Below are 44,490 nucleotides of genomic sequence, written 5' to 3'. Positions count from 1 at the left end.
ACCAGTGAGGCCGAACGAGAAGCCGCCTACACGCGGTGGCTCCATCACTACAATCACCACAGACCCCACACCGGCATCGGCGGCCAAACACCCTCACAACGCGTTCACAACGTCACGGGGAAGTACAACTAGATCACTCCTCCGTGATCACGACCTCCGCGGCATCACGTCGGCCGTAGGCCCACAGCAGCAGCTCCGAGGGATTCCCGCGCACCAGCTGGACGCGCTTGGTCTTTCCCCGGCCGGCGCTGATCGATCCGTGCCCGGAGGCCACCAGCAGGATCGAGTCCTGCTCGCCGCGCAGCAGCGGCTTGGCCATGAGCTGGAGCGAAGCCCACAGGTCCTTCTCCTCGTCCAGCAGGAGCTGCCTGCGGTGCCAGGTCTCCTGGGCGCGGCGGACGTCCTCGTGGTGCACGAAGAACTCGGCCGTGTTCATGCGCTTGTCCAGCGGCCCGACCCGGGCGGCGGAGAGCAGCGCGGGCTTCTCCAGCCGTGCCACCAGCTCGTTCCACGGAAGGGCGTACAGGGCGTCGTCGCCAGCTTTGGCGCGCTTCCCCAGGACGGGCAGCTTGGGCGCGAACTTGCCGACCAGGATGTCCGGTCGGGAATCACGTTCGACCAGGTGCACGGCAAGGTCGCGGGTCTTCCACCCCTCGCAGTGCGTGGGGGCCTCGGGGCCCACCCGACGCAACAAGGCGGCCAGATGGCGGCGTTCGACGACGGCGAAGTTGGTCACGGTAGCTCCTCTGCCCGGTGCGGGCTGGTGGGGTCAGCCAGGACGTGCCTGGGTGTCGTGCCTGGCTCGTGTCTCCCACGGTAGCCCCATCGGCACGGTGACGGAACTCAGGCCTTGCCTTCCTGGAACTGGCTGCGGTAGAGGTCCCAGTAGGCGCCGCGGGCGGCCAACAGGGAATCGTGGTCACCCTGTTCGACGATGCGGCCCTGGTTCATGACCAGGATCGTGTCCGCGTCCCGGATGGTGGAAAGTCGATGGGCGATCACGAACGACGTCCGCCCCTGACGCAACGCTGCCATGGCCTTCTGCACGGCGACCTCGGTACGGGTGTCCACGGATGAGGTCGCCTCGTCCAAGATCAACAGGGCCGGGGCGGCCAGGAAAGCGCGGGCGATCGTGATCAGCTGGCGTTCACCGGCGGAGATGTTGCCTCCCTCGTCCTCGATCAACGTCTCGTAACCGTCGGGCAGGGACCGGACGAAGCGGTCCACGGACGTGGCGACGGCTGCCGCTTCCACCTCCTCGTCGGTGGCGTCCAGGCGCCCGTACCGAATGTTCTCCCGGATGGTGCCTTCGAAGAGCCAGGCATCTTGAAGGACCATGCCCACGCGGGAGCGCAGCTGCGCCCGGGTCATCGAGGTGATGTCCGTCTCGTCCAGGGTGATGCGTCCGGAGTCCAGTTCGTAGAACCGCATGACCAGATTGACCAGCGTGGTCTTTCCCGCCCCGGTGGGGCCCACGATCGCCACGGTGTGCCCGGGGTGCGCCTCGAAGGAGAGGTCCTCGATGAGCGGCTCGTCAGGCGAGTAGGAGAAGGACACCTGGTCGAACCGGACGCGCCCTTCCGTGCGTTCGGGAAGGTCGATGGCCGGCGGGTCGGGTTCTTGTTCGTCGGCGTCCAGGAGTTCGAAGACCCGCTCCGCAGAGGCCACACCGGACTGCAACTGGGTGGCCATGCCCGCCACCTGGGACAGCGGCTGGGTGAACTCGCGGGAGTACTGGATGAAGGCCGTGGCCGCACCCAGGGTCATCTGACCGGAGATCACGCGAAGCCCACCGACCACCGCGATGCCCACGTAGGACAACCAGCTGATGAACTGCATGATGGGCATGATCGTGCCCGAGGTGAACTGGGCGCTGAAAGCCGCCGAGTACAGCTCGTCGTTGCGCTCGTCGAACTGGTCGGCCATGGCGTTCTCGCGGCCGAAGACCGTGACCAGTCGATGCCCGGAGAAGTCCTCCTCAATCTGACCGTTGAGCGCACCGGTTGCCGCCCACTGCCGCCCGAAGTGCTTCTGCGCGCGGGAGCCGACCACCCCGGCCGCCGCTGCGGACAAGGGCAGGGCCACCAGTGCGACCAGGGCCAGTTGCCAGGACAGGATGAACATCATGATCACGATGCCCAGGACGCGCATCGTGGATTCCAGCAGCGTGGAGAAGGTCTGCTGGAGGGTGGTTTGTACGTTGTCGACGTCGTTGGTGACCCGGGACATGACCTCACCGCGGCGTCGGGTGTCGAAGTAGCTCAGGGGCAGCCGGTGCAGCTTGGACTCCACGCGCTCGCGCAGGTCACGGATGATGATCACGGAGATCTTGTTCAGCACCCACCCCTGCGCCCAGGCCAGGACGGAGGATCCCGCGTACATGGCCAGCACCAGCAGGATCAACACCCCCAGCCGGTGGAAGTCGATGCCGGCACCGGGGACCAGGTCCATGGCCGCGAAGACCTCGGCCAGGGAGTCGTTGCCCTCTGCGCGCAGTCCCGAGACCACCTCGGCCTGCGAGGTCCCCGCGGGTAGGTCGCGCTGCAGCACACCCGCGAAGACGACGTCGGTGGCCTTGCCCAGGTACTGGGGGGCAAGCACCGCCAGCACCACGGACACCGTGATGAAGGCTGTGACCGTTGCCAGGCCCACCCGGTGCCCCGCAAAGAGTCCCGCGATACGGCCGGCCGTGGGCCAGAAGTGTTTGGCCTTCTTCCCCGGGGGAACGCCCTCACCCAGGACCTCTGGGTCCTGGTCGGGGTCTGCGGACGCCGACGGAACCGCCTCTGAGGCCTCCCTGGCGGGTTCCAGGGACTCCGGTGTCTGTTCCTGTCGGCTCATGAGTTGCCTTCCTCGGCTGCGTCCACGGTGACCTCCTGCGGGTTCAACTGGGACTCCACGATCTCCCGATAGGTGGCGGAGGACTCCAGGAGCTGGTCGTGAGTTCCGCGGGCCTGGATCCGTCCGTGTTCCAGCACCAGAATCTGATCCGCGTCGACCACGGTGGACACCCGCTGTGCCACGACGATCACGGTCGCGTCAGCCGTGACCGGTTTGAGGGCTGCCCGCAGCCGCGCATCCGTGGTCACGTCGAGTGCGGAGAAGGAGTCGTCGAACAGGTAAACCAACGGCTGGGCCACGAGAGCCCGGGCGATGCACAACCGCTGCCGTTGGCCACCCGAGACCGATGTTCCTCCCTGGGAGATGGTGCTGTTCAGGCCCTCCGGCATGCGCCGCACGAAGTCCGCCGCCTGCGCGATCTCCAGGGCTCCCCACAGCTCCTCGTCCGTGGCATTGGGGTTTCCGAACCGGAGGTTGGAGGCCACGGTGCCCGCAAACAGGTACGGCTTCTGCGGCACCGCAGCCACTCGGTTCACGATCTCCTCCCGGGGCAACTCCGGCAGGGCCACTCCGTCCAGCAGGACCTCACCACCGGTCGGGTCCACCAGTCGGGGGATGAGGTTCAGCAGGGTGGACTTGCCGGACCCCGTGGAGCCGATGATCGCCGTCGTCGTGCCCGGGGCGCAGCGGAAGGTCAGGTCTTCGAGCACCGGGCGTTCGGCGCCCGGGTAGCAGTAGGCCACCGAGCGGAACTCGACCAACCCGGTACGGGCGGACGGCACGACGGGGGAGGTGGGTTCGTGCAACGTGCTGCGGGCGTCCAGCACCTCGCCGATACGTTCGGCGGAGACCAGCGCGCGCGGCGTCATCATGAGCATGAACACGCCCATCATCACGGCCATGAGGATCTGCAGCAGGTACTGGATGTAGGCGGTCATGCCACCGACCTCGAGCTGACCGTCGTCGATCCGGTGCGCTCCGAACCACACCACGGCCGCGGTGGCCACGTGCAGGACCATCATGATGAGCGGGAACATGAGCACGAACAGTTCGCCGATGCGCATGGAGACCGTGGCCAGCGCGTCGTTGGCGGTGGCGAACCGGTTGCGTTCGTAGTCCTCCCGCACGAAGGCCCGCACCACGCGCAGGCCCACGACCTGTTCGCGCAGGACTCCGTTGATCTCGTCGATCCGGGACTGCATCGAACGGAACATGGGCATCAGCCGCACCACGATCACACCGATGAGCACCGCGAGCAACGGAACCGAGACCCACACGAGCCAGGAGAGCCCGGGGTCCTCGCGGATGGCCATGATGATCCCGCCCGCGGCCATCAACGGTGCGGCGACCATCATGTTGAGTCCCATGAGGACCAACATCTGGACCTGCTGGACGTCGTTGGTTCCGCGGGTGATCAACGACGGCGCACCGAAGGTTTCCACCTCCCGGTCCGAGAACCGGGCCACCGAACGCTGGACCGCTCGGCGGAGGTCCCGCCCGGTCCCCATCGCAGCCTTCGCCCCGCAGTACACGGCGCAAACGGAGGCGATGGCCTGCAGCAGGGTCACACCGAGCATGACCGTGCCCGTGGACGTGATCACGCCGATGTCGCCCTGAGCGATGCCCCGGTCGATGATGCGCGCGTTGAGAGCGGGCAGAACCAGGATCGCCAGGGCGGCGATCAATTGCAGCAACACGACGCCGATGACCCAGGGCAGGTATCGGCCGGTGTACTGGCGGATCAGACGTAACAGCACGGGTACTCCGGAACTAGGGGACGCGGATCAGACTAGGACCTTCAGCGGACAGGACCTGGCCGCAACTGACAGCAAGTGGGTACGGTTGCGTGCTTGCGTCTTGGGATATTGGAAGATGTCTTTCGGGCACGTGAACCCTACCGCCAAGTACCCGGACCCGGTCAGGCCCGATTCTCATGGCGGTCGGTGATACCGCAATCGGTCATCCTGGCTACAGAATTGGCCTATGCAGGACAAGGAATGGAGCTCAATGTTTGCCGAAGAACGCCAGGCGGAAATCGCCCGACTCGTCGGAGACACCCGCCGCGTCAGCGGTGCGGATCTGGCGCGCCGGTTCACCGTGACGATGGAAACCATACGCCGGGATCTCGCAGCGCTCGAGTCCGAAGGTGTGCTGCGACGGGTACACGGCGGCGCCGTCTCCCTGGACCGCACGGACTCCGTGGAACAGTCCCTGGACAGCCGGGCCACGCTGAAGACCCCGGCCAAGCGGCGCATCGCGGCTGCCGCACTGGAACTGCTCGAGTACACCGAGGCGACCAGCGTGGTCCTGGACGCCGGATCCACGGTCGAGACGTTCGCGGACGCGCTCGCGACCCGGCGGACCGGTTCGAGCGACCAGTCGTTGCTGGTCATGACCCATGCCCTCCACGTGGCCGGACGGCTGGCCGACCAGCCGGAGATCGACCTGGAACTCGTGGGGGGACGGGTCCGCACCTTGACCTGGGCGGCCTCCGGGGTCTTCACCGCCGAGCAGTACAACCGGTACCGGGCGGACGTCGCCTTCCTGGGGTGCAACGGCGTGGCCGCGGGTTTCGGCTTCTCCACCCCTGAACTGCCCGAGGCTGCCGTCAAGACGGCGATCGTGAATTCGGCCCGCAAGGTGGTGGTCCTGTGCGATGCAGAAAAGCACAACCACGAGAACCTGGCGCGGTTCGCAACCTTCACCCAGGTGGACGCACTCATCACGGACGCGGCCCCCACGGGTCCCCTGGCCGCGGCCCTGGAGGAGGGCGGCGTCGAGGTGATCGTGGCCTGACACCGCCCACGGACGGTGAGAATCACAGCCGCCGATGCCCCGCCAAGACGGTGAGTCCTGCGGGGAAGCCGGTACGGTAACTGCTGAGCAACCTGTCTGGATCCGCCACCTTGGCGCATCGGCCTCGGGATCCCGACGCCGGGTCTCAGCGCCGGATCGCGGAGCACAGACACTCGGAGCACAGACATCGGAAACGGGAGAGAGCACTTTGCGAGAGTTCACCGCACGCTTTGCGACGCCGCAGGAAGTCGCGGACTGGGACACCCACGTCCAGGCGAATCCCCGCGGCGGTGACATGCTGCAGTCCGCCTCCTACGCGGACGTCAAGAAGCACCACGGCTGGCGGCCCGTTCACCTGGTCCACGAACCCGACGACGGGTCGCAGCCCGTCTACACCTTGGCCCTGGAGAAGTCCGTGCCCGTGGTGGGGCGGGTCTGGTACATCGTGCGTGGCCCCTCCGTGGAGGTCCTCAACGACCTGGTGGGGTTCACCAAGGCCACGGAGGCCTTCATCCGGGAGAGCGCCAAGAACGTCTTCCTGGTCAAGTACGAACCCGTGTTCCTGGCCGGTGAGGAGGCCCAGCAGACTCTCACTGCCGCCGGGCTGACCAAGTCCTTCGACATCCAGCCCAACGACCACACGGCGCTGCTGGACACGGACCGTGAGCCGGACGAGATCATGGCCGGCATGAAGTCCAAGGGCCGCAACATGTTGCGCCGTGCCGAGCGCGAGGGCACTCCCGTTGAACGGGTGGAACTCACCGAGGAGAACATGAAGACCATGTTCGCCCTCATGAACACGGTGGGGCAGGGCGAAGCGAACATCACGCTGCGGCCCTACGAGTACTACCGGAAGTTCTGGACGAACTTCGCCGAAGCGGGCCAGGGCCGGTTGTACTTCGTCCACGAGGACGGCGAGCCGTCGATGGGCGCGTTCGTCGTCAACTACGGGCGGCACGGTACCTACAAGGACGGCGGGTCCAAGCCGCGGCGTAAGCAGCGCGGCGACGGTCACCTGCTGCAGTGGAGGGTCATCAACGACCTCAAGAACGACTACGGCATCATCGACTATGACCTGTGCGGAACGCCGCCGTCGGACGAACTCAAGAACGAGGAGCACCCCCTCTACGGGCTGGGGCTGTTCAAGACCGCCTTCACCAAGGAGGTCATCGACTACGTGGGCGTCTGGGACCAGGAGATCAGCCCCGCCAAGGCGGCGCTCTGGAACAAACTGGCGGAGAAGGTCATGCGTCAGCTGTGGGTCCGTTCCAAGCATGAGCCCTTCTACTGAGTCGACCTACTGAGTCGACCTACTGAGTCGACCTACTGAGTCGGCCGTTTCTGGTCGACCGTCCTCGCCCGGTGCCCGGCACGTCCCGTGCCGGGTTCGGTGATTCTTGGGAGGTGAAGCGATGGGTCCGGCAGTGGGGACACAGCCGGTGGGGGAGACCCCCGCAGGGCTGGTCGCCTTGGCTCATTCCTTGGACGGTTCACGTCACTACCCCGTGTCCGGGTGGGCCGATCCCGAGTCCGAGTGGTCGCAGCCGTTCGGTCCGGACGCGGAGCTCCACCTGGTGGACCGGTCCCCGGGTGGCACCGTCACCCGGACCGTGTCCACGGAGGCCCAGGCCGAACGTGCCCGGGCGCGCGCGGAGGGGGCACGGACCGAGGCGCTGACGGCTGTCCCCAGGCCCATCCCCGTTCTCACGCCGGAGGAGATCGAGCGGGACCGCTTGCGCCGTGAGTCGCCGGCGCAGACTCTTCCGGTCACGACCTCGGGTCGCCGTCGTTCAGCGACGACGACGGCGCAGGTGACGCGCCCTGACACCACCGGCATCGACGTCGCACCGGTCGCAGCCGGTCCGTCCACGACCGTCCTGCCGGCCGCGTACCCGTCCTCGGACTCGACCTCAGCCACCGCCACCCAGCCGCGGTCCAAGCGTGTGCTGCGGTCCCTCATGAAGCGCGACACCGGCATGACGGCGCCCATGGGGCTCGTCGACCGGCTGGCCGCCAGCCCGTTCGCTCACCTGCGTCGGCACGCCGACTCGGGGGAGAAGGAGGCGCGGCGCACCCTGAACTTCGCTCTTCGCCTGGCCGAAACCATGTTCCACTACGGCGCGGACGCGCTGGAGGTGGAGAACGCCATCGTGGCGGTGTGCGCCACGTACGGGGTGGAGAACCTGGAGGTGGACATCACCAACCAGGCCGTCACCATCAACTACGTTCCGGACGTCGGGCACACCGGGACCCGCACGCGCGAGGACGTCTTCAACGACAACAACACGACCAGCCACACGGTCATGCGTGTGGTCCGCTCCTGGACCGACAACTACGCGGCACTGGCCGCGACCCACCAGCTGGTCACGGAAATCATCGAGGGGGAGATGCCCCGCGGTGAGGCCAGTGCCCGGCTGGAGACCATCAACTCGAGCCCCAAGACCTTCCCCAACTGGGTGGTCACCGCGGCGATGATCGCGGCCGCCGCGACCATCACCCTGGGGATCGGTGGTGGGCTCGTCGGCGCCGGGATCTCAGGTGTGTCCGGGCTGATCGTGGCGCGGATCGGGATCTGGATGGGTCGGCGTCGCTACCCGGAGTTCTTCAGCATGATCGCCTCCGGATTCGTGGTGACCGTGCTGGCCATGGCCTTCACCTGGGCGGACGTGGACATCTCCCCGCCACGGGTGATCGCCGCGGGCCTGATCATGCTCATGCCCACCACCAGGTTCATGTCCACGATGCACGACGCGATCAGCGGGTTCCCCGTGACCGCGGCGGGCCGCGTGGTGTCCACCGGTATGGCCTTCGCCGGGATCGTCGCGGGCATCTACGCGGGAATCGTTCTGGCCGGTCTGGGCGGGATCATGGCGGTGGACCCGGCCCAGGGCCAGTTCGAACCGCCCGGGGTGGTCATGAACATCGTGTTCATGGAGCTGGCCGCGGTGTTCATCGCGATCACGCTTCAGGCTTCACCCTGCTTCCTGCTGCCGGTCCTGGTGGCGTCTCTGGGCGGGCTGGTGGCCTACCACGGGGCGGGGTACGTCGGGCTGGACGTGAGGCTGCAGGCGGTCTTCGGCGCGGTCACGGTCGGCTGCATCGCCGCACTAGCCGCGGGAAGGCTGCGGATCCCCTCCCTGGTGATCGCCATCCCCGCCATGACCTTTCTGCTGCCCGGCCTGTCGATCTTCCGCGGCATGTACACCGTGGTCATCGAGGGTCAGACCACGGGCGACGGCGTGGTGGCGCTGGTGACGGCCATGACGACCATCGTGACCATGGCCGCCGGGCTGGTGTTGGGTCAGTACCTGATGCGACCGTTCACCAAGCAGCAGCACGGTGTGGGCCTGGACCGTAACCGACGACGGTGACCGGCAGCGCTCAGACCTGGCCGATGGGCGTGCGCTTCTCCGCCTGGAACACTTCTTCCGTTCGACCGCGCGCCCAGTAACCGGAGATCGACACCTGTTCCTTGGTCAGTCCTCTGCCCTGCGGGTCGGTCGAACCTGTCGAACCGCCGAAGATGATCGGCCGCAGCAGCTTCATCGCCTCGCGCTCGCCGTGGGCGAAGGCCTGGACGCCCTCCGTCGACGTCGGCCATTCGACGGCCTCCGCGGCCTCGACCAGCGCGTGCGTCCCCGGCGCCTGGTCCCGTCGATGGCACCATCGCAACGTCATGCCGGAAGGAACCGGAAGGTCCATGTGGTCCTCCGGGCCCTCCACCTCCAGGAGGACCACGCCTTGGGCGTCGTCGGGCAGGGTCTCCAGGTTGGCCGCGATCGCGGGGATGGCGGCGTCGTCGCCCAGGAAAAGGGACCAGGAGGCCTGGGGGTCCGGGACCCACTTGCCCCCGGGGCCCACGGCGACGATCGTGTCCCCGGGTTGAGCCTGCATGGCCCAAGGGCCGGCGAAACCGACCTGCCCGTGGGTGGCCACGTCGATCCACACGGAGCCGCGTTCCAGATCGACCTTCCGCAGCGTCATGTGGCGCGTGACCGGCTGCTGTTCAGGAGGCAGGCTCTCCTTGAGTTCCCAGTAATCGGGGTGCGGGCCCAGGTCTAGGGCGGGGTCGAAGAACACCAGCTTGACGTACTTCTCCGGTGGTTCGATGTCCTGGAACTGCGACGGGTCCTGGATGTCCGCAACCACCCGCACCATCGAGGCGGACAGCTGCAGCCGCTGCCGAACGACCAGGTTGATCTGCGGCTTCCTCGGCCTGTGCTGCGTGCGTGGTGCCGCTGTTGACGCGGAGGACGACGCGGAGGACGACGGGGAGTCTGAATTAGGTGTAGCTGACGTCACCTAATTCAGCCTACGCGCCAGTCCACGGGACCGACACCCTGCTGTTCGAGCATCTCGTTGACCCGGGAGAACGGGCGGGACCCGAAGAAACCCTTCGAGGCCGACAACGGCGACGGGTGGGCGGACTCGACCCGTGGTGCCCCACCGAGCCACTGCGCCGTCGAGCGTGCGGGGCGCCCCCACAGGAGACCGACCAGCGGGCGACCTCGGGTGGCCAGCGCCTTGATCGCGCACTCCGTGACCGTTTCCCAGCCCTTGCCGTGGTGCGAGGCGGGGGCACCCTCGCGCACCGTCAGGCATCGGTTGAGCAGCATGACGCCCTGCCGGGTCCAGGCGCTCAGATCCCCGTGCTGCGCCGGCGGGATACCCAGGTCGTCCTGGAGCTCCTTGTAGATGTTCTGCAGGGAGCGGGGCAGCGGCCGCACGTCCGGGCGCACGGAGAAGGACAGGCCCATGGCGTGCCCGGTGGTGGGGTAGGGGTCCTGACCGACCACCAGCACCTTGACCTCCGACATCGGTTCCTGGAAGGCCCGGAAGATGTCCTGCCCCGGGGGGAACGTTCGGAATCCCGCCGCGTGTTCGGCGCGGATGAAGTCCCCGAGCTCACGGATGACACCCTCCACCGGCCGCAGGGCCTCCGCCCAGTCCGCGGCCATGATCTCCGACAAATCGCCCTTGGTCATGGGGCTACTGTGCCACGCCGCGCATCGTCGACCGGAGTCGTGTCCCGTCCGACCGTGCTCCTAGAGTGTGGCCATGACGACCTTCGACGACGACGCAACAGTCACCGCCACGGATCCCGCACCCCGGGCGTCGACCGGAGGTCCACGACCACTGGCTCTGGTCACGGGCGCCACCGGCGGCATCGGCCGCGCCGTCGTCGAGAACCTGGCCGCCACCCACCGGGTGATCGCCGTGGGACGCGACCCCGAACGTTTGGCCGGTCTCACGGGCCTGGGGCCCGCGGTGGAAACGGTGGCGGCGGATCTCACGGATTTCGACAAGCTGCCCGCGTTGGTCGAGTCCCTGCAGACGTTGGACGTCCTGGTCCATGCCGCAGCCCTGGGACACCGGTTGGGAGTGGCGGAAGCCTGCCCGGCGGACTGGCAGGCCCAGTTGGAACTCAACGTCATGGTCCCGGCCGAGCTGACCCGGGCGGCGCTCCCGGCCCTGCGCGCCGCACGCGGCACCGTGGTGCTCATCAACTCGGGCGCCGGGTTCAAGGCCAGTGGCGGCAACGCCGTCTACGCCGCCTCCAAGTTCGCCCTGCGGGCCTTCGGCGATGCCTTGCGGCAGGAGGTCGAACCCGACGGCATTCGCGTCAGCTCCGTTCACCCCGGCCCCACGGACACACCCATGCTGCGGGGCATCTTCGAGTCCGTCGGAAAGCCGTACCGGTCCGAGGAATACATCCAACCGGCCACGGTGGCAGCGGCCGTCCGGACCGTCGTCGACGCCGGTCCGGATGTCCAACTCACCACCGTGTCCGTCCGCCCGCGGACCGAACAGAAGGGCTGAACCGTGGGGGAACAGCAGCCCGCGGGGCTGGACGACCTGAGCCTGCAGATCCTCGAACTCGAGGGGCGGCGGTTCAAGTACCAGGGTGCCAAGGAACGGGCGATCCGCAGCGAGCTCGGGATCCCGGTGACGGCGTACTACCAACGGCTCAACGTGCTCATCGACGACGCGGACGCCTGGGCGCTGCGGCCCGCCTTGCTGCGCAGACTCCGTGACCAGCGTGACGGGGCCTCCGGTGCGACGGCCTGAGCGGGACCGTCCCGGGGCCGTGGGGCTGCCCGAGATGGGAGGATGGTGCCCATGACCCCGTCCAGTCAGTCTCCGGCCAACCCGCCCGCGCGCGACCCCGAGGTGTCCGCGGGGTGTACCTCGTCGTCGGCCTCCGCGTCGTCGTGGCCACGCGACGCCTTCGACGACGTACCGGAGGAGGGGGCGCGAGTCGGAGCCCACAGGGCCCTGGACGCCCCCGCCCCGCGGGTGACCCGCCAGATCGCCGGTCTGCTCCTGGCCGGGGCGGTGGCCCTCGCGGTCGGAGCGGCTGCCTACCTGCTCGGCGGCAACTCCGAGGCCGCCCCGGGGGCTGCGAGTGGGGCTTCGGCCTCGCCGTCGCAGTCTCAGTCGCAGTCGCAAGAGGCGACCGAATCGGCCACGCCCACGCAGGAGGCCGAACCCACGGTGGAGCCCGACGCCTCCGTCCAGGTGGGCGTCTACAACGCGGCCGAGGTCGACGGGGCCGCGGGCACCACGGCCCAGGACCTGAGCTCAGCCGGGTGGACGGTCTCCGCCACCGACGACTGGGGCGTGGGTGTGGAGCAGAGCGTGGTCTACTACGCCGACGACGAGGAACAGGCGCAGGCCGTCGCGGATCATCTGGGGATCGAACAAGTGGCCAGTGACGAGGCGGTGGGTTACCCGATCGTCGTCGTGATCGGATCCGATCTTGCCGAGGACGGTGCGTGAGTCGCCGTGAACGCCCACGGTGAACACTGAGTCGAACTGGCTCAAGGGGTTTGCACTCACCCGGACAGAGTGCCAATAATGGGCTTAGCACTCAGTCGCGTGGACTGCTAGGTGGCCATGCTGCGGCCGCCACGGTTCCCGGCACAGTGAGTGAACTCCAGCCGAACTCGGTGAGGGGCAATGACGTGCGGGCCATCCCACGCGCTTGCTCCGTCCGTCGCGGGCACCGGGTGCGGCGCACAGTCTGTTGACCGTCCAGGAGGGACGAAACACATGGCAAAGTTGATCGCTTTCGACGAGGAGGCCCGTCGCGGTCTCGAACGCGGCCTGAACACCCTGGCCGACGCCGTCAAGGTCACCCTCGGCCCGCGCGGCCGCAACGTCGTGCTCGAGAAGTCGTGGGGCGCCCCCACGATCACCAACGACGGTGTCTCCATCGCCAAGGAGATCGAGCTCGAGGACCCCTACGAGAAGATCGGCGCCGAGCTGGTCAAGGAGGTCGCCAAGAAGACCGACGACGTCGCCGGTGACGGCACCACCACCGCAACCGTTCTGGCCCAGGCCCTGGTCCGTGAGGGCCTGCGCAACGTGGCCGCCGGCGCGGATCCGCTGTCGCTCAAGCGCGGCATCGAGAAGGCCGTGGCAGCCGTGACGGAGGAACTGCTGTCCTCCGCCAAGGAGGTCGAGACCGAGGACGAGATCGCCGCCACCGCGTCCATCTCGGCCGCTGACCCGGAGATCGGCAAGCTCATCGCCGAGGCCATGGAGAAGGTCGGCAAGGAAGGCGTCATCACGGTCGAGGAGTCCAACACCTTCGGGCTGGACCTCGAACTGACCGAGGGCATGCGCTTCGACAAGGGCTACCTCTCCGGTTACTTCGTGACCGACACCGACCGTCAGGAAGCGGTCCTGGAGGACCCCTACATCCTGATCGTCAACTCCAAGATCTCCGCCGTGAAGGACCTGGTCCCCGTGCTGGAGAAGGTCATGCAGGGCGGCAAGCCGCTGCTGATCATCGCCGAGGACGTCGAGGGCGAGGCGCTGGCCATGCTGGTGCTCAACAAGATCCGCGGCGCGGTCAAGTCCGTGGCCGTCAAGGCTCCGGGCTTCGGTGACCGCCGGAAGGCTCAGCTGGCCGACATCGCCATCCTGACCGGTGGCCAGGTCATCACCGAAGAGGTCGGCCTCTCCCTGGAGACCGCGACCCTGGACGAGCTGGGCACCGCCCGCAAGGTCGTCGTCACCAAGGACGAGACCACGATCGTCGACGGCGCCGGCACCCAGGAGGAGATCGAAGGCCGCGTGGCCCAGATCCGCGCCGAGATCGAGAACTCCGATTCGGACTACGACCGCGAGAAGCTGCAGGAGCGCCTGGCCAAGCTGGCCGGTGGCGTGGCAGTGCTCAAGGCCGGTGCCGCGACCGAGGTGGAGCTCAAGGAGCGCAAGCACCGCATCGAGGACGCCGTGCGCAACGCCAAGGCCGCCGTGGAGGAGGGCATCGTCGCCGGTGGTGGCGTGGCTCTGATCCAGGCCGGCAAGTCGGCGTTCGAGAAGCTGACCCTCGACGGTGACGAGGCCACCGGCGCGAACATCGTCAAGGTCGCCATCGACGCACCGCTCAAGCAGATCGCTCTGAACGCAGGGCTGGAGCCGGGCGTCGTCGTCGACAAGGTCCGTGGCCTGGACAAGGGCTTCGGCCTGAACGCCGCGACCGGCGAGTACGAGGACCTGATGGCCGCGGGCATCAACGACCCCGTCAAGGTGACCCGGTCGGCGCTGCAGAACGCCGGTTCGATCGCCGGTCTGTTCCTGACCACCGAGGCCGTCGTGGCCGACAAGCCGGAGCCCGCTCCGGCAGGCGGCGGAGAGGACCCGATGGGCGGCATGGGCGGCATGATGTGATCCAGCCGCACGGCTGATCAGCTGCCGCGCAGCACCCCACACCTCCGCCGAGTGTCCGTTTCCGGTCGCTTCCACCCGTGGAAAGCGACCGGAAACGGACACTCGGCGGAGGTTTTTCTGTCCGAGGCTCGTGAAAGAGTGTTCCCCATGACAATCACCGCAGCAGCCGATGGTTCCGCGCTGGGCAATCCCGGGCCGGCCGGATGGGCCTGGTACATCGACGACGACTCGTGGCAGGCCGGCGGGTGGGAGCACGGCACGAACAACCTGGGTGAGTTGAAGGCCGTTCTGGACCTGCTGGAATCCACCGCGCACCTGGACGAACCGCTGCGGGTGCTGTGCGACAGCCAGTACGTGATCAACTCGATCACCAAGTGGATGCCCGGCTGGAAGAAGAAGGGCTGGAAGAAGCGGGACGGCAAGCCCGTGATGAACCTGGACCTGATGAAAGCACTGGATGCGGCCATGGAAGGCCGTGACGTGACCTTCGAGTGGGTCAAGGGCCACGCCGGCCACGAACTCAACGAGGCCGCCGACGCGCGGGCCAACGCCGCCGCACGCGCGTTCCAAGCAGGGAAGGCACCTGAGACGGGCCCGGGCCTGGCGGCCGCCGGTGGAGTTTCCGCGGGCCGCGCGGCGAGCGACTTCACGTACGACTCCGGTGAATACGATCCCCAGGAGGAGGCACAGGACCAGGATCCGGACCTGTTGGCCACCCTGGACGTTCAGCAGGAGTCACTGGCCGAAGGCGTCACACCGGACCGGGAGGTCCTGGGTCTGGAACTCCAGCGGATCCGGGGCGGCGTCCCCGCGGCCCGGGTTCACCCCGACGCGGTGCTGATCGGGGCAGACGGCCGCCCGGTCGAGGCCGACGCCCTGTCGGGAGGGGACGCCGAGGCCGACGTCCACGTGGTCGAGGTCCTGACGCTGAGCCGAAACGCCGTGCTGGTCTCGACCCACCTGGTGGGCAGTACCGTGGCTCCGGGTACCCGCGTGCACGCCTCCCTGTGGACCAGGGAGGACTCTCGCAACGAGCTGGGCGACTGGTTCCTACGACACCACCAGGTAACCGAGGAGTCCTGACCCGCCTTCACCCCGCCGAAAGTCCGAGTTCGGTCGCTTCCGGTGCCCCACGGTGACCGAACTCGGACACTCGGCGGGGGAGAGGGACAGGGAGGTCAGGGGCGGGGGTCGTGGATGATGTCGGGATCGTCGTCGTCGATCTCGGGGATCGGCGGGAGGTCGTCCTCCACGACGGGAGGCGCCGTGGGTTCGGGCACTGCCGGGAGTTCGTCGAGAGTCTCCGGCGGCGGCTCGGGTGTGGAGATGCTGGGCAGGGACACGACGAACGTCGCCCCGCCACCCGGGGTGTCCTCCAGGGTCACGGTGCCCCCGTGCTGGTCGATCACGGCGGAGACGATCGACAGACCCAACCCGGTCCCGCCCGTCTCTCGAGTTCGGGACGTGTCGGCCCGGTAGAAGCGTTCGAAAACCTTGGCCCGGTCGGCGCCCTTGATGCCGGGGCCGTGGTCGCGGACCTTGATCTGGGCGAGGAACTCCGCGGGGTCGGTGTTCCCGGCCGTCGAGGGACGCTGGTCCCGGGGGACCCCGGTCAGCGGCACGGTGCCGATCAGAATCTGCAGGTCGCTGCCCTTGGGTGTGTACCTCACGGCATTGGTCATGAGGTTGGCCACAACCTGCCGCAGTTTGGCTTCCTCGCCTCGCGTCCACACGGGAGTCGCGGGGCCGTCGTCGAGGTTCGTGACCGTGACGGACCGGTCCGGGCTGGAGGCCGCGAAGTCCGCGGCGGCGTCGTGCGCCAGGACCAGGAGGTCGACGTCGTCGGTGGCCAGTTCCCGCTTGCTGTCCAACCGGGCCAGGGACAACAGGTCCTCGACCAATTGGGTCATCCGCGTCGCTTCGGACTCGATCCGGCCCATGGCCTGTCCGACCTGCTCCTCGTCCCGCAGCGCGCCGTGGCGGTAGAGCTCGGAATATCCGCGGATGGAGACCAGTGGGGTGCGCAGCTCGTGGGAGGCGTCCGCGACGAACTGCCGCAGCCTGGCCTCCGACCGTGTCCGGGCGTCGAAGGCGTCCTCGATGTGGCCCAACATGCGGTTGAGCGACATCGACAGCTGACCGACCTCGGTTTCCGAGTTGTACCCGGCCATACGCCGTGAGAGGTCGCCTTCGGCGATCTGTGCCGCGGTCTGTTCGACCTTTTTCAACGGTTGGAAGGCGCGGGTGATCAGCACCCACCCCACCACCAGGGCAGCCAGCAGGGTGGCAGCCCCGAAGCTCAAGGTCAGCAGAGTGATCGCCGAGACCAGCCCGTTGGTGTCACCCAGCGGCTCGGCTACCACCACCGTGTAGGAGGTCCGGGACTGTGGTGCCGCCACGACCCGCCAGGACCCCTCCGCCCCGTTGGCCGACGGAACGGTGATCCCCAGCTGTTCCGACTGTTCGACCATCTCTCGGTCGAACCGCGACAGATCGGGCTGAGTGTCAGGCTGGGCGGTCGTCGTGCCCGTGGCGTCGACGTGCGCCACGACCTTGCCGTCCTCGGAGAGCAGGAAGCCCTGGTGCGGGACGGTCTCCGTCGGGCTGCCCGTCATCTCGGACATGAGTGCCGTGGACACCGAATGCAACGAGTCCTGCAGGTCCTCGTCGATCGAATTAATCAGAGAATCCCGCAGCACGGAGATCGCCACGAAGCTGGTGACGACGATGCTGACGGCCAGGAGCATGCCGGTCAGCGCCATCAACTGCGTGCGCAGTGATGACGCTCGCCAGCGGGCTGCGAGGGTCTCCACGGGGGCGGATGCTCCGGGACGGGGTCAGGAGTTCTTGTTCGCCGTGCGCAGCAGGTAGCCCACACCGCGCTTGGTGTGGATCAGCGGGGGCAGATTGGGGTCGTTGTCGATCTTGCGCCGCAAGTAGGAGATGTAGGACTCAACGATCGAGGCGTCCCCGTTGAAGTCGTACTCCCACACGTGGTCCAAGATCTGGGCCTTGGACAGCACCCGGTTGGGGTTGAGCATCAGGTAGCGCAGGAGCTTGAACTCGGTGGGCGAGAGATCGATCTCACGGTCGCCGCGGTAAACCTCGTGCGCGTCGTCGTCGAGCACCAGGTCGTCGACGCGCAGCCGGGAGTCGTCCTCCTCGGCCGGCTGGGTACGGCGCAGGACCGCGCGGATCCGGGCCACGACCTCGTCCAGGCTGAACGGCTTGGTCACGTAGTCGTCGCCACCGACGGTCAGTCCCTGGACCTTGTCGTCGGTGTCGTCCTTGGCCGTGAGGAAGACGATCGGGAAGGAGCGACCCTCGGCGCGCAGCTTGCGGGTGACGGCGAACCCGTCCAGGTCGGGGAGCATGACGTCCAGGACGGCCAGGTCCGGGTCCTCCTGCTCCGCCTTGGTGATGGCGTCGCGGCCGTTGGCGGCTGTCACGACGTCGAACCCGGCGAAGCGCAGCGAGGTGGCCAGCAGCTCGAGGATGTTGGGTTCGTCGTCGACGACCAGCAGTTTGGCTTCAGGAGTCTTGGTGTTCACGCGTTCGATTCTCCCGACGTTTTCTGTGAGGCCGCTGTGACGGATTCCAGCCTCCTCTGTGCGTGCACTGTACGGCAGGTCGGTCGACGGCGTCAGGTCTGCTTCCCCGTCCGGCAACCAGCGCGGCAACCGGCCAGGAACCAGCTGGGCAACCGGCCGGGCAGTCTCAGGCCGGCCCGAGCGCGCCGTCCGAGAAGCGCAGGTAACACGCCGCGCACAGCGATTCGTAGTTCACCTCGCCGTCGATCGCCACCTGGTCACCGGCGAACACGAACCGGCCATCCACCTTGCGGGCGTTGAACATGGCCTTGCGGCCGCACCGGCAGATCGTCTTGAGCTCCTCCAAGGAGTGCGCCAGTTCGAGCAGGCGCGCGGACCCGGGGAAGGAGCGGGTCCGGAAGTCCGTGCGGATCCCGTAGGCCAGTACGGGAACACCGTCCAGGACGGCGATGCGCAGGAGGTCTTCCACCTGGGCGGGGGAGAGGAACTGGGCCTCGTCCACCAGCAGGCAGGACACGGGTGGCAGGGTCACCGTGTCCATGAGGGCTTCGGGCTCGGCACCGGCGGCCAGCTGCTGGAACCGGGAACGGACGTCGTCCTCGGGAGAGACCAGCAGGTCCACCTGGCGGGAGATCCCCAAGCGTGAGACCACGTGGGCGTCGCCCTTGGTGTCCACCTGGGCCTTGGCCAGCAGGACACGCTGCCCGCGTTCCTCGTAGTTGAACGCAGCCTGTAACAACGCGGTGGATTTTCCGGAGTTCATGGCTCCGTGGCGGAAGTACAGTTTCGCCACCCGTCAGTGCTCCTCGAGATCGGTGATGAGATACGCGTAACCCTGCTCGGCCAGGAATCGCTGGCGCTTGGCGGCGAACACCGTGTCCACCGTGTCCCGGGCGACCACCGTGTAGAACGTCGCCTGCTGCCCACCCGGGGCGGGCCGCAGCAGTCGTCCCAGGCGTTGGGCCTCCTCCTGCCGGGACCCGAAGGTCCCGGAGACCTGGATCGCGACGGTGGCGGAGGGCAGGTCGACGGAGAAGTTCGCCACCTTGGAGACCACCAGCACGGGCAGTTCACCGGCCCGGAACCGGTCGTAGAGTTCCTGCCGTTGTCTGGCCGGGGTCTTGCCGGTCAGCACGGGGGCGTCCAGGAGCTCGCCGAGTTCTTCGAGCTGTTCCACGAACTGACCGATCACCAGGGCCTGCTCGCCCGGGTGGCGTTCCAGCAGTTTCTGGACCACGGCGTTCTTCTGCGGCGAGGAAGCCGCCAGCCGGTAGCGGTCCTTGTCCTCGGCCGTGGCGTACACCAGGCGGTCCGACTCCGGAAGGTCCACGCGAACCTCCACGCATTCGGCCGGGGCGATCCAGCCCTGGGCCTCCATGTCCTTCCAGGACGCTTCGAAGCGCTTGGGGCCGATCAGGGAGAAGACCTCGCCCTCGCGTCCGTCCTCCCGCACCAGGGTGGCGGTGAGCCCGAGGCGACGACGCGCCTGGATGTCCGCGGTCCGCCGGAAGACGGGGGCGGGCAGGAGGTGGACCTCGTCGTAGACGATCAGTCCCCAGTCCTGGCCGTCGAGCAGTTCGAGGTGCGGCCAGAACTCGCCACGTCGTGTGGCCAGCATCTGATACGTCGCAATGGTCACCGGGCGGATCTCCTTGGACCGGGACGTGTACTCACCGACCTCGTCGCTGGTCAAGCTCGTGCGGGCAATCAGTTCGTCACGCCATTGTCGCGCGGCCACCGCCGAGGTGCACAGGATGAGAGCGGTGGTCGAGGACGCGGCCAACACCGAGGCCCCCACCACTGTCTTCCCGGCCCCGCAGGGCAGGACCACGGTGCCCGCGCCGGTGGCCCAGAAGGCGTCGACGGCGGCGGCCTGGTAGGGCCGCAGGCCCCAGGGCTGCCCGCTCCTGGCATCGGTCTCCGTGAGCGTGATCGGGTACGGCGTCCCGTCCACGTACCCGGCCCGATCCTGCGCGGGCCACCCGAGCTTGAGCAACTGCTGCTTCAGCTCACCGCGGGCGCTCGCGTGCACCACGGTGGTCCGGGGATCGATGCGCGGGCCCAACAGCGGCTGGATCCGTTTGGCCCGGGAGATCTCCTCGTAGACGGGGAAGTCGTCACAGCGCAGCACCAGACCGTGGACGGGGTCCTTCTCGAGCACCAGGCGGCCCCACCGTCCCATGGTCTCGTCGATGTCGATCAGCAGGGAGTGGGGCACGGGGTAGCGCGAGTACTCGAGCAGGGTGTCGACGACGGCTTCCGCGTCCACACCGGCGGCCCGCGCGTTCCAGAGTCCCAGCGGGGTCAACCGGTAGGTGTGGACGTGCTCGGGGGCGCGTTCGAGTTCGGCAAAGACCGCCAGTTCCCGCCGGGCCTCCTCGGCCTGGTCGTGATCGACCTCCAGCAACACGGTGCGGTCGGACTGGACCACCAAGGGGCCGTCAGGCACGGGGTTTCTCCTTCGGGGTCGCGTCCTCGGGGGCAGCCGTCGTCCCACCCCGGGCAAGGGCCCGCGCGTCAGCGGCCAGACGGTCGGCCACGGTCACCACATGGTCGCGGTCCACGGCCGGTTCGGCGGGTGGCGGACCCGGGAACAGCGCGCGCAGTTGGGCCGGTGAGGCGCCGCGCGGCAGGGACAGGTTACTCGGTGCCGCGTCCTCCCCCGGGTGGGCCAGGGTGGGGGCGATGCCGACCTGCTCGGTGGCTTTCAGCACGGCCACGTCCACGGGATTGCGGCGCAGGGAGGCCCGGGGCGCCTTGCGATCCGGTTCGGCCGAGCGCAGGACCAGGACCTCGGAGCTCACGCGTTCCACCTCGAAACCGTCCAAGGCGGCGGAGGAGGCGATGGCCTCCACCAGGTCCGGGCGGCCCGTGACCACGCGCTCCGCGTTCAGGATCCGGACGTTGCCGTGGGTTCGGACTGCCTCGTCCACCAGATGTGTCAGGGCGGCCGGCACCGGCCCTTCGCTGCGCGTTGCCACCAGGTCCCGCAAGGATTCGGCGTCGTGACCGCGCTCCAGGGCGCGGCGCAAGGACGCGACGCTGAACCGGAACGTCGCCGCGGCCCCCTTGCCCTCGGGGTCGGCGACGAGCCGCAGGTCGGCGGCCGCGCCCGGTGACAGGGGTCCGTGAGCCACGGCGGTGTGGTCGCTCTGCAGGACCACGGTTTCGACGGCGGGCGGGAGGCGCTGCGCCACGGTGTCCGTGACCGCCTCGGGGCCGTCCCGCAACAGCAGGTCGACCAGGTCCGTTGCAGCGCCCGCCCCGGTCAGCCCCAGGTCCGCGCATTCCGCCAGAATCCCGTGGCCGTGGCGGCTCAGCTGTCCGCTCAGTCGGGGGCGGAACCAGGCCCAGGCGCGTTCACTTGACGCGGCGTCTGCGGCCAGGCCGGAATCCTGGGCCAGGGCGAGCAGGACCGTCCGTCGCAGGGCGGGGGCGTCCTTGACCCACCAGCCGTCCGTCAACGGGGTGATGACGGACCCGTCGGCCCGTTGGGTGCGGGTCGCGGACGGAACGACGCCAGAGGTCACCCAGGCCGCCAGGACCAGCCCGTGGGCGGTGGCGGTGTCCAGGTCCTCGAAGGACGGTGCGCTGGGACGCCACGTGTCGTCGTGTTCGTCCTGTTCGATCAACCCGGCCAGGTGGGCAAAGCCGAGCAGACGGTCCGCGCGGGGCACGTCGACGTCGAGTGCGGTGGCCAGGCGCCGTCGCTCCCGGATGCCGAGGCCTCCGGCGCGCAGGGTCTCCGCGGGGCGCTCGCGTAGCTCGTGCCGCAGGTCCGTGAGGTCGCGGACGAGTTCGGCGACGGCGGCCGAGGCGGCGTTGTCGCGGATCCGCGGGTTCACCCGGTGACCCGTCGGGGCAGGTGGTTGGGTGCTGTGCCCGGACCACGGGTCGTCGTCGTTGAGGGCCAACCCCACCTCGCGGGGTGCCTCCACGTGGTGCGTGCCGACCGGGACCAGCAGCCGCCGGGCCAGCAACCAGTCCACGGGGTGGTTCTCCGGATCATCGGGCACGGGGCGCCGGTCGGCGTTGCGGAGCGTACCGAGGGGGCGCGACCGGAAGTTCGAGAGGACCTCCGCGGGTCGCGGTGGGAGCGAAACGAGGAGGCTCCGGTCGATCTCCGGGGGCTCCGAGCCCGTGTCCGGCCCGAGAGGCTCGGCGAGGGGGCGGCCGACGCCACCCGGGTAGCGGCCCAGGGCCTCGGCGACACCGGGGGACAGCGCCCAGCGCGGGGTGTTCCCTCGCGGATCCTCCGGGACTGGCGTGCCCCTATGTATCAACCCGTGTATCAGCCCGACGGCGTGCAGAGCGCGTGTGTGGACGTCGTCGTCGATCGTGTGTTCGCCGCGAACCACTGCGCGCTCCAGAACGTCCAACTGGGCGCGGTCGACCTGATTGAGGGCCGATTGCAGGGAGGGTCGGGCGGACAGGGCCGCGGCGAGTTCGGCGACGGAGGTCGGTGTCGCGTCGGCGACGTCCGGGCGCAGTTCCAGGAGCGCTCGCAACTGGGCGGGTGTGCGCAGCGCGAGGTCCGTGACGAAGGACGACGGCAAACCGTCAGGCCCGGCGCCGCTGGGCCAGGGTGAGCACGAGTGAGAGGAGCAGGCACACGACCGAACCCGGGAACGCGAAGTAGGCGTAGCGCGTGAACCACGGCCAGACCTCTTCGCCGCCGGTGACCCATTTGAGGACCAGCATGATCAGGATGGCCGCGCAGGAGGTCACTGCCAGGAACACTGCGGCCCACCCGAACACGTTCAGCCCGGACCCGCCGGCGTTCATGGGGTCTCCTGAGGAGCCCTGGTGGTCGAGGGGCGGTGTGGCAGGCATGCGCCCCAGGATACAGCCGGAGAGAGCGCTGCGCCCGCGGCGTAACGCGGAACAAACGGGGTAAGATAGGGAGTTCTGTTTAAGATCGGTGAAGACTCCTCCGGCAACTGCCCCGGTGGGTCCTTCACCACCTGATCCACGATCAACTCCTGAGAACTGAGGTCGAAGAAAGTGCCCACTGGCAAGGTCAAGTGGTTCGACGCCGACAAGGGATTCGGCTTCCTGGCCAGCGACGACGGCGGCGAGGTCTTCCTGCACGCCAGCGCGCTGCCCGCCGGAATGGAATCGGTGAGCCCGGGCACCCGCATGGAGTTCGGCGTGGCGGACGGTCGCCGCGGCCCGTCCGCGCTGTCGGCCACGGTTCTGGAGCGCACACCGTCGGTGGCCAAGAACACCCGGATGCCCGCCCAGCGCATGGCCGTGATCAACGAGGACCTCATCAAGCTCCTGGACGACATCTCCGGCGGACTGCAGCGGGGCAAGTACCCGGACCGTGCCCACGGCAAGAAGATCGCCACGATCCTGCGGACCGTCGCCGACAACCTGGACGTCTGAGGGGAAACCCATGTCTGAGACCACATCGACCGACGCCGCCCAGGGTGAGACGCCCGAAGCGGCGCCCGCGCGTCGTCGCAAACCGTCCGTCGACCAGAAACTGGCGGACGCCAAGGACTTCGCGCTGGCGGCCCTGACGCAACTCGTCCCGGAGGCCGAGATCGGCGAGGGCCACAGGGTCCAGGCCGACGACGAGCGACTGGTGACCCACTACTTCCCGTCACTGCGCCGCGGGTACAAGGACTGGGAGTGGTACGTGACCATCGCCCGGGCGCCGCGCCAGACGGAGCCAACCGTGTGCGAAACCGGTTTGCTCCCCGCCGAAGGTGCACTGTTGGCCCCCGAATGGGTGCCCTGGTCCGAGCGACTGCGCGACGACGAGAAGGACGACGCCGCGGACATCGATCCCGACGCTGATCCGGAGGTCGATCCGGACTCCGACGAGTCAGGTGCGGCCGATGACGAGGCGAAGCCGGCCGAGGTGCCGGCGGAGGACGACGCGTCCGACGATCCGACGGACTAGGTGAGCGCCGCGACGCCGTCGGGAACGCCGTCCGGAACCTTCCGGTCCTTCCGCCACCCGAACTACCGCCGCTGGTACGCGGGTGCGGTGGTGTCCAACGTGGGCACCTGGATGCAGCGCACCGCGCAGTCCTGGCTGGTCTTCGCCGAACTCACCGATCACGACACCCGCGTGATGGGCGTGGTCATGGCGTTGCAGTTCGCTCCCCAGCTGCTGTTGGCCCCCTACGCGGGGGTGCTGGTGGACAGGGCCGATCGACGGCGTCTGCTGGTCCTGACGCAGACGGTCATGGCAACCCTGGCCCTGGTCCTGGGTGTGCTGATCGTGACCGGCCTGGTGACGTTGCCCCTGGTCATGGCGTTCGCTCTTGCGTTGGGGATCACGACGACGTTCGACGCCCCCGCGCGGCAGACGTTCGTGAGCCAACTGGTCGAGGACAAGGACCTGTCCAACGCCGTCGCCCTGAACTCGACCTCCTTCAACCTGGCCCGCCTGGTCGGACCGGCCGTGGCAGGTGTCCTGGTGGCGGCCGTGGGGTCCGGGTGGGTGTTTCTGCTCAACAGCCTGAGCTTCGCGGCGATGCTGGCCGCCTTGTGGTCGCTGGACCGCAACCTGCTCCGGGCCAGTCCAAGAGCTTCCAGGGGGCGCGGACAAATCCGCGAGGGTTTCGCCTACGTCCTCAGCCGCCCGGACCTGACCGCGGTGTTGCTCACGGTCTTCCTCCTGGGCACGTTCGGACTGAACTTCGCGGTGTACCTTGCCGCGATGGCCGGCACCGAGTTCGGCAGGGGGCCGGACACGTTCGGCCTGCTCAACTCGGTTCTGGCGGCCGGCACCCTGGCCGGCGCCCTCCTGTCCGCGCACCGGCCCAGAGCGCGGCTGCGCATGATCTTCCTGGGCTCGGCCGGATTCGCCGTCTGCACGTTCATGGCGGCCATGGCCCCCACCCTGTGGATCTTCGCCGCCTGGCTGGTCCCCACGGGTCTGAGCGCACTGACCGTGAGCACGACCGCCAACGCCTACGTGCAGACCACCACGGACGCGGCAGTGCGGGGCCGCGTCATGAGCCTCTACATGGCGATCTTCATGGGCGGCACACCCCTCGGGGCGCCGCTGGTCGGGTGGATCACCTCCGAGTTCGGGCCGCGGTGGGGCCTGGGTTCAGCTGTGTTCGCGGGCCTGGCCGGTGTGACCGTCGGGGCGATCCTGTGGTGGCGGTGGGCCCGTCACCTCACAGCTGATCGACGATCAGGTCGATACAGGACAGCAGTGCCGAGACGTCCTCGGGATCCACGGCGGTGAAGGTCGCGATCCGCAGCTGGTTGCGGCCGAGCTTGCGGTACGGCTCGACGTCGACCACGCCGTGGGCACGGAGGGTTTTGCTGATCGCGGTGGCGTCCACGGCGTCGTCGAAGTCCACGGTCGTGACCACGGTGGACCGGTCCCCCGCGGCGGTGACGAACGGGCGGGCGAACTCGCTGGCCTCCGCCCACGCGTAGACCCGGTCGGAGGAGTCCTTGGTTCGGGCGGCCGCCCAGGCCATGCCGCCCTGTTCGTTGAGCCACCGCACCTGGTCGTCGAGCATGACCAGCCCGGCCAGACCGGGGGTGTTGTAGGTCTGGTTCTTGCGGGAGTTCTCGAGGGCGGTGTTGAGCGAGAGCACGTCCGGAACCCAGCGACCGGAGGCCGCGATCGCCTCGATGCGTTCGATGGCGGCGGGGGAGAAGGCGCCGAACCACAGCCCGCCGTCGGAGGCGAAGTTCTTCTGCGGGGAGAAGTAGTAGACGTCGGTCTGCTGCAGGTCCACCGCGGTGCCGCCCGCCGCGGAGGTCGCGTCGACGACGACCAGGGCGCCGTCGGACCCGGGGGTTGCCCGCTCCACGCCGTCGGGACGACGCACGGGGGCCATCACGCCCGTGGAGGTCTCGTTCTGCGGCCAGGCGTACACGTCCACGCCCTCTTCCTCGACCACCTCGGTACGGGTTCCGGGTTCGGAAGTTCGGATGCTCGAGGGCTGCAGGAACGGCGCGTTGTCGGTCACGGCGGCGAACTTCGCCCCGAATTCACCGAACGCGGCGTGCTGCGCTTTCTCGCGGACCAGGCTGAAGGCCGCGCTGTCCCAGAACGTCGACGCCCCACCCAGACCGAGCAGGATTTCGTACCCGTCGGGCAGCTCCAGGAAGTCACCCAGGCCCTCACGGATGCGACCCACCATGTCCTTGACGGGCGCCTGGCGGTGGGAGGTCCCCAGCAGCGAACGCCCCGCGCGGGCCAGGGCCCCGACCTGCTCCTCCCGGACCTTCGACGGGCCGGAACCGAACCGTCCGTCGGCGGGCAACATGTGATCGGGGATCGAGATGGGACGCGACAAGGGTGGCCTCCATGGGATGGGTCTGGGCAACGTTCACGGTCCGGTCGGCAGCCTGTGAAGCGCTTCGTAAGCCATTCTGCCCCACGCTCCTCGGCCCCTCGGCTTCTTGATCCCAGCGCTCCGCAGCACCCGGGCCCGGGGAGCCGTGGCCGGGAGAGTCGATCGGCCGTTCGGGGACGACATGTGGCGGATTCGTGCAACGACTAGACTCTTGTTTGACATCCGGCCGGGGTCCTCCCGCAACCGGAAGCGTCGCGGCCACGGTGCGTCGCCCCCGGTGACAGGCACTGCGTCGCGTTCGCCCCCGACCCTTCAGGACCCGCAGGAGTTATTCGTGACTGATCTGATCGACACAACGGAGATGTACCTGCGCACCGTCCTGGAGCTGGAGGAGGAGGGCATCCCGCCCATGCGCGCTCGCATCGTCGAGCGCCTCGACCACTCCGGCCCCACGGTCTCGCAGACGGTTTCCCGGATGGAGCGCGACGGGCTGCTCACCGTGCTGCCCGACCGCCGGATCGCATTGACGGACGACGGCAGGGAAACCGCGATCAAGGTCATGCGCAAACACCGGTTGGCGGAGCGGCTCCTGGCGGACGTCATCGGACTGGAGCTCTCGGAGGTTCACGACGAAGCGTGCCGGTGGGAGCACGTCATGAGCGAAGAGGTGGAGAAACGCCTGCTGGTCCTGCTGGACGGACCCCAGGCTTCTCCCTACGGCATGCCCATTCCCGGGCTGGACGGACTGACGGCCCCCGACGAATCGAGCGCCGTCCACGCGATCCTGGCCACCCCGACCGGGGCACTCGCGGATTTCCCGCGGCTGTTCGATCTGGTCTCCTCCGGGTCCACGGGCCCGTTCGCGTTGACCGGTGTGCCGGAGGTGGTGCAGGCCGACGGCGTCACCGTTCCCGCGCTCGCCGAGGCCGGAGTCCTAGCGGGAGCCGCCTTCACCGCGGAACTCGACGACGACGGATGGGTGGTCCTGCGCCGCGTCTCCGAGGACGACGCACCGGGTGAGGCGATCCGCGTGGGTGCCAAGGTGGCGCAGGCGCTGTGTGTTTCCGTAGTGGCTCCACAGGATGGGGCCAGCGGGAACTGACACCCAGAGCTGGATGGGTCACCGTGGATTGATCGGCTGCCCGTGAACAGTTGAGGTCCGCGGCCTCCTACGACCGATTGGTGCCGACGACGGCGCGCGTAGCGTGCGACCTGTCACCCCGGGATCTGCACGGAACGGCGTGGCCCATTCGATCGCTGCCACACCGGAGGAACCGACATGCCGTCCGCGACCCGCCCATCAGTTCGTTGCCGTCCCACCCACGTTTCCACCCACGTCGCCACCCACGTCGCCGCCGGTCTGTCCCGAGGGCGGCTGAGCGCCGCGGGGCTTGCCACGGTCAGCCCGTTCGCCTCGCAGGTGACGACCGTCCAGAACCCCGGCCCCGCACACCGCCGCGCCTGGATGCTGGGCGGTGCCGCGGGGTTGGGTGCCATCGGCGCCGCCGCACTGGGGGCGGCACCGGCCAACGCGGCGCCCGTCGAGTTCCCGGACTGGGTCACGGTCACCGGCACGGTGCCCGACGATGCCGGCCTGGACCTGGCTGCGGCGGAGGTCAACAACTGGACCTTCTCCTGGTCCACCGACGCCAACGGTGTGGTCACGTTCGTGTACGCCGACGGCACCACCAGCAACTCCGCCAACCCTCCCGCGGCCACTGCGGCATCCCCGGGATCGGATGTGACCACGCAGTCCGAACCCACCGCGTTGTGGAGCACCGACGCCGGCGGAGATCCCGCCGTGGCGACCTCGGACCCCGGGATGAACGATCTGGCTGCCGCCGTCTCCGCGCCTTTCGGCGGTGATCCTGCGGCAACCACCGGTGGTCCGGTGGCGCAACCGGAAGGACAGGAACCGGCAGCCTCCGCCGGTGACCAGGCCATTCTGGACACCGCCTACCAGGGCCTAGGCGGGGCGTACATCTGGGGCGGAACGGACTTCATGGCCTGGGACTGCTCGGGTTACGTGCAGTGGGTGTACGCGCAGCACGGCATCGAGATCCCGCGGGTCACCTGGGACCAGTTCGCGGCGGGAACACCCACCACCACGCCCCGACCCGGGGACCTGGTCTCCCAGAACGGTGGGTCCCACGTGGGGATCTACCTGGGCGGCGACCAGATGATTTCCGCCCTGAACCCGGAACAGGGCACCATCGTCCACTCGGTCCACGCCATGCCGCTGGACGGCTACTACACCTACCGGTGAGCGCAGCGGACGGGTGCTGAGAACTCACCCGCGGGCTCGATAGTGTGGAGCCATGGCAGCCAATGACCGACGAACCTCCCAAGCACCGCGCGACTACAGCGCGTCCTCCCGTACCGGAGCGGATCAGGAGTACACGTACCTTGCCGTGGGCATGGTCGCGGGCGCGATCCCGGGGATCGTCATCGGGCTGCTCCTGGCCATCCCCCTCGGCCACGCCGCCATGTGGGTTTCCGTCGCCGGTGGTGTCGGGATCCTGCTGGGTTTGGTGATTGCGGCCGTGGTGTACCGACGCAGGCAGCGCCACGCAGTGACCGGGGATCAGTCCTCCGGTTCGTTCTCCAACCGGTAGGGACCTTCCGGCCCGGTGTACGCGGGCCAGAACCGTCGGTCACGCCGTCGAAGCACCGGGACCACCTGGCGGCGTACCAACGGTGCCAACGTGGCCTCCGCCTGTTCGACGGACTCGGGGGAGAGGTCCAGGTAGCGCAGCTCCTCGATCTCGGCCAGGCCGGGCGGGAGCGTGTCCGCGGCCGGTGCGACCTCGGAATCCACCAGAAAGACCGTGGTGTCGATCCACGTGGCGGCCTCGTTCGCGGCGGGTGAGGAGAACCGACCGATCTCCGTGAGGCTGTCGTGGGTCAACTCCAGTCCGATTTCCTCGTGGGTCTCGCGGAGCGCTGCCCCAGGGGCGGATTCCTCATCCTCGCGCTTGCCGCCGACCAGCATGAACATGTTGGTGTCCCGTTTGCGCACGGTCAGCAACTGGCCGTCGTTGACGAAGCACACCCCCACGATCGAGAGGACCTTGCACCAGTCGGGAACCTGGATGCGGGCCAGCGACCCGAGCCGCAGTTCGTCGATCTCCACGGACAGGTTCTCCTGCGCCTGTCGACCCCACAGTGTGCGGGCGCGATCGGACGTGTAGAGGTTCTGCGGGTCCATGCGGTCCAGGATCATGAGCCGGGCGTGCACGAAATCGAACTCGGGGATCCCCGAATACTCCTCCCGGACCCGTCGGACGTAGTCCGCGTACCCCGCCGGATCGGAACCCAGCACCGCCAGGTCCGCATCGCTGATCAACGCCCCGTTGTGGTCCTCGGCGACGGGGTTGTGATGCGCCGTCACCCGGACCAGACGGGCGACTTCGCGCGTGAGCTCTTCGGAGAACCCGGCCTGGGGCATCACCTGCTCCGCGAGCTGTGCGGAGGCCTCCTCGTCAGCGCCGGCCTGGCCTTCGTACACGACGTCGTGGAACCACGCGGCCAGGACAACCTCGAGCGGAGGTGTGGCGTCGTCGTCGGTCAACTCGTCAAGGGCGCGCAGGACGGCCAACAGGTGTGTCCGGTCGTGGTAGTGCCGGTGGTCCTCGCCCCACGCCTCCAGCAACTGCTCCCGCAACTGTTCGCGGCGTTGCCTGCTCTGTTCATCGGCCTCGGGCACCTGCCCGACGGCGCTGTCCCACCGCTGCCGCAGCGCGGTCAGAACCTTGTTGTTGCGTTGGGCCGCCGTGACCCGTAGACCGGAAGCCACGAGAACCCGCACGAGTTCCTTTCCGTCCACCTCGACGGCCCCGGCGGCCACGGCGTCGTCGTAACGCTCGCGCGGGACGTCGTAGTGGTCGCGGTCGAAGGCCCGGGGTGAGAGGCCGATGCGGGCAGCTGCCTCGTGCAATTCGTCGAGCGAGGTGTCGGACACCAGGTGGGAGAACTCGGTTCCGTGAGCGGGCCAGCGAGGAGGGTCGATGTAGACGGGCATGGGAGCCAATCTAGTGCCCGGCACCCCGACCGTGACTTGGGCGCGGTCAAGTCCCCGCGGTGCCGCCGTTATGATGGTTGGCGTTGCCCTCGTAGCTCAGGGGATAGAGCACGGCTCTCCTAAAGCCGGTGTCGTTGGTTCGAATCCAATCGAGGGCACTCTCCGCCGACCGCGGGCGCTCCGGTGCCCGCGGTTGCTTCGTTCACACGGTCACAACCCGAAGGCCGCGGCGTAACGCACCTGGCCCGGAGGCAGGGATTCGGCCGGGTTCAGCCCCGTCACCATGACCGCCTCGTCCGGGGCGTCACATGGCACGGTGATGCCGTCCACTGAGGCGCGGTGGAAACCGAACCGCGGGTAGTACTCGGGATGCCCCACCACCACGACGGCGTTCCCCCTGGCTGCGCGTGCCGCCTCAAGAGCCGCCCGGACCAGTGCCGAACCCGCCCCTCGGCGTTGCTCGGCCTGGGCCACCGCCACGGGTGCCAACGCCAGGGCGGGGACCTCGCCGATGTGGCAGCGCGTGAGCAGGACGTGGCCGAGCACGGTTTCCGAGGGGTGGCCGTCGGAACCGCCCGGGGATTCTGGCTCTGCCACGGCCACGAGCGAGAAGTCGGGAATCCAGGCGGGATCCTCGCGCAACGCATCCACCAGGTCCGCTTCGTCAGGGGTGGGGAAGGCGTCCGTCACCACGGACCGGACCTGGGGCACGTCGGTCGGGGACTCGGGCCTGATGATCCACATGGCAACTCCTGTAACGACAAGTTCTCGGGCGCGACCACCGCACCCGGGGCCGTCCATACACCGGATGGATCTGCCCCAGCCGTTGATTGTGACGGCGACGGGGCCGCTTCGCTTGCCATGGGGTGCAAGCCATTGTTAGATGCAACACATGGGAGACCCTGCGAGTTCACGCACGGGCCCGATCGGTTCCGATCGGGCCGTTCGGCGTGAACACGGTCTGCCCGTGGCTGTCGAGTTGAGCCGACGCCGGTTGTTGGGCGGTTCTCTCGCCCTGGGGTCACTGGGTGTGCTCTCGGCCTGCTCGGCTCCCACCGCATTCGAGGTGGACGCCGACGCCCCGCCGGTACAGGGCGGAACGCTGCGCGTCGGGCTCTCGGGTGGCTCCAGCGCGGACTCGATCGACGCCCACATCACCGTGAATTCAGGGGATTCGGCGCGCGCCATCAACCTCTACGAACCCCTGGTGGAGCGCGACGACGAGTACAAGATCGCCTACCGGCTGGCCGAGAGCATGGAGCCCAACGACGACGGATCGGTCTGGACCCTCTACCTGCGGGAAAACCTCAAGTTCTCCGACGGCAGCGATCTCACGGCGGACGACGTCGTCTTCACGTTCGAACGCGTCACGGACCCCGAGGATCCCAAGACCAACGCCTCCAACCTGGCCACGTTCGACCGCGCCGTCGCGGTGGACGACCGGACGGTGGAAGTTCATCTCACCTCACCCAACGCGGTGCTGGACGATGCTCTGGCCCAGTACTCCATGGGCGTCGTCCCGCGCGATTACGACCCCGAGAACCCCGTGGGGGCGGGGCCGTTCAAGCTCAAGTCGTTCACCGCGGGGGTCTCGACCGTGCTGGAGCGCAATCCGCACTACTGGGACACCGCACCCCACTTGGACCAGGTCGAGCTGCTGAACTTCAACGACACCGACGCCCTGATCAACGCGTTGCTCTCCAGCCAGGTGGACTGCGTGGGACAGATCCCCGTGGCCCTGGTGGAAGTGCTCGAATCCGACGAACGCATGGCGGTCCTGAACTCGGCGACCGGCATGTGGCTGCCGTTCACCATGCGCGTGGACGTCAAGCCGTTCGACGACGTCCGGGTGCGGAGGGCGTTCCGGTTGGCCGTGGACCGCGAACAGATGATCGACCAGGTGCTCTCCGGCCACGGTCGCCCCGGCAACGACATGTTCTCGCCCTACGACCCCTCCTACCCGCGTGACTTCCCGCAGCGCGACCAGGACGTGGCCGAGGCCAAACGCCTGCTCTCCGAGGCTGGTTACCCGGACGGGCTGACCGTGGAGCTGGTCACCGCACCCATCCAGTCGGGCGTGGTTGAGGCCGCCCAGGTCTTCGCCCAACAGGCCAAGGACGTGGGCATCACCGTGGAGATCCGACGCGTGGACACCACCACGTTCTTCGGGGACCAGTACCTGCAGTGGGACTTCGCGCAGAGCTTCTGGTACACGCGCAACTTCCTGCCCCAGGCCCGCAACTGCGCCACCGCCGAGGCCCCGTTCAACGAGACCGCCTGGACGGACCAGGAGTTCACGGACCTGCTGGACACCGCCCAGGCCGAACTGGACGAGACCCGCCGCAACGACCTGATCCGAAAGGCACAGCAACGCCTCTACGACGACGGCGGGTACATCATCTGGGGCTTCGCCAACCAGGTGGACGCCTACCAGCGCTACGTGCTGGGCCTCCGGGAGAACTCCACGGGGCTGCCGTTGTCCGGGTACACGTTCCGCCGAGTCTGGTTGGGGGAGGTGTCCTGATGGTCAAACTCATCCTGAAGCGCCTGCTGGTCAGCGTGTTCATCCTGCTGGCAGTCTCCGTCGTCGTCTTTGCCGCGACCCTGCTGCTCCCCGGGGATCCCGCCCGCGCGATCCTGGGGCAGCAGGCCACGGAGGAACGCCTGGCCGCGCTGCGTACCGAGATGCACCTGGACCGTTCCCCCGTGGAGCGGTATCTCCTGTGGCTGGGCGGCTTGTTCGTCGGCAATTTCGGGACGTCGACGACGACCGGCGGACCCGTGGCGGGCCTGCTGTCCGAGCGCATCGGAGCCTCGCTCATCCTGATGCTGTGCGCGGCGGCCATCGCGGTGCCGGTGGGTGTGGCCATCGGCATCTACTCGGCCCTGCACCGGGGCACGCGCCGGGACCAAGCCGTCACCTGGAGCACACTCACCCTGGCGGCCCTGCCGGAATTCGTGATCGGCATCGTTCTGGTCACGCTCTTTGCCACCTCTGTGTTCCGGGTGCTCCCGGCAGTCACCATGAGCCCACCCGGCCAGCAGGTGTGGGAGATCCCCAGCCAGCTCATTCTTCCGACCCTGACGTTGGCCCTGGTCGTGATCCCGTACATCATCCGCATGATGCGCGCCACGATGGCCGAGGTCATGGACTCGGGCTTCGTGGAAATGGCGCGCCTCAAGGGCGTACCCGAACGTCAGGTCATCCTGCGGCACGCCTTCCCGCACGCGATCGGCCCGGTGGCCCAGGTCATCGCCATCCAGCTCGCCTGGCTGGCCGGAGGGGTGGTCGTGGTCGAGTACCTGTTCCGTTATCCCGGCCTGGGACAGGCCTTGATCGACGCCGTGGCCTTCCGTGACGTCCAGGTGGTCCAGGCTGTGTCGATCATCATCGCGGCCGTGTACGTCCTGGTGAACCTGGTGGCCGACGTGGTCGGGATCCTGGCCAACCCCAAACTTCGGAGCGCCTCATGAGCACGCCCGATCTGGACCCCGAAGTCGTCGCGACGCCGGAACCCGGCGCCGTCGAGACACCGCCCAAGGAATCCGCCACCCGTTCCCGCCCGCTGCCCGCCAGGGTCTGGGCGCAGACGCAAGGCAAGGTGGGCGTTGTCCTGACCGCCGCCGTCGTGCTGGTGGCGCTCGCGGGACCGCTGCTGGCGCCCTGGCTCACCGGGTACTCGCCCACGGAGTTCGCCGATCGGCCCTTCCAGTCCACCGGTGTCTTCGGCACGGACAACCTGGGCCGCTCCGTGGGCGCCCGTTTCCTGGCCGGTGGACTCCTGTTACTGGCCTACTCCGTGCTGGCCACGGCCCTCGGACTCGTCGTTGGCTGCACGATCGGGATGATCGGCGGTTATGCGGGAGGCCGGACCGACTCCGTGATCATGCGCCTCAACGACATCGTTCTCGCCTTCCCGCAACTGGTGCTGGCGTTGTTGGCCATCGTGGTTCTGGGTCCCCACGGGTGGGTCCTGGTCACCGTCATCGGCCTCACCCACGCACCGCGCATCGCCCGGGTCGCACGGGCCGCCACCCTCGGGGTGGTGAGCGAGGACTACATCCGGGCGGCGGAAATGTACGCGGTCCCGCGCACCCGGATCCTGGCGCGGGAGGTGCTGCCGAACATCACGGGTCCGCTCAGCGTCGAAGCGGGGCTGCGGTTGACCTACTCGATCGGTGCCATCGCGTCCCTGTCCTTCCTGGGGCTGGGGATGCAACCACCGGCCGCGGACTGGGGCCTGATGATCAACGAGAACCGGATCGCCCTGAGCGTCCAGCCGTGGGGTGTGATCCTCCCGGTCCTGGCCATCGCCGTCCTGACGATCGGCACCAACCTGCTGGCCGACGCCGTCGCCCGGGCCACGGAGTCGACCACGGTGGAGGCCTCGTGAGTGGCGTGACTGCGGAACGGGGGTGGCGTCCTCAGCGGGACGCGGCGTTGAGCATGCGCGGCTTGCGAGTCGCGGCACGCGGTGGAGCCGAGATCCTCCACGGCGTGGACCTCACGCTGACCCGCGGCGAGATCCTGGGACTGGTGGGGGAGTCGGGGTCCGGCAAGACGACGGCGGGGCTGGCCTGCTTGGGACACTTCCGTTCCGGGCTGGCACACACGGCGGGCAGTGTGCGTCTGGAACCCCGCCCTGCGTCGTCGGAAGCGGACGACGGCGGGGAGGGCCTGGAACTGATGGGGCTGCCGACCGACCGTCTCCGGAGGTTACGGGGCAGCTGTGTCGCCTACATCCCGCAGGATCCCGCGTTGAGCCTCAACCCCGTGTTGCGGGTCGGCGAGCAGATCCGCGAGGTGCTCGACACCCACGGGTACGGGGAATCGACCGGCGACCGTGACGCGCGGGTTGAGGAGGTGCTCGCCGACGTCGGGCTGCCCTCCACAGCCGAATACCGCCGGAAGTGGCCCCACCAACTCTCCGGGGGACAGCAGCAGCGCATCGGGATCGCCATGGCGTTCGCGATGTTCCCGGACGTTCTGATCCTGGACGAACCCACCACCGGGTTGGACGTGTCGACCCAGTCCCACGTCCTGGACACGATTCGGTCCATGACCCGCCAGCACGACGTGGCGAGCCTGTACATCACTCACGACCTGGCCGTGGTGGCGGAACTGGCCGACCGGATCGCCGTGATGCTGCGGGGCGAGCTGGTCGAGGAAGGCACGGTGCAGCAGGTGCTGCAGGCACCCGAGCATCCCTACACGCGGAGATTGCTCGATGCCGTTCCGGATCTGGCGGGCCGGAAGGTGCTGACCGCCACGGGTCAGCTGCCGGCCGCCCGGCCGTCCGGCTCGGATGCTGACGGCGGTAAAGCCACGGGGGGCGCGACGGCGCCGTCGGAAACCGGACCTCGAGAACCCGAACCCGGACGCGAGGCCCCGCTGTTGGAGGTCAAGCACCTGCGGAAGTCCTACGGGCGTACGCCGGTGTTGCAAGACGTCGGGTTCTCCCTGCGGACCGGTGAGTCGACCATGGTCCTGGGCGAATCGGGCTCCGGGAAGACCACGCTGTCACGCTGCGTGGCCGGGCTGATCGAGGACTACGAAGGCAGCATCGCCCTGAACGGCAAGGAGCTCGCTGCCTCCACCCGCAAGCGCAGCAACGACGAACGGCAGGAGATCCAGTACATCTTCCAGTCGCCGTTCTCCTCGCTGAATCCACGACGCTCGATCGGTCAGTCCCTGTCCGTACCACTGGAGATGAGCGGAAAACTCCCCGCCCGCGAGCGTCGCGGGGTGGTCGAGGACGCTCTGGACTCCGTGCGCCTGGGCCGCAGCTTCCACGATCGCCGTCCCGGAGACCTCTCGGGCGGCGAACGCCAGCGCGCCGCGATCGCGCGGGCACTGGTCAATGCACCGAGCGTGCTGATCTGTGACGAGATCACCTCCGCGTTGGACGTGTCCGTTCAGGCGTCGATCATCGACCTTTTGAACCGGCTGCGCTCGGAACGCGGGCTGGCGCTGCTGTTCGTGACTCACAACATCACGCTGGCCCGGCACGTCGCAGACCGCATCGTGGTGCTCAACCAGGGAGTGATCGTGGACTCCGGGCCCGTCGACGATGTCCTGGAGAACCCCACCCACGACTACACCCGCGAGCTGCTGAGCAACGTCCCCACCCTCTGACTCACACCCTCCCTTTCTCTCTCCGCCGAGTTCGGCGGAGAGAGAAAGGGAGGGGTCAGCGGCGGCGGAAGGTGCGGCGGCGTTCGTCGTTGGCGGCCACGGGGTCGAAGTCCTGGAGCTGTTCACGCACCTTGCGCAACAGCACGGACGCGGTCACGAAGATCAGCACGACCAGCAGCACCCAGCGGGTACTCATGAGAACGGACGACGCCGCGACCCAGCCCGTCCACTCAGGGCCGGCAACCGCCGCGTCCACTGCCACGTTGCCCAAGAGGTAGACGATCAGGAACAGGGCCGTGACGGTCAGGGCACTGATCCGTTCGTACCCGCGTCGGGCGTACACCACGAAGAACAGCGCCCACCCGGCGGCCGTGACCAGCGGCGCGAGCAAACCCGTGCTCCAGTGCACGGAGGCGTACAGCCCAGGTCCGTCCTGACCGAGGGCCTGCGTGAATCCCGCGAACCACTCGGCGTCGTATCCCGTGAACTGCCATTCGGGGAGCCCGTGGCCCTGGGCGGCCACCGCCGCGAACTCGGGGAGGATCAACACGTTGACGTAGAACAACAACAGCACGCCGATGATCATCACCACGGCGATCAGGATGCCCGGGCGGCGCTTTGCCTCCGTGGGTTCCGGCATGGGAAGTTCCGTGTTCCGCCGCGCAGACGGCCGGGCGTTGGGGGCCGACTGCTCCCCTTGCGCGGAGCCGCCACCTGCTTTCTCCCCGTACCGTTTGATCTTCTGCGCGCGCGTCAAACCCATGGGCCCATTATCGGCCACGGCGGCCGCCACCCATCCGTCCACAGCCCCGTGCGCCGAGCGTTGTCGCACGGGGGCACCGAGTAAGCTGGATCACGTCCCGGTGGGGATCACTCCGGCGGGACGACGCGGGCAACGGGGTCCGTGGTCAGAGCGATGGAGGTGCACTGTGGAGTTGTCGATCGGCCTCCCGGAAGGTCTGCTGCTCAAGCTGTCCGGCGGGGAACTCACCCTCTTCGAGAAGGACTGGACCACGGTGCGCCGTCAGATCGACCTCTCCATCCTGGAGGGTGCACCCATCGCGGACATCACGTGGTCGCACAAGCTGTGGGCCGCCGTCGTCGCGGTGCCCGATCGCCATCAACTGTTCCGGTGGGACGCCTACACCAATGCCCTGGTCGAGTTCGCGGGCACGGGTGAGCCCGGGCGACGGGACGGACGCGTGGCGCACGCGAAATTCGCGGCCACGTGCGGAACCATCGAGGACTCCGAGGGCCGGATCTGGCTGGTGGACCGTGATTCCTCGTCCCTGCGCTACCTGGAGTTCGACCTGGACAAGGGCGACGCCGACCCCCACGTGGTCACGGTCATCGGACGGCAGGGTGCCGGTTACGTCGACGGGGAGGCCGGGCAGGCAAAGCTCTCCGCCCCCGAATCCGTTCACATCCTCTACGACGGGTCCGTCGTGGTCGCGGACACCGGCAACAACGCGGTTCGCGTGCTCGACCTGGAAACCCAGGAGCTGCGGACGGTGTTGGGTGGCCCGGAGTTGACGCAGGAGGACACCGACTTCACGGAGGACATCGTGCTGAATCGTCCGTACCTTGTCGAGGTGGCCGACGGCGAACTGTGGGTCACGGACGACAACGGGCGTCACCATGTCGAGGTCGTCTCCGTCTGACGCGTCCGGAGGGCGTCCCGTGCGGCCCGGTCGTGCCGGGCGCAGCGTGTCTGCGGGCCCACCTAAACTGAGTGGATCATGGATTTCCTCTCGGACAACCCCCTGCTCTCCGCGGCCGCAGCAACCCCACGGACGGGGGAATCGGCGCGCGAAATCGCATCCGCTGATCCGGCCGCTCTGCTCGAAGGGTTGAACGCGCCCCAGCGGCAGGCGGTTGAACACGCGGGTTCCCCGCTGCTCATCGTCGCGGGGGCCGGTTCCGGCAAGACCCGGGTGCTCACTCACCGCATCGCCCACCTGCTGGCCACGGGCCGGGCACGGCCCGGGGAGATCCTGGCGATCACCTTCACCAACAAGGCTGCGGCCGAGATGCGGGAACGCGTGGTCGAACTGGTGGGTACAACCGCCCGCGCCATGACGATCTCCACGTTCCACTCCTTCTGCGTCCGGGTTTTGCGCAGGGAGGCCACGTCCGTCGGACTGAAATCCACGTTCTCGATCTACGACTCCGCCGACTCCTTGCGCGTCATCACGGCCGTGGCCAAGCAGAACGAACTCGACCCCAAGCGCTTTGCCCCCAAGGCGATTCAGCACGCCATCTCAGGGCTCAAGAATGAATTGGTCGACGACGAGACCTACCTGTCCCGGGCCTCCGCCAACGACCCCTGGGAGCAGGCCGTGGCCCAGGTGTACCGCGGGTACACGCAGCGCCTGCGTGCCGCCAACGCCCTGGACTTCGATGACCTCATCGCCCAGACGGTGCACATGCTGCGGGCCTTCCCCGCGATCGCCGAGTATTACCGACGCCGCTACCGCCACGTCTTGATCGACGAGTACCAGGACACCAACCACGCCCAGTACGCCCTGGTACGCGAAATCGTCGGTGACGGCCAGGACGCGTCGGTCCCACGGGGCGAACTCACCGTGGTGGGGGACTCGGACCAGTCCATCTACGCGTTCCGTGGTGCGGACATCCGCAACATCGTGGACTTCGAGCAGGACTACCCGAACGCCAGGACCGTGCTGCTCGAACAGAACTACCGTTCGACCCAGACCATCCTCTCGGCGGCCAACGCCGTGATCGCCAAGAACACCGGGCGGCAGCCCAAGCGGCTGTGGACCTCCACGGGCGACGGTGCGAACATCGTGGGCTACGCCGCCGAGTCCGCGCACGAGGAAGCCCGCTGGATCGTCGAAGAGATCGACCGGTTGCAGGACGAACACGGGGTCCGGCCCGGGGACGTCGCGGTCTTCTACCGAACCAACGCGCAGTCCCGTTCGCTCGAGGAAATCCTGATGCGGGTGGGGCTCCCGTACCGCGTGGTCGGGGGAACCCGGTTCTACGAACGCAAGGAGATCAAGGACGCGTTGGCGTACCTGCGCACCCTGATCAACCCGGACGACGAAGTCACGGTGCGCCGGATCATCAACGAACCCAAGAGGGGGATCGGCGACCGCGCGCAAGGTGCCGTCAGCGCCCTGGCCGAGCGTGACGCCTTGAGTTTCATGGCTGCGCTGCGCAGGGCCGAGGAGGCCCCCGGAATGGCCACCCGCTCCGTGAACGCCGTCAAGGCTTTCGTCCAGTTGATCGACGACCTGGCGACCGTCGCGGAGGGCAACGGGCCCGCCGCCGTCCTGGAAGCGGTCCTGGAACAGTCCGGCTACCTGGAAGCCCTGCGCACCTCCGAGGACCCCCAGGACGAATCCCGGGTGGAGAACCTGGCGGAACTGGTCGCCGTCGTGCGGGAGTACGAGCGGGAGAACCCCGACGCCGGGCTGCCCGAGTTCCTGGAACACGTGGCCCTGGTGGCCGATGCGGACCAGATTCCTGATCGCAGCGAGGACCCGGAGAACGTCGGCATGGTCACGCTCATGACCCTGCACACGGCCAAGGGCCTGGAGTTCCCGGTGGTCTTCCTGACCGGGATGGAGCACGGGATCTTCCCGCACCAGCGGTCGATGACGGACGAGAAGGAGATGCAGGAGGAACGCCGTCTGGCCTACGTGGGCATCACCCGCGCCCGCGAGCGGCTCTACCTGACCCGCGCGGAGAACCGGCAGCAGTGGGGGCAGTCCCAGTACAACCCGCCGAGCCCGTTCCTCGAGGAGATCCCCGCGGGACTCATCACGTGGGAACGAGAAGGTTCTGCTGCGCCGTCGGGCTGGGGGTCGGCCACCTACGGAGCCGGTGCCTACGGCGGCTCCGGCGTGTACGGCGGTGGGGCGCGCCGTGGCGGCGACGCCGGTTCGTGGTGGGGTGCAGGAGCCGGGTCCTCGGGCGGTTTCCGACGCATGGGGGCGGGCCAGCCCGCTCGTGCCGGGCGGGTGGACCAGCAGAAGGAGGTCCTCTCGCTCACCGTGGGCGAGCAAGTGGACCACAAGAGCTTCGGCCGGGGAACGGTCGTTCAGCTCGAGGGCTCGGGCGACAAGGCGATCGCCAAGGTCCGCTTCGGCGCCGAGGAGAAGCGGCTGCTGGTCCGTTCGGCCCCGCTGTCCAAGGTCAAGGAATGAGCCGCCCGTAGACCGCGCGCATTCCGGCGGACCTCGCGCGGACTGAACCGGGCGCCATCAGCGATCCGCCGCAAGACTCACAGGAAGATCAGCACAAGGGCGGTGGCCGGCGCGGTCCAGCGCAGTCGACGGCCCGTCAACAGATGAACCGCTCCCAGCAGGGTGCACGAGATCAACGTGGTCACGAATGCTGCAGGTCCGCCCGTGAGCGCCTGCAGCAAACCACCCATGAGCCCGACGACGATCCCACCCACCGGCACGACGGTGGCCCAGCACGAGGTCACAACCGACTCGGTCAGCGCCTGGACGGTGGCCAGAGTCAGCGCCGCCAGAATCGAAAAGCCACAGTGGTAGGCCAGCCAACCGACGGCGGCCATGACTCCGGCCATCCCGTAGGTCGAGTACAGCCCCTGCCACAGCTGCACGGGCTGGAGGGTCCACTGCCCGATCAACATCGGGGGCAGGATCACGGCACACAGGACCGCTGACACCCCGAACCACAGGGCTGCGGTCAGGTGCCGGTGGTCCTCGTCCAGGGAAGGCAGAGACTCCGTGTCCTGGAAGACGCCGCGGGAGGTGCTGCTACGCCGCAGGAACAGGAAGATCCTGCGTGACCCGATGACCCAGAGGGCCCCCATTCCGAGCCACGCGAGGGTCTGTGGCCACAGCGTCATCAACCGCCCCGGTGGGCGCACCAGATCCGGGATTCCGGCCAGCGCCAGCTGAAGGGCGCCCAGGACGGCGCACACAGCGAGGGCCGCGAGCAGCGAGGACCGAGAGGGCCCGGGACGGTGCTCCGCGAACGCACCGTCCCGCTCCCCGGAGGGAGTCCCGGACGCACGCCGGGGCCCGTGACCCGGGCCGGGATGGTTGCGATCGCTGAAACCTGCCATGGGGTCAGTCAATCAAGTTTCCGAGGCTCGTGGTGATCAGCGAGCTGCTCACAGCGCTCCCGGTGGGGCGACGACGACGCTCTGTCTCCCCGCAGCGGGTCAGGCGCACACCGCGGCAGGTCGCGGTGGGACGGGGGAGGACCGCATCCCCGCGAGCGACTTCTCTGCGTCCGGGGAGTCGAGACATTGAGTCCAGTGTCACGTCGGCGCGCCCAGTCCGTTAACCTTGCATCCGAGAGGAGTGCGTCCGCCGTGCCCAACGAGTACGACGGCGTACCGCGGTGCGGGTGACCGCCCCGCGGTCGGCTCTTCCGGAACGCGGTCGTCGACGTTCACACACGGCGGCCAACGACACTTCGACGAAGAAGGACTCTCACCCGTGGACCTGTTCGAATACCAGGCACGCGACCTCTTTGAGAAGCACGGCGTCCCCGTGCTCCAGGGTTACGTGGCCACCACTGCAGAAGAAGCAAAGGCAGCCGCAGAGAAGATCGGCGGGGTCACCGTCGTCAAGGCACAGGTGAAGGTGGGCGGCCGCGGTAAGGCCGGCGGCGTGAAGGTCGCCAAGACCGCTGACGAGGCCTACGAGTACGCCCAGCAGATCTTGGGCATGGACATCAAGGGCCACACGGTCCACCGCGTGATGATCGCCCAGGGCGCTGACATCGCCGAGGAGTACTACTTCTCCGTGCTCCTGGACCGCGCCAACCGCTCCTACCTGGCCATGTGCTCGGTCGAAGGCGGCATGGAGATCGAGCAGCTGGCCGTCGAGCGCCCCGAGGCGCTGGCCCGCGTGGAGGTCGATCCCATCGCCGGGATCACCGAGGAGAAGGCGCGCGAGATCGTCGCCCAGGCCAACTTCGACGCCGAAACGGGCGAGAAGGTCGTACCCGTGCTGGTCAAGCTCGGCGAGGTCTACGACAAGGAAGACGCCACCCTGGTGGAGGTCAACCCGCTGGTCAAGACCGGCGACGGCCAGATCCTGGCCCTGGACGGCAAGGTCTCCCTGGACGAGAACGCCGACTTCCGTCAGCCCGAGCACGCCGACCTGGTCGACAAGGCCGCGGAGAACCCGCTCGAGGCCAAGGCCAAGGAGAAGGACCTCAACTACGTCAAGCTCGACGGCCAGGTGGGCATCATCGGCAACGGTGCCGGTCTGGTCATGTCCACCCTGGACGTCGTCGCCTACGCCGGTGAGGCGCACGGCGGCGTGAAGCCCGCGAACTTCCTGGACATCGGGGGCGGCGCCTCCGCCGAGGTCATGGCCGACGGCCTGGACGTCATCCTGGGGGACGAGGACGTCAAGTCCGTGTTCGTCAACGTGTTCGGTGGCATCACCGCATGTGACGCCGTGGCCAACGGCATCGTGAAGGCCCTGGAGATCCTGGGTGACTCCGCCACCAAGCCGCTGGTCGTGCGCCTGGACGGCAACAACGTGGAGGAAGGCCGACGCATCCTGGCAGAGGCCAACCACCCGCTGGTCACCTCCGTGGACACCATGGACGGTGGCGCGGACAAGGCCGCCGAACTGGCCGCAGCAGCCAACTGATCCCGCCGCAGCTTAGAGACGAAGCAGAGGAAACACTCATGTCCATTTTCTTGAACAAGGACTCCAAGGTCATCGTTCAGGGCATCACCGGCGGCGAGGGAACCAAGCACACCGCCCGGATGCTCGCAGCAGGTACCCAGGTGCTCGGCGGCGTCAACGCCCGCAAGGCCGGCACCACCGTGGCGCACAAGGACAAGGACGGCAACGACGTCGAACTGCCCGTGTTCGGTTCGGTCTCCGAGGCCGTTCAGCAGACCGGCGCCAACGCGTCGATCGTGTTCGTTCCGCCGAAGTTCTGCAAGGACGCGGTGATCGAGGCCATCGATGCAGAGGTCCCGCTGGTCGTCGTGATCACCGAGGGCATCCCAGTGCAGGACTCCGCCGAGTTCTGGGCCTACTCCAAGTCCAAGACCGGTGCGGACGGCAAGCCCAAGACCCGCATCATCGGCCCGAACTGCCCCGGCATCATCTCCCCGGAGGAGTCCCTGCTGGGCATCACCCCCGCCAACATCACGGGCAAGGGCAAGCTGGGCCTGGTGTCCAAGTCCGGCACCCTGACCTACCAGATGATGTTCGAGCTGCGTGATCTGGGCTTCACCACGGCCATTGGCATCGGCGGTGACCCGGTCATCGGCACCACCCACATCGACGCCCTGGAGGCCTTCGAGGCGGACCCCGAGACCGAGGGCATCGTCATGATCGGCGAGATCGGTGGCGACGCCGAGGAGCGGGCCGCTGACTACATCAAGGCCAACGTGACCAAGCCGGTCGTCGGCTACGTGGCCGGCTTCACCGCCCCGGAGGGCAAGACCATGGGCCACGCCGGCGCCATCGTCTCCGGCTCCTCCGGAACCGCCCAGGCCAAGAAGGAGGCCCTCGAGGCCGCCGGTGTGAAGGTCGGCAAGACCCCCACCGAAACCGCTGACCTCATGCGAGAACTCATGGCACAGCGCTGATCTTCAGCCCACTCGGGTGTCGCTCGGCGCGCTACCGACGACGACGGCCCGTGCATCCCTCGATGGGGTGCGCGGGCCGTCGTCGTTCATGGTTTGAGCGGGGTTGCCGACTTGACCAGGGTGAAGTGAAGGGGAGGGCTGACGGTCGCGGGAACGGATGCTCAAGATGCACCCAGCGCGGGGAGAGATGCGCCTCCAGAATTGGAAGAGATCCCGCGACCGTCAACAGACGCTGTACGTCTCAGCAGGGGCAACCGTGGGCTGTCCGGTTGGGTACGTCACGGGGCTCGAAACGCAGCACCCCCCAGTGCTCGCGAAACGGCGTGATCCGTGGCGTCCCCTGCTGCCGTGTGACTCGTGAGCCACAGGGTCCATGGTATCGACTCTCTGGCGGCCGGGTGAACGACAGCCCTCAGGAATTCACGGGTGACCTGCTGTTACGCACGGTGTGTTTGATGTCACGTCAACAACACGCGATTCTAGGTGTACCTGGCCATGACGTTGGTAGCAGCGGGTCGGGTTGAACGAGGGAGAACCTCCGAGTGGGATGTGGCTTGTCTAAGGCCCACTCCACCCCGGAGGTTCTCATGTCCCACGGTAGTGCCCGCCTG

General features: G+C 68.2%; 39 protein-coding genes and 1 tRNA gene. 24 read left to right on the top strand and 16 right to left on the bottom strand.

The genetic code is table 11. The features are described from left to right. Positions 1 to 132: integrase core domain-containing protein (locus EDL96_RS12695; RefSeq protein ID WP_148079896.1), on the top strand; the 132-nt coding region annotated here is incomplete at its 5' end. A 1-nt stretch (position 133) separates the two neighbouring features. Here the strand turns inward: EDL96_RS12695 and EDL96_RS12690 are convergent. The 3 genes from EDL96_RS12690 to EDL96_RS12680 form a co-directional block, all read right to left on the bottom strand. Next, on the bottom strand, positions 134 to 736 hold the full coding sequence (locus tag EDL96_RS12690) for a TIGR03085 family metal-binding protein (protein WP_123826610.1): 603 nt from the start codon (positions 734 to 736) through the stop codon (positions 134 to 136). 107 nt (positions 737 to 843) lie between these two features. Beyond that, positions 844 to 2,841 carry an ABC transporter ATP-binding protein gene (locus EDL96_RS12685; protein WP_123826609.1) on the bottom strand — a complete coding sequence of 666 codons (1,998 nt, stop codon included), beginning with the start codon at positions 2,839 to 2,841 and terminating at the stop codon, positions 844 to 846. Next, entirely contained in the window at positions 2,838 to 4,598 is a 1,761-nt protein-coding gene (locus EDL96_RS12680; protein ID WP_123826608.1) for an ABC transporter ATP-binding protein, read from the bottom strand. The genes EDL96_RS12685 and EDL96_RS12680 overlap by 4 nt, the downstream gene beginning before the upstream one ends. A 250-nt stretch (positions 4,599 to 4,848) precedes the next feature. On the opposite strand from EDL96_RS12680, the gene EDL96_RS12675 reads away from it, so the two are divergent. The 3 genes from EDL96_RS12675 to EDL96_RS12665 all read left to right on the top strand — a co-directional run bounded on the left by EDL96_RS12675 (position 4,849) and on the right by EDL96_RS12665 (position 9,008). After that, positions 4,849 to 5,637 carry a DeoR/GlpR family DNA-binding transcription regulator gene (locus tag EDL96_RS12675; RefSeq protein ID WP_123826607.1) on the top strand — a complete coding sequence of 263 codons (789 nt, stop codon included), beginning with the start codon at positions 4,849 to 4,851 and terminating at the stop codon, positions 5,635 to 5,637. A gap of 208 nt (positions 5,638 to 5,845) precedes the next feature. After that, on the top strand, positions 5,846 to 6,928 hold the full coding sequence (locus EDL96_RS12670) for a lipid II:glycine glycyltransferase FemX (RefSeq protein ID WP_123826606.1): 1,083 nt from the start codon (positions 5,846 to 5,848) through the stop codon (positions 6,926 to 6,928). Positions 6,929 to 7,049: 121 nt separating this feature from the next. Beyond that, the gene (locus EDL96_RS12665; protein WP_123826605.1) at positions 7,050 to 9,008 is read left to right on the top strand and encodes a threonine/serine exporter family protein; all 1,959 of its coding nucleotides are present in this window, start codon (positions 7,050 to 7,052) and stop codon (positions 9,006 to 9,008) included. Positions 9,009 to 9,018: 10 nt separating this feature from the next. On the opposite strand, the gene EDL96_RS12660 is transcribed toward EDL96_RS12665, so the two are convergent. Together EDL96_RS12660 and EDL96_RS12655 are read right to left on the bottom strand one after the other, a co-directional pair. Beyond that, complete coding sequence (locus EDL96_RS12660) at positions 9,019 to 9,939, bottom strand: siderophore-interacting protein (RefSeq protein WP_233568891.1); 921 nt, start codon at positions 9,937 to 9,939, stop codon at positions 9,019 to 9,021. Positions 9,940 to 9,944: 5 nt separating this feature from the next. Then, complete coding sequence (locus EDL96_RS12655; protein ID WP_123826604.1) at positions 9,945 to 10,622, bottom strand: uracil-DNA glycosylase; 678 nt, start codon at positions 10,620 to 10,622, stop codon at positions 9,945 to 9,947. Between the two features lie 73 nt (positions 10,623 to 10,695). On the opposite strand from EDL96_RS12655, the gene EDL96_RS12650 reads away from it, so the two are divergent. The 5 genes from EDL96_RS12650 (at position 10,696) to EDL96_RS12630 (ending at position 15,402) form a co-directional block, all read left to right on the top strand. Beyond that, a complete protein-coding gene (locus EDL96_RS12650) occupies positions 10,696 to 11,457 on the top strand; it encodes an SDR family oxidoreductase (protein WP_123826603.1) in 762 nt (253 codons plus the stop codon). Positions 11,458 to 11,460: 3 nt separating this feature from the next. After that, positions 11,461 to 11,706: a DUF3263 domain-containing protein gene (locus EDL96_RS12645; RefSeq protein WP_123826602.1), complete on the top strand. Its 246-nt coding sequence runs from the start codon at positions 11,461 to 11,463 to the stop codon at positions 11,704 to 11,706. Positions 11,707 to 11,757: 51 nt separating this feature from the next. Continuing rightward, positions 11,758 to 12,417, top strand: coding sequence for a LytR C-terminal domain-containing protein (locus tag EDL96_RS12640; protein WP_158609621.1), 660 nt, complete (start codon positions 11,758 to 11,760; stop codon positions 12,415 to 12,417). 273 nt (positions 12,418 to 12,690) lie between these two features. Further along, positions 12,691 to 14,319 carry a chaperonin GroEL gene (groL, locus tag EDL96_RS12635; RefSeq protein WP_123826600.1) on the top strand — a complete coding sequence of 543 codons (1,629 nt, stop codon included), beginning with the start codon at positions 12,691 to 12,693 and terminating at the stop codon, positions 14,317 to 14,319. Positions 14,320 to 14,466: 147 nt separating this feature from the next. Next, positions 14,467 to 15,402 (top strand): RNase H family protein, encoded by a 936-nt coding sequence (locus tag EDL96_RS12630; RefSeq protein ID WP_123826599.1) that lies wholly within the window; start codon positions 14,467 to 14,469, stop codon positions 15,400 to 15,402. 95 nt (positions 15,403 to 15,497) lie between these two features. On the opposite strand, the gene EDL96_RS12625 is transcribed toward EDL96_RS12630, so the two are convergent. The 6 genes from EDL96_RS12625 to EDL96_RS12600 form a co-directional block, all read right to left on the bottom strand. Continuing rightward, positions 15,498 to 17,132: a sensor histidine kinase gene (locus EDL96_RS12625; RefSeq protein ID WP_199732617.1), complete on the bottom strand. Its 1,635-nt coding sequence runs from the start codon at positions 17,130 to 17,132 to the stop codon at positions 15,498 to 15,500. A gap of 24 nt (positions 17,133 to 17,156) precedes the next feature. Beyond that, positions 17,157 to 17,870, bottom strand: a complete 714-nt coding sequence (locus EDL96_RS12620) for a response regulator transcription factor (RefSeq protein ID WP_123826598.1) — start codon at positions 17,868 to 17,870, stop codon at positions 17,157 to 17,159. A gap of 166 nt (positions 17,871 to 18,036) precedes the next feature. Then, positions 18,037 to 18,663, bottom strand: coding sequence for a thymidine kinase (locus EDL96_RS12615; protein ID WP_123826597.1), 627 nt, complete (start codon positions 18,661 to 18,663; stop codon positions 18,037 to 18,039). A 3-nt stretch (positions 18,664 to 18,666) separates the two neighbouring features. Beyond that, complete coding sequence (locus tag EDL96_RS12610) at positions 18,667 to 20,319, bottom strand: DNA repair helicase XPB (RefSeq protein ID WP_123826596.1); 1,653 nt, start codon at positions 20,317 to 20,319, stop codon at positions 18,667 to 18,669. Continuing rightward, positions 20,312 to 22,426 (bottom strand): helicase-associated domain-containing protein, encoded by a 2,115-nt coding sequence (locus EDL96_RS12605; protein ID WP_123826595.1) that lies wholly within the window; start codon positions 22,424 to 22,426, stop codon positions 20,312 to 20,314. Before EDL96_RS12605 ends, EDL96_RS12610 begins: the two co-directional genes overlap by 8 nt. A gap of 4 nt (positions 22,427 to 22,430) precedes the next feature. After that, entirely contained in the window at positions 22,431 to 22,703 is a 273-nt protein-coding gene (locus tag EDL96_RS12600) for a hypothetical protein (protein ID WP_123826594.1), read from the bottom strand. A 171-nt stretch (positions 22,704 to 22,874) separates the two neighbouring features. Here EDL96_RS12600 and EDL96_RS12595 point away from each other — a divergent pair, with 171 nt between their 5' ends. The 3 genes from EDL96_RS12595 to EDL96_RS12585 are packed head-to-tail and all read left to right on the top strand — an operon-like array spanning position 22,875 to position 25,083. Beyond that, complete coding sequence (locus EDL96_RS12595) at positions 22,875 to 23,258, top strand: cold-shock protein (RefSeq protein ID WP_123826593.1); 384 nt, start codon at positions 22,875 to 22,877, stop codon at positions 23,256 to 23,258. A 10-nt stretch (positions 23,259 to 23,268) separates the two neighbouring features. Further along, on the top strand, positions 23,269 to 23,781 hold the full coding sequence (locus EDL96_RS12590; RefSeq protein ID WP_123826592.1) for a DUF3027 domain-containing protein: 513 nt from the start codon (positions 23,269 to 23,271) through the stop codon (positions 23,779 to 23,781). Beyond that, on the top strand, positions 23,782 to 25,083 hold the full coding sequence (locus EDL96_RS12585; protein ID WP_123826591.1) for an MFS transporter: 1,302 nt from the start codon (positions 23,782 to 23,784) through the stop codon (positions 25,081 to 25,083). Here EDL96_RS12585 and serC read toward each other — a convergent pair. After that, the gene (gene serC / locus EDL96_RS12580) at positions 25,013 to 26,122 is read right to left on the bottom strand and encodes a phosphoserine transaminase (RefSeq protein ID WP_233568893.1); all 1,110 of its coding nucleotides are present in this window, start codon (positions 26,120 to 26,122) and stop codon (positions 25,013 to 25,015) included. The two genes, EDL96_RS12585 and serC, sit on opposite strands and share 71 nt — an antisense overlap. A gap of 364 nt (positions 26,123 to 26,486) precedes the next feature. Between serC and EDL96_RS12575 the strand changes: the two genes are divergently transcribed. From EDL96_RS12575 to EDL96_RS12565, 3 genes are all read left to right on the top strand, one after another. After that, positions 26,487 to 27,254 (top strand): metal-dependent transcriptional regulator, encoded by a 768-nt coding sequence (locus EDL96_RS12575; RefSeq protein WP_199732616.1) that lies wholly within the window; start codon positions 26,487 to 26,489, stop codon positions 27,252 to 27,254. Between the two features lie 177 nt (positions 27,255 to 27,431). Then, positions 27,432 to 28,418 (top strand): C40 family peptidase, encoded by a 987-nt coding sequence (locus tag EDL96_RS13840; RefSeq protein WP_233568890.1) that lies wholly within the window; start codon positions 27,432 to 27,434, stop codon positions 28,416 to 28,418. A 52-nt stretch (positions 28,419 to 28,470) separates the two neighbouring features. Then, positions 28,471 to 28,767 carry a hypothetical protein gene (locus tag EDL96_RS12565; protein WP_123826589.1) on the top strand — a complete coding sequence of 99 codons (297 nt, stop codon included), beginning with the start codon at positions 28,471 to 28,473 and terminating at the stop codon, positions 28,765 to 28,767. On the opposite strand, the gene EDL96_RS13970 is transcribed toward EDL96_RS12565, so the two are convergent. After that, positions 28,737 to 30,173, bottom strand: coding sequence for a DUF4031 domain-containing protein (locus tag EDL96_RS13970; protein ID WP_158609619.1), 1,437 nt, complete (start codon positions 30,171 to 30,173; stop codon positions 28,737 to 28,739). The genes EDL96_RS12565 and EDL96_RS13970 overlap by 31 nt on opposite strands. 85 nt (positions 30,174 to 30,258) lie before the next feature. Between EDL96_RS13970 and EDL96_RS12555 the strand changes: the two genes are divergently transcribed. Then, a tRNA-Arg gene (locus EDL96_RS12555) sits at positions 30,259 to 30,331 on the top strand. A gap of 52 nt (positions 30,332 to 30,383) precedes the next feature. On the opposite strand, the gene EDL96_RS12550 is transcribed toward EDL96_RS12555, so the two are convergent. Beyond that, positions 30,384 to 30,917 (bottom strand): GNAT family N-acetyltransferase, encoded by a 534-nt coding sequence (locus tag EDL96_RS12550; protein WP_123826588.1) that lies wholly within the window; start codon positions 30,915 to 30,917, stop codon positions 30,384 to 30,386. 148 nt (positions 30,918 to 31,065) lie between these two features. Here EDL96_RS12550 and EDL96_RS12545 point away from each other — a divergent pair, with 148 nt between their 5' ends. Genes EDL96_RS12545 through EDL96_RS12530 form a run of 4 tightly spaced genes read left to right on the top strand, consistent with a single transcriptional unit; the run spans position 31,066 to position 36,309 of the window. Further along, positions 31,066 to 32,697, top strand: a complete 1,632-nt coding sequence (locus tag EDL96_RS12545) for an ABC transporter substrate-binding protein (protein ID WP_123826587.1) — start codon at positions 31,066 to 31,068, stop codon at positions 32,695 to 32,697. Then, positions 32,697 to 33,647, top strand: coding sequence for an ABC transporter permease (locus tag EDL96_RS12540; protein ID WP_123826586.1), 951 nt, complete (start codon positions 32,697 to 32,699; stop codon positions 33,645 to 33,647). The genes EDL96_RS12545 and EDL96_RS12540 overlap by 1 nt, the downstream gene beginning before the upstream one ends. Next, the gene (locus EDL96_RS12535) at positions 33,644 to 34,567 is read left to right on the top strand and encodes an ABC transporter permease (protein ID WP_123826585.1); all 924 of its coding nucleotides are present in this window, start codon (positions 33,644 to 33,646) and stop codon (positions 34,565 to 34,567) included. The genes EDL96_RS12540 and EDL96_RS12535 overlap by 4 nt, the downstream gene beginning before the upstream one ends. After that, complete coding sequence (locus EDL96_RS12530) at positions 34,564 to 36,309, top strand: ABC transporter ATP-binding protein (protein WP_233568889.1); 1,746 nt, start codon at positions 34,564 to 34,566, stop codon at positions 36,307 to 36,309. The genes EDL96_RS12535 and EDL96_RS12530 overlap by 4 nt, the downstream gene beginning before the upstream one ends. A 55-nt stretch (positions 36,310 to 36,364) precedes the next feature. On the opposite strand, the gene EDL96_RS12525 is transcribed toward EDL96_RS12530, so the two are convergent. Continuing rightward, positions 36,365 to 37,072 carry a hypothetical protein gene (locus EDL96_RS12525; RefSeq protein WP_123826584.1) on the bottom strand — a complete coding sequence of 236 codons (708 nt, stop codon included), beginning with the start codon at positions 37,070 to 37,072 and terminating at the stop codon, positions 36,365 to 36,367. A gap of 166 nt (positions 37,073 to 37,238) precedes the next feature. Between EDL96_RS12525 and EDL96_RS12520 the strand changes: the two genes are divergently transcribed. Continuing rightward, a complete protein-coding gene (locus EDL96_RS12520; protein ID WP_123826583.1) occupies positions 37,239 to 37,970 on the top strand; it encodes an NHL repeat-containing protein in 732 nt (243 codons plus the stop codon). Between the two features lie 78 nt (positions 37,971 to 38,048). Beyond that, positions 38,049 to 40,481 (top strand): DNA helicase PcrA, encoded by a 2,433-nt coding sequence (pcrA, locus tag EDL96_RS12515; protein ID WP_123826582.1) that lies wholly within the window; start codon positions 38,049 to 38,051, stop codon positions 40,479 to 40,481. Positions 40,482 to 40,558: 77 nt separating this feature from the next. Here pcrA and EDL96_RS12510 read toward each other — a convergent pair whose 3' ends face one another. Beyond that, entirely contained in the window at positions 40,559 to 41,374 is an 816-nt protein-coding gene (locus EDL96_RS12510) for a hypothetical protein (protein ID WP_123826581.1), read from the bottom strand. Positions 41,375 to 41,753: 379 nt separating this feature from the next. On the opposite strand from EDL96_RS12510, the gene sucC reads away from it, so the two are divergent. Together sucC and sucD are read left to right on the top strand one after the other, a co-directional pair. Beyond that, positions 41,754 to 42,923, top strand: a complete 1,170-nt coding sequence (gene sucC, locus EDL96_RS12505; RefSeq protein ID WP_123826580.1) for an ADP-forming succinate--CoA ligase subunit beta — start codon at positions 41,754 to 41,756, stop codon at positions 42,921 to 42,923. A gap of 38 nt (positions 42,924 to 42,961) precedes the next feature. Then, positions 42,962 to 43,879, top strand: a complete 918-nt coding sequence (gene sucD / locus EDL96_RS12500) for a succinate--CoA ligase subunit alpha (protein WP_123826579.1) — start codon at positions 42,962 to 42,964, stop codon at positions 43,877 to 43,879. Positions 43,880 to 44,490: the final 611 nt, after the last annotated feature.

This window comes from Kocuria soli, from assembly GCF_003797835.1.
Lineage (GTDB): Bacteria > Actinomycetota > Actinomycetes > Actinomycetales > Micrococcaceae > Kocuria > Kocuria soli.
The sequence above is the reverse complement of the archived record's forward strand: the minus strand, read 5'-3'. Positions and strand labels throughout refer to the sequence as shown.

Bases quoted from the DNA above. Each gene is read 5' to 3' on its own strand.
- EDL96_RS12685 (WP_123826609.1), bottom strand. From the start codon at position 2,841: ATGAGCCGACAGGAACAGACACCGGAGTCCCTGGAACCCGCCAGGGAG.
- EDL96_RS12675 (WP_123826607.1), top strand. From the start codon at position 4,849: ATGTTTGCCGAAGAACGCCAGGCGGAAATCGCCCGACTCGTCGGAGAC.
- EDL96_RS12665 (WP_123826605.1), top strand. From the start codon at position 7,050: ATGGGTCCGGCAGTGGGGACACAGCCGGTGGGGGAGACCCCCGCAGGG.
- EDL96_RS12655 (WP_123826604.1), bottom strand. From the start codon at position 10,622: ATGACCAAGGGCGATTTGTCGGAGATCATGGCCGCGGACTGGGCGGAG.
- EDL96_RS12650 (WP_123826603.1), top strand. From the start codon at position 10,696: ATGACGACCTTCGACGACGACGCAACAGTCACCGCCACGGATCCCGCA.
- EDL96_RS12640 (WP_158609621.1), top strand. From the start codon at position 11,758: ATGACCCCGTCCAGTCAGTCTCCGGCCAACCCGCCCGCGCGCGACCCC.
- groL (WP_123826600.1), top strand. From the start codon at position 12,691: ATGGCAAAGTTGATCGCTTTCGACGAGGAGGCCCGTCGCGGTCTCGAA.
- EDL96_RS12630 (WP_123826599.1), top strand. From the start codon at position 14,467: ATGACAATCACCGCAGCAGCCGATGGTTCCGCGCTGGGCAATCCCGGG.
- EDL96_RS12600 (WP_123826594.1), bottom strand. From the start codon at position 22,703: ATGCCTGCCACACCGCCCCTCGACCACCAGGGCTCCTCAGGAGACCCC.
- EDL96_RS12590 (WP_123826592.1), top strand. From the start codon at position 23,269: ATGTCTGAGACCACATCGACCGACGCCGCCCAGGGTGAGACGCCCGAA.
- serC (WP_233568893.1), bottom strand. From the start codon at position 26,122: ATGTTGCCCGCCGACGGACGGTTCGGTTCCGGCCCGTCGAAGGTCCGG.
- EDL96_RS13840 (WP_233568890.1), top strand. From the start codon at position 27,432: ATGCCGTCCGCGACCCGCCCATCAGTTCGTTGCCGTCCCACCCACGTT.
- EDL96_RS12565 (WP_123826589.1), top strand. From the start codon at position 28,471: ATGGCAGCCAATGACCGACGAACCTCCCAAGCACCGCGCGACTACAGC.
- EDL96_RS13970 (WP_158609619.1), bottom strand. From the start codon at position 30,173: ATGCCCGTCTACATCGACCCTCCTCGCTGGCCCGCTCACGGAACCGAG.
- EDL96_RS12550 (WP_123826588.1), bottom strand. From the start codon at position 30,917: ATGTGGATCATCAGGCCCGAGTCCCCGACCGACGTGCCCCAGGTCCGG.
- EDL96_RS12545 (WP_123826587.1), top strand. From the start codon at position 31,066: ATGGGAGACCCTGCGAGTTCACGCACGGGCCCGATCGGTTCCGATCGG.
- EDL96_RS12540 (WP_123826586.1), top strand. From the start codon at position 32,697: ATGGTCAAACTCATCCTGAAGCGCCTGCTGGTCAGCGTGTTCATCCTG.
- EDL96_RS12535 (WP_123826585.1), top strand. From the start codon at position 33,644: ATGAGCACGCCCGATCTGGACCCCGAAGTCGTCGCGACGCCGGAACCC.
- EDL96_RS12525 (WP_123826584.1), bottom strand. From the start codon at position 37,072: ATGGGTTTGACGCGCGCGCAGAAGATCAAACGGTACGGGGAGAAAGCA.
- pcrA (WP_123826582.1), top strand. From the start codon at position 38,049: ATGGATTTCCTCTCGGACAACCCCCTGCTCTCCGCGGCCGCAGCAACC.
- EDL96_RS12510 (WP_123826581.1), bottom strand. From the start codon at position 41,374: ATGGCAGGTTTCAGCGATCGCAACCATCCCGGCCCGGGTCACGGGCCC.
- sucD (WP_123826579.1), top strand. From the start codon at position 42,962: ATGTCCATTTTCTTGAACAAGGACTCCAAGGTCATCGTTCAGGGCATC.